At 53.2% G+C, this 57,671-nt stretch carries 54 protein-coding genes (2 of these 54 running past the window's edge); 30 read left to right on the top strand and 24 right to left on the bottom strand.

The annotated features are described in order from the left end of the window. From GL2_RS05775 to GL2_RS05760, 4 genes are all read right to left on the bottom strand, one after another. Window positions 1-307, bottom strand: partial view of a MarR family winged helix-turn-helix transcriptional regulator gene (locus GL2_RS05775; RefSeq protein WP_143729706.1) — the 5' portion only. 134 nt of this gene lie to the left of the window's left edge; 307 of the gene's 441 nt are visible here — the first part of the coding sequence; its start codon is at window positions 305-307; its stop codon lies off the left edge, out of view. A 7-nt stretch (window positions 308-314) separates the two neighbouring features. Then, on the bottom strand, window positions 315-602 hold the full coding sequence (locus tag GL2_RS05770) for a putative quinol monooxygenase (RefSeq protein ID WP_143729705.1): 288 nt from the start codon (window positions 600-602) through the stop codon (window positions 315-317). 129 nt (window positions 603-731) lie between these two features. After that, window positions 732-2,228, bottom strand: a complete 1,497-nt coding sequence (locus GL2_RS05765) for a YifB family Mg chelatase-like AAA ATPase (protein ID WP_143729704.1) — start codon at window positions 2,226-2,228, stop codon at window positions 732-734. A 31-nt stretch (window positions 2,229-2,259) separates the two neighbouring features. Further along, window positions 2,260-2,502, bottom strand: a complete 243-nt coding sequence (locus GL2_RS05760) for an accessory factor UbiK family protein (RefSeq protein WP_143729703.1) — start codon at window positions 2,500-2,502, stop codon at window positions 2,260-2,262. A gap of 428 nt (window positions 2,503-2,930) precedes the next feature. On the opposite strand from GL2_RS05760, the gene GL2_RS05755 reads away from it, so the two are divergent. From GL2_RS05755 to GL2_RS05735, 5 genes are all read left to right on the top strand, one after another. Further along, the gene (locus GL2_RS05755; protein WP_143729702.1) at window positions 2,931-3,656 is read left to right on the top strand and encodes a TorF family putative porin; all 726 of its coding nucleotides are present in this window, start codon (window positions 2,931-2,933) and stop codon (window positions 3,654-3,656) included. A 43-nt stretch (window positions 3,657-3,699) separates the two neighbouring features. Further along, complete coding sequence (locus GL2_RS05750; RefSeq protein ID WP_143729701.1) at window positions 3,700-4,038, top strand: P-II family nitrogen regulator; 339 nt, start codon at window positions 3,700-3,702, stop codon at window positions 4,036-4,038. Window positions 4,039-4,096: 58 nt separating this feature from the next. After that, window positions 4,097-5,356: an ammonium transporter gene (locus GL2_RS05745; RefSeq protein ID WP_143729700.1), complete on the top strand. Its 1,260-nt coding sequence runs from the start codon at window positions 4,097-4,099 to the stop codon at window positions 5,354-5,356. An 86-nt stretch (window positions 5,357-5,442) separates the two neighbouring features. Next, window positions 5,443-5,781, top strand: a complete 339-nt coding sequence (gene glnK / locus GL2_RS05740) for a P-II family nitrogen regulator (protein ID WP_020413692.1) — start codon at window positions 5,443-5,445, stop codon at window positions 5,779-5,781. Window positions 5,782-6,163: 382 nt separating this feature from the next. Continuing rightward, window positions 6,164-6,388 carry a hypothetical protein gene (locus GL2_RS05735; protein WP_143729699.1) on the top strand — a complete coding sequence of 75 codons (225 nt, stop codon included), beginning with the start codon at window positions 6,164-6,166 and terminating at the stop codon, window positions 6,386-6,388. A 100-nt stretch (window positions 6,389-6,488) separates the two neighbouring features. Here the strand turns inward: GL2_RS05735 and GL2_RS05730 are convergent, their stop codons facing one another. The 4 genes from GL2_RS05730 to GL2_RS05715 all read right to left on the bottom strand — a co-directional run bounded on the left by GL2_RS05730 (window position 6,489) and on the right by GL2_RS05715 (window position 9,827). Beyond that, window positions 6,489-7,226 (bottom strand): DUF484 family protein, encoded by a 738-nt coding sequence (locus GL2_RS05730; RefSeq protein WP_143729698.1) that lies wholly within the window; start codon window positions 7,224-7,226, stop codon window positions 6,489-6,491. A 125-nt stretch (window positions 7,227-7,351) separates the two neighbouring features. After that, the gene (dapF, locus tag GL2_RS05725) at window positions 7,352-8,182 is read right to left on the bottom strand and encodes a diaminopimelate epimerase (protein WP_143729697.1); all 831 of its coding nucleotides are present in this window, start codon (window positions 8,180-8,182) and stop codon (window positions 7,352-7,354) included. Between the two features lie 119 nt (window positions 8,183-8,301). Further along, complete coding sequence (gene lysA, locus GL2_RS05720; RefSeq protein WP_143729696.1) at window positions 8,302-9,555, bottom strand: diaminopimelate decarboxylase; 1,254 nt, start codon at window positions 9,553-9,555, stop codon at window positions 8,302-8,304. After that, complete coding sequence (locus GL2_RS05715) at window positions 9,552-9,827, bottom strand: lipoprotein (protein WP_143729695.1); 276 nt, start codon at window positions 9,825-9,827, stop codon at window positions 9,552-9,554. Before GL2_RS05715 ends, lysA begins: the two co-directional genes overlap by 4 nt. Window positions 9,828-9,933: 106 nt before the next feature. Between GL2_RS05715 and cyaY the strand changes: the two genes are divergently transcribed. Then, a complete protein-coding gene (gene cyaY / locus GL2_RS05710) occupies window positions 9,934-10,260 on the top strand; it encodes an iron donor protein CyaY (protein ID WP_143729694.1) in 327 nt (108 codons plus the stop codon). A gap of 332 nt (window positions 10,261-10,592) precedes the next feature. Here cyaY and argH read toward each other — a convergent pair whose 3' ends face one another. After that, entirely contained in the window at window positions 10,593-12,014 is a 1,422-nt protein-coding gene (gene argH, locus GL2_RS05705) for an argininosuccinate lyase (protein WP_143729693.1), read from the bottom strand. A gap of 89 nt (window positions 12,015-12,103) precedes the next feature. Between argH and GL2_RS05700 the strand changes: the two genes are divergently transcribed. Both GL2_RS05700 and GL2_RS05695 read left to right on the top strand, forming a co-directional pair. Next, window positions 12,104-13,261, top strand: a complete 1,158-nt coding sequence (locus tag GL2_RS05700) for a sensor histidine kinase (RefSeq protein WP_143729692.1) — start codon at window positions 12,104-12,106, stop codon at window positions 13,259-13,261. Further along, window positions 13,258-14,004 (top strand): LytTR family DNA-binding domain-containing protein, encoded by a 747-nt coding sequence (locus GL2_RS05695; protein WP_143729691.1) that lies wholly within the window; start codon window positions 13,258-13,260, stop codon window positions 14,002-14,004. The genes GL2_RS05700 and GL2_RS05695 overlap by 4 nt, the downstream gene beginning before the upstream one ends. A 12-nt stretch (window positions 14,005-14,016) precedes the next feature. On the opposite strand, the gene GL2_RS05690 is transcribed toward GL2_RS05695, so the two are convergent. The 4 genes from GL2_RS05690 to GL2_RS05675 form a co-directional block, all read right to left on the bottom strand. After that, window positions 14,017-14,616 (bottom strand): LysE family translocator, encoded by a 600-nt coding sequence (locus tag GL2_RS05690; protein WP_143729690.1) that lies wholly within the window; start codon window positions 14,614-14,616, stop codon window positions 14,017-14,019. Window positions 14,617-14,627: 11 nt separating this feature from the next. After that, a complete protein-coding gene (locus GL2_RS05685; RefSeq protein ID WP_143729689.1) occupies window positions 14,628-15,383 on the bottom strand; it encodes an SDR family oxidoreductase in 756 nt (251 codons plus the stop codon). 150 nt (window positions 15,384-15,533) lie between these two features. Further along, window positions 15,534-16,685 (bottom strand): PilT/PilU family type 4a pilus ATPase, encoded by a 1,152-nt coding sequence (locus GL2_RS05680; protein WP_143729688.1) that lies wholly within the window; start codon window positions 16,683-16,685, stop codon window positions 15,534-15,536. A 65-nt stretch (window positions 16,686-16,750) separates the two neighbouring features. Continuing rightward, the gene (locus GL2_RS05675; RefSeq protein ID WP_143729687.1) at window positions 16,751-17,785 is read right to left on the bottom strand and encodes a type IV pilus twitching motility protein PilT; all 1,035 of its coding nucleotides are present in this window, start codon (window positions 17,783-17,785) and stop codon (window positions 16,751-16,753) included. 69 nt (window positions 17,786-17,854) lie between these two features. On the opposite strand from GL2_RS05675, the gene GL2_RS05670 reads away from it, so the two are divergent. Beyond that, window positions 17,855-18,559: a YggS family pyridoxal phosphate-dependent enzyme gene (locus GL2_RS05670; protein WP_143729686.1), complete on the top strand. Its 705-nt coding sequence runs from the start codon at window positions 17,855-17,857 to the stop codon at window positions 18,557-18,559. A 39-nt stretch (window positions 18,560-18,598) separates the two neighbouring features. After that, window positions 18,599-18,874: a hypothetical protein gene (locus GL2_RS05665; RefSeq protein ID WP_143729685.1), complete on the top strand. Its 276-nt coding sequence runs from the start codon at window positions 18,599-18,601 to the stop codon at window positions 18,872-18,874. A 77-nt stretch (window positions 18,875-18,951) separates the two neighbouring features. Here the strand turns inward: GL2_RS05665 and GL2_RS05660 are convergent, their stop codons facing one another. After that, the gene (locus tag GL2_RS05660) at window positions 18,952-20,955 is read right to left on the bottom strand and encodes a prolyl oligopeptidase family serine peptidase (protein WP_143729684.1); all 2,004 of its coding nucleotides are present in this window, start codon (window positions 20,953-20,955) and stop codon (window positions 18,952-18,954) included. Window positions 20,956-21,097: 142 nt separating this feature from the next. Between GL2_RS05660 and proC the strand changes: the two genes are divergently transcribed. The 14 genes from proC (at window position 21,098) to GL2_RS05590 (ending at window position 36,123) form a co-directional block, all read left to right on the top strand. Continuing rightward, entirely contained in the window at window positions 21,098-21,931 is an 834-nt protein-coding gene (gene proC / locus GL2_RS05655; RefSeq protein ID WP_143729683.1) for a pyrroline-5-carboxylate reductase, read from the top strand. Window positions 21,932-21,993: 62 nt separating this feature from the next. After that, on the top strand, window positions 21,994-22,602 hold the full coding sequence (locus GL2_RS05650) for a YggT family protein (protein WP_143729682.1): 609 nt from the start codon (window positions 21,994-21,996) through the stop codon (window positions 22,600-22,602). A gap of 150 nt (window positions 22,603-22,752) precedes the next feature. After that, window positions 22,753-24,720, top strand: coding sequence for a dynamin family protein (locus GL2_RS05645; protein ID WP_143729681.1), 1,968 nt, complete (start codon window positions 22,753-22,755; stop codon window positions 24,718-24,720). Between the two features lie 168 nt (window positions 24,721-24,888). After that, the gene (locus GL2_RS05640) at window positions 24,889-26,034 is read left to right on the top strand and encodes a homoserine O-acetyltransferase (protein ID WP_172621237.1); all 1,146 of its coding nucleotides are present in this window, start codon (window positions 24,889-24,891) and stop codon (window positions 26,032-26,034) included. After that, the gene (metW, locus tag GL2_RS05635) at window positions 26,034-26,624 is read left to right on the top strand and encodes a methionine biosynthesis protein MetW (protein ID WP_143729679.1); all 591 of its coding nucleotides are present in this window, start codon (window positions 26,034-26,036) and stop codon (window positions 26,622-26,624) included. The genes GL2_RS05640 and metW overlap by 1 nt, the downstream gene beginning before the upstream one ends. A 141-nt stretch (window positions 26,625-26,765) precedes the next feature. Continuing rightward, window positions 26,766-27,218 carry a DUF4426 domain-containing protein gene (locus GL2_RS05630; RefSeq protein WP_143729678.1) on the top strand — a complete coding sequence of 151 codons (453 nt, stop codon included), beginning with the start codon at window positions 26,766-26,768 and terminating at the stop codon, window positions 27,216-27,218. A gap of 98 nt (window positions 27,219-27,316) precedes the next feature. Further along, window positions 27,317-27,934, top strand: coding sequence for an RdgB/HAM1 family non-canonical purine NTP pyrophosphatase (rdgB, locus tag GL2_RS05625; RefSeq protein WP_143729677.1), 618 nt, complete (start codon window positions 27,317-27,319; stop codon window positions 27,932-27,934). Further along, a complete protein-coding gene (gene hemW / locus GL2_RS05620) occupies window positions 27,903-29,138 on the top strand; it encodes a radical SAM family heme chaperone HemW (RefSeq protein WP_143729676.1) in 1,236 nt (411 codons plus the stop codon). The genes rdgB and hemW overlap by 32 nt, the downstream gene beginning before the upstream one ends. Before the next feature lie 140 nt (window positions 29,139-29,278). Next, the gene (trxA, locus tag GL2_RS05615) at window positions 29,279-29,608 is read left to right on the top strand and encodes a thioredoxin TrxA (protein WP_143729675.1); all 330 of its coding nucleotides are present in this window, start codon (window positions 29,279-29,281) and stop codon (window positions 29,606-29,608) included. A gap of 369 nt (window positions 29,609-29,977) precedes the next feature. Next, on the top strand, window positions 29,978-31,237 hold the full coding sequence (gene rho, locus GL2_RS05610; protein ID WP_143729674.1) for a transcription termination factor Rho: 1,260 nt from the start codon (window positions 29,978-29,980) through the stop codon (window positions 31,235-31,237). Window positions 31,238-31,507: 270 nt separating this feature from the next. Beyond that, window positions 31,508-31,777 (top strand): RNA-binding protein, encoded by a 270-nt coding sequence (locus GL2_RS05605; protein ID WP_108731407.1) that lies wholly within the window; start codon window positions 31,508-31,510, stop codon window positions 31,775-31,777. 156 nt (window positions 31,778-31,933) lie between these two features. Next, window positions 31,934-33,400 (top strand): 4-hydroxy-3-polyprenylbenzoate decarboxylase, encoded by a 1,467-nt coding sequence (ubiD, locus tag GL2_RS05600; protein ID WP_143729673.1) that lies wholly within the window; start codon window positions 31,934-31,936, stop codon window positions 33,398-33,400. A gap of 171 nt (window positions 33,401-33,571) precedes the next feature. Next, window positions 33,572-34,834, top strand: coding sequence for a serine hydrolase (locus GL2_RS05595; RefSeq protein WP_172621069.1), 1,263 nt, complete (start codon window positions 33,572-33,574; stop codon window positions 34,832-34,834). A gap of 959 nt (window positions 34,835-35,793) precedes the next feature. Beyond that, window positions 35,794-36,123 (top strand): hypothetical protein, encoded by a 330-nt coding sequence (locus GL2_RS05590; protein ID WP_143729671.1) that lies wholly within the window; start codon window positions 35,794-35,796, stop codon window positions 36,121-36,123. 280 nt (window positions 36,124-36,403) lie between these two features. Here the strand turns inward: GL2_RS05590 and GL2_RS05585 are convergent, their stop codons facing one another. The 9 genes from GL2_RS05585 to gshB all read right to left on the bottom strand — a co-directional run bounded on the left by GL2_RS05585 (window position 36,404) and on the right by gshB (window position 45,053). Continuing rightward, window positions 36,404-37,432, bottom strand: a complete 1,029-nt coding sequence (locus tag GL2_RS05585; protein WP_143729670.1) for an alpha/beta fold hydrolase — start codon at window positions 37,430-37,432, stop codon at window positions 36,404-36,406. 97 nt (window positions 37,433-37,529) lie between these two features. Further along, entirely contained in the window at window positions 37,530-38,780 is a 1,251-nt protein-coding gene (locus GL2_RS05580; protein ID WP_143729669.1) for a heme biosynthesis HemY N-terminal domain-containing protein, read from the bottom strand. Further along, window positions 38,777-40,156: a uroporphyrinogen-III C-methyltransferase gene (locus GL2_RS05575; RefSeq protein ID WP_143729668.1), complete on the bottom strand. Its 1,380-nt coding sequence runs from the start codon at window positions 40,154-40,156 to the stop codon at window positions 38,777-38,779. The genes GL2_RS05580 and GL2_RS05575 overlap by 4 nt, the downstream gene beginning before the upstream one ends. Before the next feature lie 24 nt (window positions 40,157-40,180). Next, on the bottom strand, window positions 40,181-40,951 hold the full coding sequence (locus tag GL2_RS05570; protein ID WP_143729667.1) for a uroporphyrinogen-III synthase: 771 nt from the start codon (window positions 40,949-40,951) through the stop codon (window positions 40,181-40,183). A 13-nt stretch (window positions 40,952-40,964) separates the two neighbouring features. Continuing rightward, window positions 40,965-41,882: a hydroxymethylbilane synthase gene (gene hemC / locus GL2_RS05565; RefSeq protein ID WP_143729666.1), complete on the bottom strand. Its 918-nt coding sequence runs from the start codon at window positions 41,880-41,882 to the stop codon at window positions 40,965-40,967. A gap of 93 nt (window positions 41,883-41,975) precedes the next feature. Continuing rightward, window positions 41,976-42,398, bottom strand: coding sequence for a Holliday junction resolvase RuvX (gene ruvX, locus GL2_RS05560; protein WP_143729665.1), 423 nt, complete (start codon window positions 42,396-42,398; stop codon window positions 41,976-41,978). A 62-nt stretch (window positions 42,399-42,460) separates the two neighbouring features. Beyond that, window positions 42,461-43,045 (bottom strand): YqgE/AlgH family protein, encoded by a 585-nt coding sequence (locus GL2_RS05555; protein ID WP_143729664.1) that lies wholly within the window; start codon window positions 43,043-43,045, stop codon window positions 42,461-42,463. Between the two features lie 34 nt (window positions 43,046-43,079). Beyond that, window positions 43,080-43,988, bottom strand: a complete 909-nt coding sequence (locus tag GL2_RS05550; protein WP_143729663.1) for an energy transducer TonB — start codon at window positions 43,986-43,988, stop codon at window positions 43,080-43,082. A gap of 108 nt (window positions 43,989-44,096) precedes the next feature. Beyond that, window positions 44,097-45,053 (bottom strand): glutathione synthase, encoded by a 957-nt coding sequence (gene gshB / locus GL2_RS05545; protein WP_143729662.1) that lies wholly within the window; start codon window positions 45,051-45,053, stop codon window positions 44,097-44,099. A gap of 350 nt (window positions 45,054-45,403) precedes the next feature. Here gshB and pilG point away from each other — a divergent pair, with 350 nt between their 5' ends. The 6 genes from pilG to GL2_RS05515 all read left to right on the top strand — a co-directional run bounded on the left by pilG (window position 45,404) and on the right by GL2_RS05515 (window position 56,237). Further along, window positions 45,404-45,799, top strand: a complete 396-nt coding sequence (gene pilG, locus GL2_RS05540; RefSeq protein ID WP_020413651.1) for a twitching motility response regulator PilG — start codon at window positions 45,404-45,406, stop codon at window positions 45,797-45,799. A 240-nt stretch (window positions 45,800-46,039) separates the two neighbouring features. Next, window positions 46,040-46,402 carry a twitching motility response regulator PilH gene (gene pilH / locus GL2_RS05535; protein WP_143729661.1) on the top strand — a complete coding sequence of 121 codons (363 nt, stop codon included), beginning with the start codon at window positions 46,040-46,042 and terminating at the stop codon, window positions 46,400-46,402. 16 nt (window positions 46,403-46,418) lie between these two features. After that, complete coding sequence (locus tag GL2_RS05530; RefSeq protein ID WP_143729660.1) at window positions 46,419-46,958, top strand: chemotaxis protein CheW; 540 nt, start codon at window positions 46,419-46,421, stop codon at window positions 46,956-46,958. A gap of 164 nt (window positions 46,959-47,122) precedes the next feature. Then, a complete protein-coding gene (locus GL2_RS05525; protein ID WP_143729659.1) occupies window positions 47,123-49,264 on the top strand; it encodes a methyl-accepting chemotaxis protein in 2,142 nt (713 codons plus the stop codon). Between the two features lie 136 nt (window positions 49,265-49,400). Further along, entirely contained in the window at window positions 49,401-55,709 is a 6,309-nt protein-coding gene (locus GL2_RS05520) for an Hpt domain-containing protein (protein ID WP_370452119.1), read from the top strand. Window positions 55,710-55,754: 45 nt separating this feature from the next. Next, complete coding sequence (locus GL2_RS05515; protein WP_143729658.1) at window positions 55,755-56,237, top strand: chemotaxis protein CheW; 483 nt, start codon at window positions 55,755-55,757, stop codon at window positions 56,235-56,237. 123 nt (window positions 56,238-56,360) lie between these two features. Here GL2_RS05515 and GL2_RS05510 read toward each other — a convergent pair whose 3' ends face one another. After that, window positions 56,361-57,671: the end of a penicillin-binding protein 1A gene (locus GL2_RS05510; RefSeq protein WP_143729657.1), read on the bottom strand. 1,350 nt of this gene lie beyond the right edge of the window; the window shows 1,311 of its 2,661 coding nt (coding positions 1,351-2,661); its start codon lies off the right edge, out of view — the gene reads right to left on this strand; its stop codon occupies window positions 56,361-56,363.

Raw genomic sequence — 57,671 nt, 5'->3', positions numbered from 1 at the left:
TAAGCTTATTCTCCAGCATACTTTTCAGAGTGCGTGTCATTACCGGTCTGGAAACATCGATACGCTCTGCAATTTCTGAAGCTAATAAACTCTGTTTTTGTGGCTCTCGGTCAATAACGATCAACACTAAGAAACGTAGCTGCGAAGTGCTGTGCTCGGAAAAATAGCTTTCCAGTTCCCGCAAAAGCAGGCTTGCATCCCGCATCATGGTAAGTGCGTCCTGAATGGCAGCGGGATCTTTTACAGAAAATTGTTTGGTATATCCCTCAACCATCTGCTGCGAGGGCAATTCTTTGAGAAAAAACATAGGGGTATTAAGCCAACCTCTTCAGCTTATTGATCTCTACCGGCCCTTTTAGCCACTCTTGGTAGGCTTCGAATATCGGCGCGATATAAGGCATTGCGTAATGCCTTTCGAGATCATCCTGATTGCGCCACTCTTCGTATAAAAACAAAGACTCTCCGTCTTCGTGCACAGTAAACTGGAGACAGCCTTCTTCCTCAAGGGTATTTGCCACTATGGAGAGGATGGCCTGCTTGGCCTGCTCGAAGAATTCAGTCTTGGGAGAAATTCTGGCGATAATGAAGAGGTTGTGATTCATGATTTCTGCTCATCAAGAAGAATATAGTTATCATGATAACTATATTCTTGCGGTGGTCAATAGATCAAGGGTTGCTATACCAAATTAGGATATTGTTATTTATTAATGGGACGGTTGACGAAATACTTTCTAGCGTGAAGAAATTACTGTTTGGCGCCTATCCAAATTGCGGTAGGCCAAGGCCTCAGCAATTTGTGCTGAGCTGATCCTCTGCAAACTAGCGAGGTCTGCCAGGGTGCGGGCCACTTTAAGTACCCGGTGATAACTGCGCGCGGAGAGTCCCAGCTTTTCTACCGATTGGCGTAACAGGTGTTTCTCTTTTTCTCCCAGCACGCAGTGGGTTTCCAGCTCCGCCCCTTTTAACAAGTTGTTGGTGGTGCCCTGTCGCTGAGTTTGCAGCTGTCGCGCAGCACAGACCCTTTCCCTGACACTGTCCGATGGTTCTCCGGCGGCTGCATCCTGTAATTGCAGAGCATTCATGGCGCCCACTTCTACCTGCATATCGATACGATCCAGCAGAGGGCCAGAGAGTTTGTTGCGATATCGGTCTATCTGGTCCGGCGTACAACGGCAACGGGGCTCACCCAAATAGCCACAGGGGCAGGGATTCATAGCCCCAACCAGTTGAAAGTGAGCGGGGTAGGTGACTTGGGCCCGTGCCCGGGAGATACGCACTTCACCGTTCTCCAGAGGTTCCCTCAGTATCTCCAGAGCGTGGCGGGGGAACTCGGGCATTTCGTCGAGAAACAAGACGCCCCGGTGGGCGAGGGAGATTTCACCGGGTCTTGGGGTGCTGCCGCCACCGACCAAAGCGGTTGGTGAAGCACTGTGATGCGGAGCCCTGAAAGGGCGCAGGCTCTGATGGGGCAAGCCTGCGCTGGAGTAAACGGCGGCCACTTCGATTGATTCAGTAGTGGTGAGAGGGGGCAATATTCCTGGCAGGCGGCTGGCCAGCATGGTTTTACCTGTGCCTGGTGGGCCATAGAAAAGCAGGTTGTGCCCACCGGCGGCTGCTACCTCCAGGGCGCGCCGGGCCTTTAATTGACCTCGAACGTCGGCAAGATCCGGGCAGTCAATAACTGATTGATCGACCTTTTGTTCAGCTCGGGGTAGTTTTTCCCGCCCATGGAGCTCTGCGCAGACTTGTAATAATGAAGTAGCAGCGCCAACTTCTGCCCCCGCAAGGGCTGCCTCCGCACTATTTTCCAGGGGTATTACCAGTTTCCGTTTGGCTGCGGCGCTTGTGATGGCTGCGGGCAGTGCACCACTAATTTCGCGCAGAGCACCGGTAAGTGCCAGCTCGCCAATAAATTCATAGTTTTCCAGTGATTCACCGGGAACTTGCCCGGAGGCCGCGAGTATGCCGATGGCAATGGCGAGGTCGTAGCGTCCGCCCTCCTTGGGTAGGTCTGCGGGAGCCAGGTTGACAGTGATACGGCGCTGGGGAAATTCAAAATGGCTGTTGATCAGGGCGCTGCGTACCCGATCGCGGCTCTCTCTGACCGCTGCTTCGGGCAGGCCGACAATATGGAAGGCAGGTAACCCATTGGCCAGGTGCGTCTCAACGATGACCAGCGGGGCGGATACGCCCAATTGAGCGCGGGTATAGATTACTGAGAGGCTCACAATACCATCCTTGAACTGGCTCCCTGAATGATTAATTTTCGGGCTTGCAGTCCCTTTGGGCCAGGGCCTGCTCGAGTATTTCCACTTTGTCTTCCAGGCGGGCCAGTTTCTCCCGAGTTCGCCGCAGGATTTCCACCTGGGTATCGAATTCGCGCTGGGGTACCAGCGGTAATTTGTCCAGGGAGACCTCCAGGGCATTGCGCAGGTCATTTGTGACCACCGTGCCCTGTAGTTGCAGCTCTTTCAGCAGCTGTTGCAGTTTATCCGCGGCCACAGGCAATTCCTCGCTCAGTAAATCTTATCTATTGGCACCAGATTGTAACCCACAGCATTTTTACGCAAAAGCAGGCTCATAGTGCCTTATTCTGATTCTTGGCTCTACATGGATTCCCCACTTCTGTGCATATGAGGGCAAATAGGGCCATCTTGGTGCACAGGGCTTCCTCGTCCTTTTGTTCGTATTAATTCCAATTTTATTTTTCTCTCTAACTCATTGATTTTATTGGGTGCTGCAGCTTTGGCATTAACCATGCAATCAACCGGAGTAGGTGTGCCATTTACGATCACTGGGAGTCCGGGAAAGTAGCGGTTCACAAGACGCAGGAGACCCTCTGTCATACCCGACAGTGCAGGACCGATTGCAGGCGGCGCCATTACAGGTATCAAAAAAATCAGATTTATAGAAATCTTGGAGGATCAAAGGTGAAAATTAAAATGCATAAGATCGCCACTGTCTTCACAGGCGCTGCCTTGGTTTTGGCTGTTGGTGGTACAGCTTTTGCTGAGGGAAACGGTGCGAGTTTTAGTGTGAATGCAGGGCTGGTCTCGGATTACAAGTTTCGCGGAATTAGCCAGTCTGATGGACGTCCTGCTATTCAGGCGGGAATGGATTTAGAGTTTGGTAATGGTTTTTATGTAGGCACCTGGGCTTCGCAAGTGGATTTCGATTACGGCAATGATGAAACTGATTATGAACAGGATTTTTATGCAGGATTTAGTGCGGATTTAAATGACTCTGTCAGCTATGACGTTGGTTATGTTTATTATGCCTACCACGGGAGTGGCAGGGATGAAGATTACCAGGAAATTTATGGAAGTCTTAGTTTTTCAGATTTAACTTTAGGTCTTGCTTATTCCGATGATTACTGGGCTGAGTCCGGGGCCTTTTATTACCCCTATGCCGATTATAGTTTTTCCCTGCCTGCTGATTTTAGTCTGGACCTGCATGTAGGTCTAAACCTATTTGATGAAGAAATATTTCTCTTTGAGTCCGATTCTTATATCGATTATTCAGTTTCCCTGAGTAAAGAATATGGCGATTTAAATCTTAGTGCCGCATTAGTTGGCTCTGATGTGAGTGACTCAGAATGTTTTGACACAGATTGGTGTGAACCCACTTTACTAGCCGGTGCTACATATACCTGGTAACAAAACTGCACGCAATTGATGCGGGTACTATTTTGGGGGCGACATGAAGCTAATCACTGCAATAGTAAAACCTTTCAAGTTGGATGCGGTAAGGGATTCTCTGAAGGAGAGTGGTATTAATGGCGTTACCGTTAGTGAAGTAAAGGGATTTGGACGGCAGAAAGGTCATACGGAACTATATCGCGGCGCTGAATATGTGGTGGATTTCCTGCCAAAAACGATGCTGCAAATTGCAGTGACAGATGAACAGCTGGATACGGTTTTGGATGCGATAGGATCCAGTGCCCACAGTGGCAAAATCGGCGATGGGAAAATATTTGTTTCCAATTTAGAACAGGTTGTGCGGATACGCACAGGTGAGAGCGGCAGCGATGCGATTTAAGTCAAACATAAAAGCTGATCATAATTTTAAAAATATTAAGATTTGAACGGAGAGAGAAATGGAGAATCAAGTTTTTCAGTTGCAATATGCAATTGATACCTTTTATTTTTTGGTATGCGGCGCGCTGGTGATGTGGATGGCCGCTGGTTTTGCCATGCTGGAAGCTGGCTTGGTGCGTTCAAAAAATACTACCGAAATTCTCACTAAAAATGTTGCGCTTTTTGCAATTGCCAGCATTATGTACCTGATGACAGGCTATGCCATTATGTATGATGGCAACTGGATGCTTTCAGGCATTGAGGCCTTCAGTCTCGACGGTGTACTGGCGGATTCAGCGGAAAATGGCTTTGACGGCGATTCCGTATATTCAGGAGCCTCGGACTTTTTCTTCCAGGTAGTGTTTGTTGCTACGGCCATGTCTATTGTATCCGGAGCTGTGGCAGAGCGTATGAAACTGTGGAGTTTCCTGGCGTTTGCCGTTGTCCTCACTGGTTTTATTTATCCACTTGAGGGCTCCTGGACCTGGGGTGGCAAAGAGGTTTTCGGGCTGTATAGCTTGGGTGATCTCGGCTTCTCCGACTTTGCCGGTTCAGGCATTGTTCATATGGCTGGTGCAGCGGCAGCACTGGCTGGCGTTCTGCTACTGGGCGCGCGCAAGGGTAAGTACGGTCCCAATGGGCAGGTCTATGCCATTCCCGGTGCAAACCTGCCATTGGCTACCCTGGGGACTTTTATTTTATGGATGGGATGGTTTGGCTTTAACGGTGGCTCCGTGCTTAAGCTGGGAGATGCGGCCAGCGCGCATTCCGTGGCTATGGTGTTTCTCAATACCAATGCTGCTGCGGCTGGTGGCGCAATTGCAGCATTAATTACAGGGCGCCTGCTGTTTGGCAAGGCTGACCTGACCATGCTGCTGAACGGTGCCTTGGCCGGATTGGTGGCGATTACTGCTGAGGCTTCCACGCCGACTGCATTGCAAGCAACCCTGTTCGGTATGTTTGGCGGCGTTTTGGTGGTCTTCTCTATCATCACTTTGGACAAACTGAAGATCGATGATCCAGTCGGTGCCATTTCTGTACACGGCGTTGTTGGCTTGCTTGGCTTGTTGCTGGTCCCACTGACCAATGATGATTCCACCCTCAGTGGTCAGTTGATCGGAGCGCTGACAATATTCCTCTGGGTCTTCATTGCCTCCCTGGCGGTTTGGTACCTGCTCAAATTAGTGACTGGCATCCGTGTCAGTGAAGACGAGGAGCAAGAGGGTGTTGACTTGGCTGAATGTGGTATGGAAGCTTATCCGGAATTTATGAGCAAATAGATGCTCTGCGATGGTGCTGCCTCGTGCCGGGGCAGTTTCCTGGCTGAGGTTCCCGCAAAGAAGACTAATCAGGGGAAATACAAGAAATGAAATTGATTACGGCCGTAGTAAAGCCCTTCAAGTTGGACGATGTGCGTACGGCATTGTCCGAAGTCGGGGTACAGGGGATGACAGTGACCGAAGTAAAGGGCTTTGGTCGCCAAAAGGGGCATACAGAACTCTACCGCGGCGCAGAGTATGTAGTGGACTTCCTGCCTAAGGTAAAACTGGAGCTGGCGGTTGATGACGATATGGTGGACTCTGCCGTTGAAGCGATCACTAAAGCTGCGCAGACTGGTAAGATTGGTGATGGTAAAATCTTTATTACTGCGCTGGAAGAAGTTATCCGGATCCGCACCGGTGAAACCGGTAGCGAGGCAGTTTGACCGACTGGTAAATTAATTGCTTTTTAGGCTATTCGTCACGGCCACCCCAAAAGCCCCTTCAGGGGCTTTGTTGTTTTAACTGTCTCACCTTCTTCCCCTGCTCTCCTGTGATCATTCTTTAGCTGTAACACATTTCTACACTGTCGCTTAAATCACCATAACAAACCGCAATATTCCTTGGTTTTTGTCCCAACAAAAAACTCTACTGCCTCGATTGCTTGTAGCTGGCGGCCTTGATGGGAAGTGCCTATATATTAATCGCCGCTTTTAATGCGGTAGGGGATCGCCACAGGCTGTGGCTTTCGGTTTCATCATGTCGCGGGAAGGGGCGGCACAGAGGTACTCCCTCTGTAACAGGAGTAAGAGTTACAGGGTTTTAGCTATGAAAGATGGTTATGAAGATCAGGGTAAGAACTCTCGCAGCAAGGACTCCGAGGAATTTGCCGAAGAGCGCTCTATCACCTCTCGTGAACGTGCCAGGAGTCAACTGAGCACGGATGTTGAGGAATTTCTCGCCGGTGGTGGGGCAATCAATGAGGTTGACCCAGAAGTTACCGCCGATCCCCCGCGTAAACCACAGCCTAAATACGGCAGCCGCCCTATTTAGTACAGCAGGGCTTTGCCGCCACCCTTACCTGGTTGGCGGCATATTATTTTTTGGGGGCCTGAGTTTGATGTCCCGTAGGATGGATTTAGTAGAGTCCGGTTTAGCGACTAACAAACCTGGGAAGCAGGCGCTCCAATACCTCGCCGATATAGGAGAGAAACAGGGTACCGAGGCTCGAGCGGTAGTATTGAGGATCGGATGAGCCTACGGCGAGCACCCCCATTTGGTTGCATAGGGGGACCACGGCTGCAGAAGCCACATCCTGCCAGCCTTCGCCAAACAGATACTCCCTCTCGGCGGGGCGCAGGGCTCCGCATACTGGGCGGCCATTGCGAAGAATTCCGCCAATAGCTGTCTCTGCGCCTGCGTGGGAGCTGGAACGGACCTGGCCCAGGCTGCGGGCGCTGGGCAGGGGTTCGAATAGAGTCAGGCTGGTGAACTCAACGTTAAAATCGGTTGCGAAGCTGGAGTAGAGGGCTTCTGTGGCTTCGCCTATGTCTCGCGCCTCCAGCAGGGCCAGGATCAGGCGGCGGCTGTTAAAGAAAAGCTGGTCGTTATCACGGGCATTATGCAGCAGTTGATCGAGGCGCTGGCGCATTTCAATATTGCGTTCGCGCAATAAGTTGGTTTGATGCGTCATCAGTGACACGGTCTTGCCATTATCCCGCGGCAACTTGATTGTTTCGAGCAGGTCCATCCTGTCGAGAAAGAACTCGGGATTCTGCATCAGGTAGCGGGCTACCTGCCGCGCAAGCAATTTGTCATCCCGCTGCATTTCCTTGTGGCTGCCGGCGACAATCTCTTCAGAGCTTTGATTGGCGTCTGTCTGTTCCATCATGGTCCATTCACATTGGCGCGGGATCGAGGTGAATTGACAGCTCCAGTGGGTAAGGACCCACTATCGACAGGCGCCACAGAACTCCCTGGGAGGTCGAATAGTCGCCACCTTGCCCGCAAGGTTATTCAAATAATGATTTGCCCGTGGAAAACCGTGATCGCGGGCCCGGTCATAGTAACCGGCTGACCCGGTCCGCTCCAGTGAATTGTCAGGTTGCCACCGGGCAGGCGGACCTCCACCTGATCATCCACCAGCCCGCGTTGGTGCGCATAGACCATAGCGGCACAGGCACCAGTGCCACAGGCACGGGTCTCGCCCACCCCCCGCTCAAACACGCGCAGCTGTGCTTCGTTGCGGGAGTTAATTTGCAGGAAGCCTACATTGACCTTTTGTGGAAAGCGCGGATGAGTTTCGATCAGCGGACCCAGCTGGTTCACGGGAGCCTCTTGGACATCCTCTACCAGCAGTACCGCATGGGGGTTGCCCATGGATAAGGCGCCGATAGTAAATGTCTCATCGCGAACATCAATGGGATAGCTTTCGGCGCAGCGATCGGCGTTAAAGGGAATCAGTTCCGGTTCCAGCACTGGGGCGCCCATATCCACGCTGACCTGGTCGCTATCCATGACTTTGAGTTGCAGCATGCCCCCAGCAGTCTCCACTTTCAGGCGTTTCTTGCCGGTAAGGCGGCGTTCGCGCACAAAGCGTGCAAAGCACCGGGCGCCATTGCCGCAGTTTTCCACTTCGCTGCCATCGGCGTTGAAAATCCGATAGCGGAAATCTGCGTCAGGGTCGCGAGGTGACTCCACAAGCAGAACCTGGTCACAACCAATGCCCAGGCAGCGATCGGCAATTCGGCGAATCTTATCGGGGGACAGTTTGACCCTCTGGCTGATGCCGTCGAGCATCACAAAGTCGTTGCCAAGCCCATGCATCTTGCTGAATTTAATGCGCATTCCATTTCTCTAGTGATTCTCTGTATCTGACCGATATTGGCGTCTCTCTGGCCCACACGGGCTGCCTGCGAGTAGCGGCACCAAAGTTGTTATTTTGACATCTATTTCGCCACAAAGAGTCAGACTTTTTCCGGTACTGGCGTTTCTCCCTTTACCAGGTCACTGAAGGTTTCTCGCGTTCGTACCAGATAGGTGTTGTCACCGTCGACCAGAACTTCTGCTGCGCGAGGGCGGCTATTGTAATTGGAGCTCATGGTGAATCCGTAAGCGCCGGCAGAAAGCATGGCCAGCAGCTGTCCCTGCCGTAGAGCGAGGGCGCGGTTCTTACCGAGGAAATCGCCGGTTTCGCATACTGGCCCGACGATGTCCCACATGGCATCTTCACCGTGATCGGGGGTCACTGGCACTATATCCTGCCAGGCCTGATAAAGGGCTGGACGCAGGTTATCATTCATGGCCGCATCGACAATGGCGAAATTGTGCTCCTCGGTGCGCTTGAGGTAATCAATACGGGTCAGCAGTAAGCCACCGTTGGCCGCAATGGAGCGCCCCGGCTCCAATATCAGGCCGAGATTGCGCTCGCCGATACGCCCGATCACCGCCTGCAGGTAATCCGCTACAGGTGGTGGTTCCTCTCCCCGGTAGCGCACACCCAAGCCACCTCCCAGGTCCAGGTGCTCCAACTGTATGCCCTTACTGGAGAGGTCGTCCACCAGCATCAGTAGGCGCTCCAGGGCATCGAGAAAGGGGGCTACTTCGGTAAGCTGTGAGCCGATATGGCAATCCACTCCGATCACTTTCAAGTGCGGGGAGTTGGCCGCATGCATATAGACATCTAATGCACGGTCGATTGCGACGCCGAACTTGTTTTCCTTGAGGCCGGTGGAAATATAGGGGTGGGTTTGAGCGTCGACATCCGGATTTACCCGCAGGGAGACAGGTGCGATGGTTTCGCACTCGGCGGCAACCTGTTCCAGACGCTGCATTTCCGCCTCGGATTCGACATTGAAGCAATGCACCCCGACTTCCAGCGCACGGCGCATTTCATTGGCAGTTTTGCCGACGCCGGAAAATACTACCCGAGAGGGATCGCCACCGGCCAATAAAACCCGTTCCAGCTCGCCGCCCGAGACAATATCAAAGCCGGCTCCCAGCTGAGCCAGCAGAGACAGTATGCCAAGGTTGCTGTTGGCCTTTACCGCATAACAGATCAGGCCAGGATGGTTGCCGAGGGCATCCGCATAGGCCCGGTATTGACGCTCGAAGTGAGAGCGGCTGTATACATAGGTGGGAGTACCAAAACGTTCGGCGATCTGTTCCAGGGAGACTTCTTCAGCCCACAGGCTGCCTTCACGATAACTGAATTCACTCATTTTTCAGTTTCTTGCTCTTCTGGGAATTCCTCGTACAGGGGCTCTTCTACTGAAGGTTCAACCACTGCTTCATCTGCTGGCTCAATGGCAGGCCCGCTGGGTTCTACCGCAGTACTGCTAGTGGGCACTGTGGTGGGTGGGCCGCTGGTGATACTCGGCGCAGGTTCAGCCGGTGCTTGGGGCAGGTATAGCGGGCCCTTCTGGCCACAGCCAGTTGTTAGGGCAGAGGCGCCTAACAGGGCGAGGAAGGGGAAAAGCAATTTTTTCGGCATGGGTGACATCCTGCACTCGGGCTTTCGAAGCGGTGTTCCGCAAAAGCCTGATAGTATAGCGGCCGAATAAATTCATCACAGTAGACGGTAACAGAAGTAACAAAAGATGAGCCAAACGGAATACGAAGCGGCCATTGAGCAGAGCCTGATGGCGATTGAGGATGCCCTGGACGAGTGTGACTGGGATATTGATTATGAGCGCAGCGGGTCGGTTTTGACCCTTACTTTGGAGGACAACGGGAGCCAGGTGATCCTCTCGCGCCAGTCGGCCAATCGAGAGTTGTGGGTGGCGGCTAAATCTGGCGGTTACCACCTGGCCTTCCAAAGCCCCGGCTGGAAGTGTGGGACTACCGGGGAGGACCTGCCCACTCTGCTTGATCGCGTGCTGAGTGAGCAGCAGGGTGAAGCAGTCAGTTTAGAGATTGACCAGTAATAATTGTGGTTGGGCCTCTTGGCTGTTTGAAATTTTGCCTCGGGAAAATATCACGATGAACTTTTCGTACATCAAAAAATAACAGCGATATAGCTCTGGAATGCCCGTTGGAACCCCGATACTGCGGAATTGAAGTGATTATCCGATTTCCAGCTATTATTTTTTTCGAATAGTAGTTACACAGCAAACTTGAGCTTCGTAATGATATCGAATAGCCGTGAGTAACCGCGGGCTGGGATTTTAGCGGGGTGGCAAAGCAGGTTAGAGCTTTAAAAAGAAAGCCCGGGGGAGGGGTTTCCCGCGAGCTTTACTTTTTCTGTATTTCTAAACAACTAGCGCTGAGCAATGGCTTCGCGTGCGGATGTACAGGCTGCGCGTACTTGCCTTGGTGCGGTGCCACCGATATGGTCTCGCGCCGCTACTGAGCCTTCCAGGGTAAGGACCTCAAACACATCTTCAGTGATTTCTGCAGAAAACTGCTGCAGCTGGCCCAGGCTCAGTTCCGCCAGATCCTTATCCTGCTCGATGGCAAAGGATACTGACTGGCCGACAATTTCGTGGGCATCGCGAAAGGCAACGCCCTTGCGCACCAGGTAATCGGCCAGATCTGTGGCAGTGGAGAAGCCCTTGGCCGCTGCCTCCAGCATATTGTCTTTTTTCGCCTTGAGTGCCGGCACCATATCTGCAAAAGCGCGCAGACAGTCCAGAGCGGTATCAGCGGCGTCGAACAGGGGCTCTTTATCCTCCTGATTATCCTTGTTATAGGCCAGCGGTTGGCTCTTCATCAGGGTCAACAGGGCGATCAGGTGCCCGTTCACTCTGCCGGTCTTGCCGCGTACAAGCTCAGGCACATCCGGGTTTTTTTTCTGCGGCATGATCGAGGAGCCGGTACAGAAGCGATCCGGCAGATCGATAAAATCAAACTGGCTTGAAGCCCAGAGCACCAGTTCCTCACTGGCGCGGGACAGGTGGGTGAGCAACAGGGCTGCGAAGGCACAAAACTCGATGGCGAAATCACGGTCGCTGACAGAATCCAGCGAATTCTCGGTGGGAGCATCGAAACCCAGTAATTCGGCCGTACGTGCACGATCAATCGGATAGCTGGTGCCAGCCAGCGCGGCTGCACCCAGGGGCGAACGATTGACCCGCTTACGACAGTCCATCAGTCGTTCATAGTCCCTTGTCAGCATCGCATTCCAGGCCAGCAGGTGGTGGCCAAAAGTTACCGGCTGTGCGCTTTGCAGGTGGGTAAAGCCCGGCATGATGGTCTCAGCTTCACGCTCGGCCAGCTGCACCAGACCTGTTTGCAGGCGGGTTAGTTCGGCGCAAATCAAGTCGATACGGCCGCGTAGCCACAATCGAATGTCGGTTGCCACCTGGTCGTTGCGGGAGCGGCCAGTGTGTAGTTTTTTACCGGTAGCTCCGATTCGTTGGGTTAGACGTGCTTCGATATTCATGTGCACATCCTCCAACTGTACTGACCAGGGAAACTGCCCCGCTTTGATTTCTTCGGCGATATCCTTCAATCCATCAGCAATCTTGTGATATTCATCTGCGCTCAATACCCCCACTTCCGACAACATCTGTGCATGGGCGAGGGAGCCCTGAATATCTTCCAGTGCCATGCGTTGGTCGAAAGAGACCGAGGCGGTAAATCGCTCTACGAATGCATCGGTGGCTTCGCTGAAGCGGCCACCCCAGAGTTTGGCGGCCGGGTTGCTGGTGGAGTCAGTTGGGGCTTTGTCTTTGCTCATGGTTTTCCTGGCTGCAGTGAGGTGAAAGGCCGGGGAGCTTGGTGGTATCTTGCGCTTCGAACTTAGGGACAATCAAGAATAACAACTGCATGTCATTTCCCAGGCCGGCAGGCATTATATCGCAGAAAATTCGAAAAACTGACAGTTCTGGCAAGGATTCTGCGTCTCGTGGCGCTTTGCCTTTTCTGCCCGACCTTTGTAGCGTCACCTCCCTGGCCGCACTAGTGCTCATGGGGGAACTGCTGGCTCTGGTATTGGTTCTGGCCCTGGATGGGTTGCGCGAATTCAGCTGGCAACGACTGGGGTTAGTATCCCTGGTGATTCAATGGGTGATATTGCCTTCCGCTGCCGTACTTTGTCACCTGCGTCCCCATTTGGCCAAGCTGTCGCACAAGTGTGCCGGCGCCATCAGTTTTTCAGCAGTGCTCGCGGTATTGGGTATTGTGATGGGAATGCAACGCTACTTGCGAGCGCTACTGTTACAGGCCGGTTTCGACTGGTGGGGCCTGGCTAGCGACTGCCTGCTTGGGGCTATTTGTGCCGGTGTCGTGTTGCGTTACGCCTACTTGCAACAGCAGCTGTACAACCAGCAACAGGCTGAGCTGGGCGCTCGCATTGAAGCACTGCAGTCCCGTATTCGCCCACATTTCCTGTTTAACAGTATGAACAGCTTGGCCAGTCTGATTGCCGTGGACCCGGATCGCGCCGAGCGTCTGGTGGAGGACCTGTGCGCAATGTTCCGAGCCAGCCTTGCCGACCCAAAGCTGGTGCCACTGCAACAGGAGATCAATCTGGCACAGCGCTATCTGGAAATTGAAGCTCTACGACTGGGAGAGCGCCTGAAACAGCAATGGCAGTTGGAACAAGGTTTGGAGGAAATCCAGCTACCCAGTATGTTGTTGCAACCCCTACTTGAAAATGCCGTGCTGCACGGCGTGGCCCAGCTGCGTGAGGGAGGGACAATCACAGTGAACCTTGCAGCCAAGGATGGCGCCCTCAAGATCTCAATCGATAATCCCCTGCCGCGGGAAACTGTGCGCCCGTCCAGCGAAGGTAATGGCATGGCTATGGAGAATATCCGTCAGCGCCTTGCCGCCTATTACGGTGATCGCTTCAAATTTACCGCCTATCGGGAAGGCGGGCACTATCGGGTGGCTGTGCAGCTACCCTTGTTTCCCCGGGAGGCGGCTCGGCGGGATATAAAAGCTGCTGCAAATTCCACCAGACAGGCCGAGGTGATGGAGTGACCCAATTGCGAGTCCTGATTGTCGATGATGAACCCCTGGCCCGTGCGCGCCTGAACCGGCAACTGACTGCGATCGATAACTGCACCCCTGTGGGCGAGGCGGCGGATACTGAAGCCGCAATAATGCAGGTACAGATTCTCGATCCGGATCTGGTTTTACTCGATATTGAGATGCCCGGTGGCAGCGGTTTGGAATTGGCACAACAGCTGTCCACTCGAGATTGCCCGCCGGCGGTCATTTTCTGCACTGCCCACGATGAGTTTGCCTTGCCGGCATTTTCTACCACAGCCGTGGGTTATTTGTTAAAGCCGGTTAATGTAGAGCAGTTACGCCAGGCTGTTGAGAAGGCGCAGCGCCTGTGCAAGCCACAGCAAAAACTGTTAGATAAAAAGGACGGAGAGGAGCCCCATGGCCGAAGCCGTATTAAGGCTGTGAGCCGCCGCGGGGTAGAGTTGTTGGAGGTGGATACCATACGATGCCTGGTAGCCGACAGTAAATATGTCGTGGCTCATCACCTTGCTGGTGAGACGATTCTAGACGAATCCTTAAAAGAACTGGAAAGTGAATTCGGTGAGCGTTTTGTACGTGTACACCGTAGTGCTCTGGTGGCCGCGGAGCATATTATCGGGCTACGCAGGGACGGTAGTCATTTCCGGATAGAGTTGGAGGGTGTGGCAGAAGCACCGCTGGTAAGCCGGCGCATGCTGCCTTCGGTAAAAGCACTAATTACGGAGATATGCTGAGTATTCAGTTTTTTAACACAGAAAAACAAACAATACTGCAGCTACCATCAATAGGGCAAAGCACACCCTGATCACTCTCGCCTGTTTTGGTTTGTGGAATAGTGGCCGTAGGCTGCCACCCAGGCATAGCCAGGTAAAATCCACCACGGCAGCGACTACTAAGCAGACCAACCCTGTGGCGACATAGCTGAAACCGCTCTCCTCAATAGGTAACAGAAACTGGGAAAAGATCGCTAAAAAAGCGGCGTAGGCTTTTGGGTTGAGCAGATTAAAAATAAATCCATCCAGAAGGGATGGCGGTTGGGCAGCTGTCGACTGGTCTCGATCCAATACCGGGGCTGTGGCAATTTTGATTGCGATGTAACCAATATAAAGCGCGCCACATATCTGCACTGCCAAACGGGCCCCAGGCCAGGCAGAATACAGCGCCGCTACCCCGGCAGTGGCACCGACAATCGCTACGCACAGCCCGAGCAGAATACCGACAAGAAAGCCGGTGCTCTTTTTCACTCCAAATGTCGCTCCCGAAGCTGCCAGTGCAAGTGGCGCAGGGCCGGGAGAGCCGAGTAACAGACCCGTGGCTGCAATCAGGGAAAACAGTGCTTCAAACATAAATCTCTATCCTATTTCCCACCTGCGACATCAATAAATGAGCCGGTAGTGAATGCCGATTCATGACTCAGTAACCAGGCTACTGCTGCAGCGACCTCTTCTGGTTGACCGCCCCGGCCGAGGGGAATTGCAGATTTTAATCGCTCCACCCTGTCTGGCTCCCCGCCATCCTTATGCATTTCTGTATAGATAAAACCTGGTCGTATCCCATTTACGCGGATTCCCTCGCTGGCAAGCTCCTGGCTTAGGCCAATAGTCAGGGTGTCTATTGCCCCTTTACTCGCTGCGTAGTCAATATATTCGTTGGGTGACCCCCAGCGGCTGGCGGCGGATGAGATATTGACAATGGCTCCGCCACCGCCGCCATGTTTGGTCGACATTCTTTTTATGGCTTCGCGGCAGCAGAGAATCGTACCGGTGACATTTGTGCGAAGAACCTGGTCGATTCGCTCCGCATCCATTGCCTCAACGCGCATTTGTGGCTTAAGGATTGCGGCATTGTTCACAAGATATTGCAGGGGGCCAAGTTGCCGATCGACTTCATTAAATAAATGTGTGATATCGGTTTCTAAGGAAATATCAGCACGTACAGCGATTGCTTCAGTACCTAAGGCTTTGAGTTCATTCAGCAGACTTTCGGCCGAGTCTTTTCTCTCCCGATAACTGATTGCGATGTGGTATCCCTGCTGAGCAAGTAATCGCGCCGTTGCGGCACCGATTCCACGGCTTCCGCCGGTGACTAGAGCAATATTATTTTTAATGGGCACTTTTTAACTCCTGAAGAGGAAAACTATCGGGAACAGGGGGTATATGTGATTTTGTTATTGTTGTTGAAGAGTGGGGGGCGAAAAATGCGGAAGGGCACTGGCAGCGCTAGCGCTGCCAGTGCCCTTGGCTTGGACCGGGTTTACTGAGCTTTAATACAGTTGCGGCCCACCATCACCATATTCGGAGTCGTTTTGCAGGCTCAATTCCCCTGCTGCACTGTTTAAATATTCGGCATCTGATTCAGATTTGAGTTTGATCATCAGGCGCAGGTCATTGGAGGAGTCGGCGTGGGCGAGGGCATCTTCATAGGTGATCTCGCCGCGGTCGTAGAGTTCATACAGGGCCTGATCGAAGGTCTGCATACCCTGCTCGCCGGAGCGCTTCATTAATTCTTTCATTTTGTGTACCTCGCCCTTGCGGATCAGGTCCGACATCAGCGGGGTATTGATCATGATTTCCAGACAGGCGCGGCGGCCGTCGCCGTCCGGAGTGGGTACCAACTGCTGAGCTACCATCGCCTTAAGGTTCAACGACAGGTCCATAAACAGCTGCTGATGGCGGTCCGCCGGGAAGAAGTGGATGATACGATCTAACGCCTGGTTAGCGTTGTTGGCGTGCAGCGTGCACAGGCACAAGTGACCGGTTTCGGCAAAGGCGATGGCGTGGTCCATGGTTTCGCGGGAGCGCACCTCACCAATCAGGATAACGTCTGGCGCCTGTCGCAGGGTGTTCTTCAGGGCCACCTCGAAGGATTCGGTATCCAGGCCAACCTCACGCTGGGTCACAATACAGCCGCGGTGTTGGTGGATAAATTCGATAGGGTCCTCAATAGTGATGATATGGCCTTTGGAGTTCTCATTGCGATGGCCGACCATGGATGCGAGGGATGTGGATTTACCGGTACCGGTGGCGCCGACGAAAATAATCAGGCCGCGCTTGGTCATCGCCAAGTCTTTGAGCACATCGGGCAGGCTGAGACCATCAATGGTAGGGATCTTGGTCTCGATACGACGTAGTACCATACCCACCAGATTGCGTTGGAAAAAAGCTGAGACCCGGAAGCGTCCCACGTTGCGCACGGCGATGGCGTAGTTTAGTTCCTTCTGTTCAGCGAATTCACGTCGCTGTTTTTCGTTCATGGTACCTACCACCAGTTCGCGCGCCTTCTCTGGTGTGAGTGAAGTACTTGTGCAGGGCACAACTCGGCCGTGCAGCTTTAAGGAGGGGGGTATGCCGGCGGTGATAAACAGATCCGAAGCGCCTTTCTCTACAACCAGTTGTAGAAGTCTTTCAATTTCCATGGTGTTTACCGCGTTTTATTTTTGACAAAGTAGGGCCCTGCCAGCGGGCCCAAATGTGTTGCCGCTTAGAAGTTATCCGGCATCTTGGCTTTTTCACGCGCGACTTCGCGGCTGATGATACGGCGAGCCACCAGGTCTTCCAGGCATTGGTCCATGGTCTGCATGCCTACGCTGGCACCAGTCTGGATAGCCGAGTACATTTGCGCGATTTTGTCTTCGCGGATCAGGTTACGGATCGCTGGGGTGCCACGCATAATTTCGTGGGCGGCGACACGGCCACCGCCGTTCTTCTTCATCAGGGTCTGGGAGACTACGGCTTGCAGGGATTCCGACAGCATGGAACGCACCATCGCTTTTTCCTGTGCCGGGAATACGTCCACAACCCGGTCGATGGTCTTGGCAGCGGAGGTGGTGTGCAGGGTACCAAACACCAGGTGGCCGGTTTCCGCAGCGGTCAGTGCCAACCTGATGGTCTCCAAATCACGCATTTCACCCACCAGGATAATATCCGGGTCTTCACGCAGTGCTGAGCGCAGTGCCTCGGCAAAGCCGTGGGTATCACGATGTACCTCACGCTGGTTCACCAGACATTTCTTCGACTCATGCACGAATTCAATCGGGTCTTCAATGGTGAGAATATGCTCGTATTTGTTGTCATTGATGTAGTCCATCATCGCAGCCAGCGTAGTGGACTTACCGGAACCTGTGGGCCCGGTCACTAATACCAGACCGCGAGGGGTATCCGATATTTGTTTGAAGACCTGGCCCATACCCAGATCTTCCATGGTCAGTACCTTGGAGGGAATAGTCCGGAATACAGCACCGGCACCGCGGTTGTGGTTAAACGCATTGACACGGAAACGGGCTACACCGGGCACTTCGAATGAGAAATCCGTTTCCAGCAGCTCTTCGAAATCTTTGCGCTGCTTGTCGTTCATGATCTCGTAGATCAGGCTGTGCACCTGCTTATGCTCCATGGACGGCAGGTTGATGCGGCGTACGTCGCCGTCCACCCGAATCATCGGCGGTAGGCCGGCCGAGAGATGCAAATCCGAGGCGTTTTGCTTGGCGCTAAAGGCGAGGAGTTCAGTGATATCCATACTGCTACCTTATGGTTCTTGTTTGGGCTCAGGTAAAATCGCCACTCATTTCGGTAAGGGCCCCAGTATATGCGCAAAGAGACAATCGTCGAAAACCTGAATGCAGTAGGTGAGCGGATTGTGACATGCTGCAACAACTGCGATCGCAACCCCGCAGAAATTACCCTGCTGGCAGTTTCCAAAACACGGCCGGCACAAGATCTGCGCTTTGCCTATGAGGCGGGACAGCGCCACTTTGGCGAGAATTATTTACAGGAGGCCCTGGAAAAACAGGACGCCCTGTCCGATCTGGATATTCACTGGCATTTTATCGGGCCGCTGCAGTCGAACAAAAGTCGGGCTGTGGCCGAGAGATTCCAGTGGATACACACCGTTGACCGATTGAAAATTGCCCAGCGTCTTTCGTCACAGCGGCCTAAAGATCTGGCACCGCTCAATATATGCCTGCAGGTGAATATCGATGGCGAGCAAAGCAAGTCTGGCATAGCTGTGCAAAATTTGGTGGCTATGGCGCGTGAAGTGGTGAAATTGCCGAGGCTGCGTTTACGCGGGTTAATGGCAATTCCCGCCGTGCGACAGAATGTCCAGGCTCAGAAGGAGCCTTTTGCCGAGCTGGCCAGCTTGTTGCAAAGCCTGCGACAAGAGTTTCCCGAGCAGACTATGGACACTCTTTCGATGGGGATGTCCGGAGATATGGAGGCGGCTATTGCCTGTGGTGCGACCATTGTGCGTATTGGTACAGATATTTTTGGCACACGCAATTATTCTGCGTGAGGTGCCTGCACTTAACCCATTGTTTGTTAGGGAAATTGAATGACAAAATCAGGGGTTCTCGAGGTGGTATTATTGGGATTAACCCTATGTGCGGCAATGACCCTGTCTATGACGCAGAGCCCGCTGGTTACCTGGATAGCCTTGGAGTGGCTGGCATTTATTTGTTTACTCTCGTTTTTATCTCCCAGGATATCAATGATTACCAGGTTTCTTAGTAATACAGTCTCCCGCTTATTGTGGCCGGAGAGCCGGCATTGGCTGTGGATGGTGGCAATTGCTTTAAATCTGATTGCACTAGTGGAAACCTATTCCTAAATGGGTTGGTAGTTATTGCTGGCCAATATAGATAGAAAAAACGGCCCTGAAGGCCGCTTTTTTTGTGTCGAGTATTATTACTCGTTTAATGCCAATTTCTTTTTCCATTCCTTGCCAAGTAAATGTTCGGCGAAGAACAGTGCAGTGGCCTGAGTAAAGGCGTCGCTGTTTTCCTTCTTACGATAACCGTGCCCTTCATTTAGTGCATTCATGTACCACACCTGATTGCCGCTTTCGCGAAGGGCATTAACGATCTGCTCGGCTTCAGTGACCGGTACGCGTGGATCATTTTGGCCCTGCACCACGAACATGGGCACCTGAATTTTTTCCACATTGTTGTTGGGGCTGATTCTCTCCAGGAAGGCGCGCATTTCCGGATTGCGCTCATCACCATACTCCACTCTACGCAAATCGCGGCGGTAGCTCTTGGTATTGGTGAGGAAGGTAACAAAGTTGGAAATGCCGACAATATCCACTGCTGCCTTGAGGCGATGGGAATAGTGGACACCACTGGCCAGTACCATGTAACCGCCATAGCTGCCGCCAAACACGGCGACACGTTTGGCATCCAGATCCGGCTGGGTGGCGATCCAATCCAACAGGGCGCCAATATCTTTCACCGAATCTTCACGCTTAAAGCCGTTATCCATAGCCAGGTAGCTTTTGCCATAACCTGCGGAACCGCGCACGTTGGGTGCGATTACCGCAGCTCCAAGTTCTTTCAACCACATTTGATAAGTGCTGGAGAAAAATGGGCGATATTGGCCTTCTGGGCCGCCGTGAATGGAAATGATAACCGGCACCGGGCCTTTCATATTGCGCGGCTTATATACGAAAGCTGGAATTTCCCGGGGTTTGCCGTCAACCTTGTCGAAGGTCGGATAGTGCACCAGCTCGGGTTCGACAAACTGTTCGGTATCGAGGCCGCCTACCTCGCTGAAGGTCCAGCGATTAAGGTCGCCACTAGATAACGCACGTCGGCCCAGTTCCAGAACAAAGGTATCAGAGGGCGTTTTAGGCGTATTTAGGGACATTGCCAGCTTGTCGCCTTCCGGCGAAAACTCGATACCACCGATAACGCCGATGGGTAGGGAATCTACTTTGCGGTAGCGGTTATTGCGCGGGTTATACAGGTACAGTGATGACATACCATTTTCATTGGCGACAAAAGCGCCGCGACGGCCATCTTCACTGAGTACAAAGCTACTGATATCCCATGGGATATCAGTGGTGATTACTTTTTCATCACCGCTGCGCAGGTCCATGCGGATCAACTGAGTGAACTCACCCCCCTTGTCACTTACCAGGAATACGGAACGGTCATCGTAGCTGAAGCCGGCAGGGAAGTTGCGCGAGTCGCCTTCATCACTACCGGCGAGCAGATTCAGTTCTCCGCTGTCGAGGTTCAAAAGGTGGACCTTGGAGCGGGTGGAGGATACATACTGCAGCACCAGAAGTTGGCTACCAGACTGAGAGAAGCCGCTTGGCCCCCACCAGCTGCCATCTTCAGCTTTCAGGATCAGTTGGTCTTTCTTTTTTTCATTGTCAAAGGTGGTCAGCCAGATATCGTTGGCTTTACCGTCGCGGCGAGTGCTCTGGTAGGCTATGGCTGAGCCCTGCTTGTTCCAGAGGATGGCGCCATTGCGGGACTCACCATCGGTGATCATCTCACTTTTGCCGCTTTGGGCATCGAACAGGAAGATCTGCGTATATTCGTTGCCGCCGGCATCCATGGTGAAGGCCAGTTGTTGGCGTTCTGGGCGGGTCGAGACACTGCCGATAGGTTCTTGGAAGAAAGTCAACTGACGGCGGGCGCCGCCGGCGCGATCTACTTTATGGAGTTGATTTACCTCACCAAAGCGGGTGCTGACATACATTCCGCTACCATCCATATCCCAGCCGCGGAAGCTGGCTGAGCGCACATTTTGATAACGGTTCAGTTGATCGGCAATGCTCTGGGGAATTGGTGGGATATCCTGCAATACTAGTTGGCCATTGTTTTCGGTACGTGTTTCCACCGCACTGGCAAAGCCAGATGCACCGAGCAGTATGGCCGTGACTAAGAAGCGCCATTTACGCATTTTTTTCTCCTTGGCTAACGCGCAGGAGCGCGTTTCTCTTGTTATTGGAATTGAGCGACCACATATTAGCGAAATCCCCAATGGGGAGAATAGCGACTGAAATTCACAGCAGCTGAGCCGAGAGCTCGTCGAGGTAATCCGAGTGACTGCAACAAACCCCAAAATCGTTTTTATCGGCGGCGCCGGCAATATGGCCGGCGCAGTGATTGGTGGCCTGCTCGCAGCGGGATACCCAAGTGACAGAGTTGTCGCCACTGGGCGCGATCCTCTTAAACTGGAAGCCTTTGCCAAACGTCATGGAGTGGAGGTACACGACGATAATATCGTTGCGATTGATGAGGCCGATGTGATTGTGCTGTCGGTCAAACCTCAGGTTATGCGCGATCTCTGTATGGATCTGCGTCCGCACCTGGCAGGGCGGAAGCCATTGGTAATTACGCTTGCAGCGGGTATCCCCCTGGCGGCTTACCAACGCTGGCTAGGTGAACATTTGCCGGTTGTACGCGCAATGCCCAATACCCCGGCGCTGGTCCAAGCGGGCGTAACTGGTTTGTATGCCGATGCTGCAGTGACTGCGGAGCACCGCGCTATTACCGAGCGTATTGTTAATGCGGTGGGAATTTCCCTTTGGGTGGAGCAGGAGGAGGGCATTGACCAGGTCATTGCTGTTGCTGGTTCTGCTCCAGCGTACTTTTTCCAGTTTATGGAGGCGATGATCGACGCATCCACTGCAAGTGGTTTCGCTCGTGCTGATGCCGAGCGTCTCGTGTTGCAAACTGCCTTGGGCGCCGCCAAACTGGCCATGGTCAGTGATGTGGATGTGGCGCAGTTAAAACGCAATGTGATGTCACCGGGCGGAACCACTGAGCGTGCGGTGCAGCGCTTTGAACAGGGTGGCCTTCCCCAGCTGGTAGAGGACGCGATGCGCGACTGTGCCGAGCGTGCCGCAGAAATGGCCAGGGAACTGGACCGCTAGAAAATACGATTTAAAAGCGGCGCAACCGTTGCCGTAATTCATTTACTCTTTGGGGTTTTTCGATGGCAAATACCTTCAGTAATATCGGCGTCTTCCTGGTGGCGACCCTCGGTATCCTGTTCTTGTTTGTGGTTTTGATGCGCTTTTTACTACAGCTGGCTCGCGCGGATTTCTACAACCCCATTTCCCAGGGTATTGTTAAAATTACCAACCCGCTGTTATTACCGTTGCGCAAGGTGATACCGGGACTTTTCGGCTTGGACATGGCCTCGCTGGTTCTGGCATTGTTGGTGGGGCTGGTGATGATTCTGGCTTGCGGCTTGTTGGCGGGCTATGGATTGTTTAACCCGCTTAGTGCACTGCTCTGGTCCCTGATAGGCTGCGTGGCCACAGTGATTGCGGTGGTCTTTGTAGGGATGCTGATCTCCATTGTGTTCAGCTGGATTGCACCTCATAGCGGTCACCCGGCGTTAATGTTGTTGCGCCAGTTACTGGAGCCATTCTGCGCACCGATTCGCCGCTTGATCCCGCCACTGGGGGTGATCGATATCAGCCCGATCTTCGTGTTTATCCTGCTTACAGTGGCAGACAAATTGCTGTTCGGTTTCGCACAGATGGCGAATATGCCCCCTTTCGTTTACAGCCTTTTCTGGCATATTCCCGGCTTTTAAGTATTGGCGCTGCCAGTTTTCTTGCAGCGCGCGTACTGGATCGCATCTGGCGCGGTGTTAGACTCGTATACTAATGGCTGACGGCCCCAGCTTTCGCAATGGATGACTGGGTCCATGTCTGCAAGGTATGAATAAAAAGAACACCGTGAAATGGAAGACGCACTTTTACGCCAGCATATCTCCGATTACGACCGTTGGAAGAAGAACCTGGATCGCCAGTTCGCCCAGTTCAACCAATGGTTGCAGCAACACTTCCCCAACTCCGCCGGAGCTTGCCAGGTTGTGCAGCAGGCCCGTGCATTACTCACCGACGACCAGTTTACCCTGGTGCTGGTCGGCGAGTTCTCCCGTGGCAAGACGGAACTGATTAACGCGCTGTTGTCGCAGACTTACGCCCAGCGGTTGTTACCTTCCAAGCCGGGGCGCACCACCATGTGTCCCACGGAAATCTTCAGTGATGGTGGCGAGCGCGCCAGTCTGCGCCTGTTGCCAATCGAAACCCTGGCTACCAATACCAGCCTGGAGAGTTTCCGCCGGATCCCACAGAAGTGGGTAACCCATGAATTCGACGCCAATGACCCTGAGGCTACCCGCTCAGCGCTGTTGAAGGTGGCCGCGACCAAATCGGTGATGCCTGAGGAGGCGGCCCGCTATGGCTTCGATCGTCGCCACCTGGATGATAAAGGCAATCTGGTAGAAATTCCCGCCTGGCGCTACGCGCTGATCTGCCTGCCACATCCACTACTGGACCAGGGCCTGCGGATTATCGATACGCCTGGGCTCAACGCCCTTGGCAATGAGCCGGAATTGACCCTGAGTACCTTGCCCGGTGCCCAGGCGGTGGCCTTCCTCCTGGCTGCGGATGCAGGTGTCAGTGGCACCGATATGAATATGTGGGAGACTCACTTGGCGCCATTGCGCGAGCACCGTGGCACAGCGGTGATGGCGTTACTGAATAAAGTCGATGTCCTTTGGGATGATCCCGATGAGGATGCAGACTTATTGTTGCGGCGTATGAGTGCGGAGGTCGCCAAGCTATTATCTGTGCCACAGGAGAGTGTTGCTGGGGTCTCGGCAAAAATGGCGCTGCTTGCCCGCCAGCAGCGGGATATGGACCTGCTGCGCAACAGTCGCTTTGCAGACTTCGAAAAACTGCTGGTGCAGCGCCTGTTGGAGCACCGCCAAAAAGTGGCGGAGCACCGCTCATTACATCAGGCCCTGACACTGATGGCGGACACTCGCGATCTCCTCAAGCGCCGCCTCAATAGCGGCCGCGCCGCATTGGTTCACCTGCAGCGCAACAGCGCCAGCACCGAGGAACAGTTAGCGGAGCTGGGCCAGCTGCAGCAGACTGTACGTGAGCAGCATAAGCTCTGCCACCAGGAATTACTCACACTCAAATCCAGTCAGCGCATGTTGATGCGTCAGAGTACTTCCCTGCTGGCCCCTATCTCCACCCAGCAACTGCAACTGTTAATCGATGACACCAGCAAGGAATTGCATAAACGCTGGACGCCGATGGGGCTGGCCAAGGCTATTGACACCTTTATGGAAGGGGTTGATCACCAGCTCGCCAATCTGGAGCGGGAGGTGGACCAGGCAAACCGGCTATTGGATGCGGTTTTCGAGCGTTCCAGTTTGAAGAAAGTGGATAGTGTTGAGCAATATTTCAGCGCCCGGAAATTCCGTGCCACTCTGCGTGGCCTGCACCGCCAGGCTGCTCAGTTGCGCCGTTCACCACAACTGCTCCTGGCGCGACGCAACCGCCTGAGCGAGCGCTTTATCACCACCCTCGCAAGTGAAGTGGGGCGGCTCTACAGCCAGATCATTGATGCGGCGGAAAACTGGTTGGAGCAGGCGCTCGAGCCATTGAAGCAGCACGCTCAGTACCAGAAACACCTGCTCAACCGCCACCTGATCAAGCTCACTGAACTAAAACAGAAGACTCGGAGCCGGCGCACTGACTTGCGTACTCTCGAAGACGAAGTACTGCGCAATGACCGGGCTCTTTCAGCGCTGGAAGAGTTGCTGCGCCACAGCAGCTCCGCGCCTCAACCGCTGGCTCCTGCGCCTCGCGCCCACAATGTCACACGACTGAAAGCCTCTCTCACCACCTGAGAGGGGCTTGGCGGTTCTTAACTGGCGGTTGTGATAACTGTCATAAGTTGCAGGGCTCCCGTAAACTCTCTGTTCCGGCATTTGCCAGCCGCCAAATAACCTGACAGATAAAATACCTTGTCAACGGAAAGCCCCACTGCCTCCCGGGAGGTCCAGAGTACCGCCGACGTGAATTCTGTCGGTATAGTTGTGCCAAAGAGCTACAGGTTTAGCGAGCCATTGCCGCTGGCCTGCGGGCGCGTATTGCAGGACTACACCCTGGTCTACGAAACCTATGGCGAATTAAACGCCGATAACAGCAATGCAATTTTGATTTGCCACGCTCTGTCGGGGCATCACCATGCTGCGGGAAGACACAGCCCCGATGACAAGCGGCCGGGCTGGTGGGATCACTATATCGGTCCTGGAAAGCCAATCGACACGAATAAATTTTTTGTGGTCTCTCTCAATAACCTGGGCGGTTGTCACGGTTCAACCGGGCCAGTTTTCATCAACCCCGCTACAGGAAAGCCCTGGGGGCCGGATTTCCCACCTCTGCGGGTTCGCGATTGGGTCCACAGCCAGGCGCGCCTGGCCGATGTGTTGGGAATTGCGCAGTGGGCTGCGGTTATCGGTGGCAGTTTGGGCGGTATGCAGGCCATGCGTTGGTCATTGGAGTACCCTGAGCGATTGCGCCACTGCGTGGTGATCGCATCGGCGATGAAGCTTTCGGCGCAAAATATCGCTTTTAATGAAACTGCACGCCAGGCTATCACTTCCGATCCGGATTTTTGCGGTGGGCGTTATCTGGAGCTGGATAAGTTGCCGCGCAGGGGATTGGCGGTGGCGCGTATGATCGGCCATATCACATATCTCTCCGATGATGGACTGGCGAATAAGTTTGGTCGTGAGCTGCGTTCCGGCAGTTTCCAACCGGGTGCCGACGAGGAGGTCGAATTTCAAATCCAGAGTTACCTGCGCTACCAGGGCGACGCCTTCTCCAGCAGTTTCGACCCCAATACCTATATTCTGATGACCCGTGCATTGGATTACTTTGACCTGGCACGGGAATACGGTGATGACCCGGTGGCGGCGTTTGCCAATGCTCGTTGCCGTTTCCTGTTGCTTGCCTTTACTTCCGACTGGCGTTTTGCGCCGGAGCGTTCGCGCGAGATTGTCGATGCCCTGATACACGCCAATGCCCCAGTGAGCTTTGCCGAAATTGAATCTGCCATGGGCCACGATGCATTTCTGCTCCCTGATAAGCGCTATGAGGAAATCTTCCGCGCCTATATGCAGAGGGTGGCAACAGAGCCCACAGGGGAGACATGTTGATGCGTATAGATCTCGATGTAATCCAGGAGTGGATAGCGCCTGGCAGTCGGGTGCTGGACCTGGGCTGTGGTGATGGCGCACTGCTGGAACAGTTGGACAAGAACAAGGATGTGACTGGTTATGGCCTGGAAATCGACCCGGAGCAAATAGCCCGTTGTGTGCAGCGGGGAGTCAATGTTGTCGAGCAAAACCTGGATACTGGGCTCGGTAACTTTTCCGACGGCAGCTTTGACGCCGTGGTTATGACTCAGGCACTGCAGACACTGCGGCACCCGCATGAAGTGGTGCGTGAGATGCTGCGGGTAGGGCGTGACTGCATTATCACTTTCCCCAATTTTGGGCAGTGGAGGGCGCGCTGGCACCTGGCATTTTCGGGGCGCATGCCCGTTTCTGACCTATTACCTTTTGAATGGTATGACACACCTAATATTCACTTTTGTACTTTCAGGGACTTTGAAGTGCTGTGCAAACAGAACGATTGGACTATTTTGCACCGCCAGGTAGTATCCGAGACGAAAATAGGCGTAACCTTTAAAGACTTTTTACCAAATTTATTCGGCGAGACAGCGATATATCATCTAACTCGCTAAACTAATATCTGCGCCAAGTTTTTGCCCCCTGGTTGGAGGCAAATTGCAGTTTTTGGCGGCCGCCGCCGAGAAGGTGGCCCGCCAATGGAATTCAGTGTCAACTCACCGGAGGTTGGCGCTCATAACAATTGGAGGTAAAGCGTGAATCGCATCCTTGCCGCAGCCGCCACCCTGGCCCTGCTTTTCGTGACCGCTGGCGCTGTTGCGCAACAGGCCCGCATTATCAAGAGCCATGAGGATTTCGGTGACTACCGGGTAATCTACTCGGTATTCAACAGTGATTTTATCCAGCCGGATATTGCACAGAAGTATCAATTGGCACGCGCCAGGGACCGCGCTTACGTCAATGTGTCTGTAGTCAAGAAGGATGGTGGCACTCATGGTCTTAGTGCTGAGATATCTGGGAACGCAACCAATCTGATCCAGCAATCACGACCTTTGAAGTTTGCTGAGATTCGCGAGGGCGATGCAGTTTACTATCTGGCGCCGTTGCGCTTCGAGAACGAAGAAACTCTCACCTTCAATGTTGATGTCACCTTGCCCAATGGTAAAAAGGAAAGGGTTACTTTCCGTCGCAAACTGGAACGGCCCTAGAGGGGCGAGCACCATCGCTAAGCCATGTTGGTGTGGCGGACTTCCACCCAATTAAGAATCCATAGCGGGCCGTGGGCCCGTTTTTTATTTGATACAGCATGATAAATAAAATTGTCCTGGCCAGCGGTAACGCCGGCAAATTGCGTGAGTTTTCCCAACTTTTCAGTACTTGGAAAATCGAGGTTCTACCTCAGTCCGAGTTCGATGTAGTCGATGCCGAGGAAACGGGCCTGAGTTTTATCGAGAATGCCCTGATCAAGGCCCGCCACGCCAGCCGTATTAGCGACTTGCCAGCACTGGCTGATGACTCCGGGCTAGCGGTAGATGCCTTGGGCGGTGCCCCAGGTATCTACTCGGCACGTTATTCAGGTGAGGGGGCCACCGATGCGAGCAATAACAGTAAGTTACTCAGTGCACTTGATGGGGTCGAAACTCTTGCTCGCGATGCCAGTTTTCACTGCGCCTTAGCTTTTGTGCGCAGATATGATGACCCGGTGCCTTTGGTGTGCAGTGCCCAGTGGCGCGGACGTATCCTGGAGAAACCCATGGGTGAGCAGGGTTTCGGTTATGACCCGCTTTTCTTGGTGCCCTCAGAGGGTATGAGCTCGGCACAGCTGCCGCGGGAGGTAAAAAATCGTCTGAGTCATCGTGCCCAGGCCATGGCGTTGTTTGAGGTCATGTGGCATGAGCAGATGGCGGGTATCGATCTTGACTGACAACGACACATTGGAGCTGCCGCCACTTAGCCTGTATGTGCATATCCCTTGGTGTGTGCGCAAATGTCCCTATTGTGATTTCAACTCACACCAGGCTGCCAGGGATCACACGGATACCGAATACGCGCTACCGCAAGCAGAGTATGTGGCACAGTTGCGTCGAGACCTGCTGAGCCAACTGCCTTGGGTACAGGGACGCAAGCTGCAGTCCATTTTTTTTGGTGGCGGCACTCCGAGCCTGTTTTCTCCGGAAGCTATCGGGCAAATCCTGGTCATGGCTGATGAGCTGGTAGGCTTTGTCGAGGGTGTCGAGATCACTCTGGAGGCGAATCCCGGTACCTTTGAACAGGCAAAATTTACCGGTTATCGTTCAGCCGGAGTCAATAGGCTGTCGATTGGGGTGCAGAGCTTTGATGCCGCCCAGTTGCACAACCTGGGGCGAATCCACAGCGGAGACGAGGCAGCTAGTGCGCTGGCGATGGCACGCAGGGCCGGCTTCGACAATATTAATCTGGATCTGATGCACGGCCTGCCAGGGCAGGCGGAAGTGGAGGCGCTGGAGGACCTGCGCCGCGCCGTATCCCTGGGGCCAGAGCATATTTCCTGGTATCAACTCACTATCGAGCCCAACACGGCCTTTTACAGCGCACCGCCTTCTACACCGGGTTCACAATTGATTGCCAGCATACAGGGCAGCGGACGAGAGTTTCTCGCTGAGGAGGGATATCTCCGCTACGAGGTGTCCGCATATAGCGGGAGGGGGCTTGAGTCCCGTCACAACCTCAACTATTGGTCGTTTGGTGATTACCTGGGTTTAGGAGCTGGTGCCCACGGTAAGGTGACATTGCCTCACGAGGGGCAGATCCTGCGCAGTCGGCGTACGCGTACACCGCGGGACTATATGAGCATCACACCAGCAGGTGGTGAATTGCTTCATCGGCAACTGGTTGAGCCTCATACCGATTTGGTGGAGGCTGCAGACCTACCGCTAGAGTTCCTGATGAATACGCTGCGCCTGGCTGACGGCGTACCCACTGATACCTTCACCCGTTACACAGGCCTACCCTTGGGGGTGTTACAGCGGCAGTGGTCGACTTTGATGGCAATGGATCTGGTACTGCCACTGGAGCGGCGCATCGCCACCAGTACATTCGGCTTCGACTATCTTGATGAGATTCTGCAGCGCTTCCTGGAGCAGCCGTGACTTCAGGGACTTGAAAAGCAGATCAGCGCCCCAATCTACGCGCTTAATGGCGCATTTCGGCTGTACTCCCACAGCCTGCATCGTGAGATGATGCGCGCGCGGTGGTCCCGCATTGAGTAACTAAAGAACAGGAAAGCAATATGAGCGAGCACGCAATCATCAATGTAACTGACGCCGAGTTCGAAGCTGAGGTTCTCAAGACTGAAGGCCCGGTGCTGGTAGATTTCTGGGCTCAGTGGTGCGGCCCGTGCAAAATGATCGCTCCGGTCCTGGATGACCTGGCGGGCCACTATGGCGACAAGCTGAAGATCGTCAAAGTAGACGTGGATGCAAATAAGGAAACCCCAGCGAAATATAATGTACGCGGCATTCCCACCCTGCTGCTGTTCAAAGGTGGCAATGTGGAAGGTACCAAGGTCGGCGCCCTGTCTCGCGCCCAGTTGACCGAGTTTATCGATAGCCAGCTGTAATCCTGACCAGTCCATCCTGCAAAGAAGGTAAATTTCTTTGCAGGATGGAAAACACCCGTTATACTGGCTGTAATTCTGTAATAGTTCAGTCAGTTGTGAATCCAGTGATGACCAGCTGAAGAAAACGCCCCTCCACAGGGTCCCTGACCATCCCCGGCGTGTATATTCCTCGAATGAGCTTATTGATAGTGCTCTGCCTTTTGATTATGGAGAGCTAAAGCTTGATAGGTATTACGCTTCCGATAGACATGGCCACCCAAGTGTACCGGGCAAATAAATGAGCAAATCTCTAATTTTCAAACCCCTCCCCAAAATAATTTCCGGCGTGTCCGCGCCAAATGACAACAGAAACCTTAATAAGCAATTGGTATGAATCTCTCCGAATTAAAAACCAAACCCATTGAAGAGTTGATTGAAATAGCCAAAGGTATGGGCCTGGAAAACCTGGCCCGGTCGCGCAAACAGGATATTATTTTCAATATTCTCAAGCGCCATGCCAAAAGCGGTGAAGATATTTACGGCGACGGTGTACTGGAAATCCTTCAGGACGGTTTTGGATTTTTGCGTTCCGCTGATTCCTCTTATCTTGCGGGACCGGACGATATATACGTTTCTCCCAGCCAGATTCGCCGTTTTAATTTGCGTACGGGTGACTCGATTTCCGGAAAGATTCGACCACCAAAAGAAGGTGAGAGATATTTCGCACTTTTGAAAGTTAACGAAATTAATTTCGATAAGCCGGAAAATGCCCGTAACAAAATTCTTTTCGAAAACCTCACACCTCTTTTCCCCAATGAACGCCTCGGTCTGGAATGTGGCAATGGCTCTTCCGAAGACTTGATCGGTCGAATTATTGACCTGGTGGCTCCGATTGGTAAGGGGCAGCGTGGCCTGATCGTAGCTCCGCCCAAGGCGGGTAAAACTATTATGCTGCAGAATATGGCCCAGGCCATAACGCGCAATAATCCTGAATGTCATCTGATCGTTTTGCTGATTGACGAGCGCCCGGAAGAAGTGACTGAGATGCAGCGCTCAGTACGCGGTGAAGTGGTTGCCTCCACTTTTGATGAGCCGCCCGCACGCCACGTCCAAGTTGCTGAAATGGTGATTGAGAAAGCCAAGCGTCTGGTGGAACACAAAAAAGATGTAGTGATCCTGTTGGATTCCATTACCCGTTTGGCGCGTGCTTATAACACTACGGTGCCGAGTTCTGGCAAGGTACTAACTGGTGGTGTGGATGCCCACGCCTTGGAGCGCCCCAAGCGCTTCTTTGGTGCCGCGCGCAATATTGAAGAAGGCGGAAGTCTGTCTATTATTGCTACTGCACTGATTGATACTGGCTCGAAGATGGATGAAGTAATTTTCGAGGAGTTTAAAGGTACAGGTAACATGGAATTACAGCTGGATCGTAAGATCGCTGAAAAACGTGTTTACCCGGCAATTAATGTACGTCGCTCGGGTACCCGCCGTGAAGAGTTGTTAATGCCTGAGGGTGAGCTGCAGCGGGTATGGATTTTACGTAAACTTTTGCACGATATGGAAGATGTGGCGTCAACTGAATTCCTAGTGGATAAGTTGAAGGATTTCAAGACTAATGACGAATTCTTCCTGTCCATGAAACGGAAATAATTTTTATATATAAAAGGCGCCAGCATAGGCGCCTTTTATATTCTGGATTGAATAAGGCGAATATTTACGCTGATTAATGTTGAAAAGGCGAGCTATTAGGCATATAAAGTTCCACATCGTGGCGCTGGATATGAATTTTATTGAGCGGCGCCCGACCGAATTGGCTCAGGAGATACTCCGTTAAAGGGCCAATCTCAAATGAATAATCTGGTGGAGCTGGTTATTCATTTGTGACTGCACGACAGCCCACACATCTAGTGAGAACCTTTTGTGAATATCTATATTGGAAATCTGGCCTACGCGGTAACCTCTGACGACCTGCACGAAGCTTTCGGCGCATTCGGAGAGATCTCTCGGGCTACTGTAATTACCGACCGTGAGACTGGTCGCTCTAAAGGCTTCGGTTTCGTAGAAATGCCTAACGACGACGAAGCTCGCAAAGCAATCGAAGAGATGAACGACCAGCCTATGTCTGGCCGTAACATCCGCGTTAACGAAGCTAAGCCCCGCGAAGATCGTCCGCGTCGCCCCCGCTTCTAAGCTTGCGATAAGCTTAAGATTTTTTCGGCCCGCTGCCTAAGGTTTGCGGGTCGTTTCTCCCTCCTGCCCCTTTGCACCCTGATCAGGGCGCCATTCCCCATTTTGTCTTTTCTGTTTTACACTGCATGCTGGTTTATTTTCTTCGCCCGGTAACTCATGAAATACAAAGACCTGCGCGACTTTATCAAGTTGTTGGAAAAGCGCGGCCTGTTGAAACGAATTCAGCACCCTGTTGACCCCAATCTAGAGATGACAGAAATTGCTGACCGTGTGCTGCGTAGCGGTGGTCCGGCCCTGCTGTTTGAAAACCCAGTGGGCTTCGACACACCGGTATTGGCCAACTTATTTGGCACTACCGAGCGGGTGGCGCTGGGAATGGGGCGGGAAAGCATCGAAGAGTTGCGTGAGGTAGGTGAGCTTCTCGCTTTCCTTAAGGAGCCGCAGCCACCAGAGAATCTGCGCGATGCCTGGGAGAAACTACCAGTTTTCAAGCAGGTCCTGAATATGGGACCAAGAGTTGTCAAGGGAGCCGCCTGCCAACAGATTGAGCTGGATAAAGAGCAAGTGGATCTTACTGCGCTGCCAATCCAGACATGCTGGCCAGGTGATGCAGCACCCCTGGTAACTTGGCCACTGGTAATTACCCGTGGGCCGGAGAAGAAGCGCCAGAACCTGGGTATTTATCGTATGCAGCTGATTGGTAAAAATCGCTTGATTATGCGTTGGCTCAGTCACCGTGGCGGTGCACTGGATTACCGCGATTGGTGTAATAAATATCCCGGCCAACCTTACCCAGTGGCTGTCGCACTGGGCGCAGATCCTGCCACGATCCTGGGAGCCGTCACTCCGGTTCCTGATACCCTATCAGAGTATGCATTTGCAGGTTTATTACGCGGTGATAAAACTGAAGTGACCACAGCCCTGCTGAGTGATTTACAAGTTCCCGCCAGCGCGGAATATGTGTTGGAAGGCTTTATCTACCCTGATGATATGGCGGATGAAGGTCCCTACGGAGACCATACCGGTTACTACAATGAGGTTGATCGCTTTCCGGTATTTACCGTGGAGAAAATTACACATCGCAAAAAACCTATTTATCACAGCACATATACTGGACGGCCACCTGATGAGCCGGCTATTTTGGGGGAGGCACTTAACGAAGTATTCGTACCGATTTTGCAAAAGCAATTCCCTGAGATAGTTGATTTCTATTTACCGCCTGAGGGGTGTTCTTACCGTCTCGCTGTGGTGACGATGAAAAAACAGTATCCCGGCCATGCCAAACGGGTAATGATGGGAGTCTGGTCCTTCCTGCGCCAGTTTATGTACACCAAGTTTGTTATCGTCACCGATGACGACGTAAATGCACGGGACTGGAATGATGTTATCTGGGCTATGACAACCCGTATGGACCCGGCAAGGGACACGGTAATGGTGGAAAGTACTCCGATTGACTATCTGGATTTTGCTTCTCCAGTATCGGGGCTGGGGTCCAAGATCGGTTTCGATGCCACTAATAAATGGCAAGGTGAAACTGACAGGGAGTGGGGAATCCCCATTGAGAAAGATCCAGAAGTAGTTAAAAGAGTCGATGAAATCTGGTCCAAGTTGGGACTCAAATAATCTAATTATTCGACATTTAATTTATTCCTTTTCAGTAGAGTGCCCGATCGGGCGCTCTATTTTTCTTATAAGTTGAATCAACTCTATTAGAGCTGAATTCAGAAGCCTACTCTCACTACTAAAGTAATTAATCAACTGCATCTATTGACAGAGTCAATGGCGTCGAATCTTTTGGATGACGTTGTTACTGTCAAAAAAACGATATGGTTGAGCAATTTCTATGAAAATAATTTTTTCCATTGGTGTACTTGTTATAGGTATTTGTTTTTTTGGTTGGTCTTGCCAAGTGAGCAAAAAAAGAGTAGTGGAATAGATGATATACAGGTTTTTATACCGGAAATTATGCGCGAAGCGGCAATTCCAGGTATGGCAGTGGCTAAGGTAAAGGGGGGAGAGCTTGCTTTTCAGCAAGTGTATGGAATGGCTAACCTGGAAACTGATAAAGCTGTTACTCTGGATACCTCGTTTAATATTGCTTCAATTAGCAAACCAATAATGGGTGTTACACTATTACAATTGGTCGATCAGGGGAAACTGGAACTCGATATCAATACATATCTACCATTTAAAGTAGATAACCCTTATACAGTGAATGAAAAAATCACTCTGAAAAACCTTGCAAGTCATTCTGCAGGTATTGAAGATTACTACGATTATACCAGTTACTCTAAAAACAGCGATCCAGAAATTAGTCTTGAGCGCCACTTGCGTACCTTGCTTACGAAAAATGGCAGCCTCTATGGTGACGGGAATTACTACCTGAATACCATGCCAGGAGAGAGTAGGAAATATAGTAATTTGTCAGCTGGTTTGGCCGGACTGCTGGTAGAGTCAGTTACTGGTCAGTCGCTGGCTAGTTACAGCAGGGATACTCTATTTCATAGCTTGGAAATGGATAGTGCACATTGGAGGCTCAATGGGATGGATCTGAACTCCATTGCGGTACCTTATAAGGTACAACAATGCGTACCGTTTATCGGCCTGTGTACCGACAGTGAATCAGAAAAGTTAAATAGCCTTGTAGGAAAATACATTAATCCTCCCTTCGAGTACAAAACATTCTACCCGTATCCGCATAATGGAAACCCCCAGTATCCAGATGGGGGAATTCGAGTCAGTATTGCAGATCTCAGTGACTTTTTAATAGCTATTTTGCACAATCGTGATAAGTCTGGAAGGATGATTTTATCGGAAGATATGCACCAGGAAATGTTTCGTCTGCAGTTGCCGGAATCCATTTCGAATTCTCAGCGTTTCTTTTGGCGAGATCGCCATGGGCTAATTGGACATATGGGGACAGATCTGGGTGTATTTGCTGCAATGTACTTTGATCCAGAGAGTAAAGATGGATTTATTATTTTGATGAATCGTGATGCAGATGCGAAATCTGCAAATGCAATGAAAGAAATTGCTAAACGCCTTATGAAAATATAGATCTGCTTTAAGGAAAAATATATTAAGGTGTATTTGTTTGATATTGATGTCGTTAAGGTGGAAGTTTTTTCAATAAGCTCCGATTTGATTTTTGTTGCTCTGTTGGATCTCTTTTGCCAATTGTTCTCTTAGAAAAAAGGAAGGCCAATTTGTTGTGACTAGAAAAATGCAATTGAGTAAACTATTTATTTGCGCTCTCCTTTTCCCAATGAATGTAATAGCCGGTGAGATTAACTCACCGGAGAAGGTATCACTTGAAAAGATGAGGTCCCTTTGGGGGATTGGAGGAAGAAGGGGAGTAGTGGTGAGACGCTTTACATTAGTTTCTCCAAAACGGCTGGCGGCACGGTGCTACTAGAGAATTGGTTAAGTAGAGGAAAATCACACTCTATCATTTTGATAACGAGAACTTGCCGGCTACGCACTATTGCCTACAGGGAAATCGGCCCTGGTTACAGCTTGACGCTTATGGAGGGGGCGAGCAAATTGTATTTTCTTTTAAAGACGCCACGAACCTTACGGATTTAGCCGCAGATCACCAACATAGCCTTGCCTTTGAGTGGTTAGAGCATGACAAAAAACTACGTAAGGAAAGCTATATTGAGAATGGGAGTATCGCGCCATCTTCAATGAAGCTTGTGCGTAAATAAGCTGTCATAGCTTTATAAACTACACCTTTGTTAGTTTGTTTAGAGATAGAGCGGCGACAATGTTTTTTGTTGCCAGCTTTTTTATACGCCTGCTTCATCGCCAATCATATAAAGTAGTATGATACGGGAGATCTTAAAATTTAGTGCTATAGCTTGGCGCTGGGGGGGATTTGTGGGTTTTCCCGCCGTGTAGATTGGGCATTTCTAAAGTTAGCGGTCAGCGAATTGGCATATGGCGACAGGCGTTGTTCAAATTTATTGAGTATGGGGATTGATTTAAATAAATACAAAATCAAGGAGTGGTGAAAAATGGAATTGATTATTTTCGTAATTATAATGGTGGCAGTACTGGTTTTGCCACTAAAGTTGGCGGCAGCCATGTTGGGAGCGAAGAATACGGGGGTTTTTTATTGCCTCTTTGCCCTTCTTTTGGCTTTGATCATTCAGCGAATTGTGGGAGGTATGTTACCAGGGGTTAGTGATAGTGCTGGTATCTTACTGACAATTCCGCTGGCGGCCATTGCCTATATGCTGGTCTTGGGTACAGGTTTTTTAAAAGGGATCCTTATTGCGCTGTTACAAGGTGTAATCACCTTCTTTGCAATGCTGTTATTTGCAGGGATGTTTGCAAATATTTAGTTTCCTCGCTTAATTCCAATTGCACTCGTAGGGATTTTTTTGTGTCAGCAGGGAGCTTACTCCTAAGTCCCTGCTTGAGTCTTCGCACAGATTAAGAGCTGAAATAAATCTTATCTGGGCTCTTACAATAATTAGCTGCTATCAATTTTGTACCTAGCTTTGAGAGTCTCTAGATGGGGAGGTGTAACTGTTAGCTTGTGATTCCAGGTTGCCAATCGGACTTAACATGACGTTATCACAATACCTGCTCATATATAACGCAGCCGCTATTTGCCTGGAGTTACCGAGGTTTCTCAATCAGGAAGTGACTCAGTGCATTGAGGTATACCGGAAAATCTTCATATTGAGGTAGGTGTCCAACACCGGCAAGCTCCACGAGTTTGGCATTGGGGATTGCTTCAGCTGCTTGTCGACCCAGCTGATCATAGCGCCCCAGGGAGCCCCTGAGTGTCGCTGGCGCTCGGTTGCGGCCAATGGCCGTACGGTCTCTGGTACCGATGATCAACAGGGTCGGCATTTTTAGATTGGCAAATTCATAGAGTACTGGCTGGGTAAAAACCATTTCGGATGTGAGTGCGTCAATCACGGCCATGTGCTTGGCATCTGGCCCGAGGGCCCAGCCGGCCTGGATATCAAGTAAGGGATCGTATCGGGCCTGCCACTCACCGGCAAAATAGGCGTTGGACATATAGCGCTGGATACTTTCGGGCGTCTGTTTTTGTTCCCGGGCGATAGCTTTTTGCAAAGGCTCATAGGGCACGATGCGCTTCCAGTCCTCCAGGCCGATAGGGTTTATAAGAGCAAGCTTCTGTACTGTTTGTGGGTACATCAATGCAAAGCGTGTCGCCAACATACCACCCATGGAGTGGCCAACCACCGCAACCCTGTTTACCCCAAGATGCTCCAGTAACGCTTTGGTGTCTGTCGCCATAGAGTGAAAAGTATATTGTTTTAGGGGTTTACTGGATTTTCCAAAGCCAACCTGGTCCGGCGCAATCACCCGGTAGCCCCGCCCGCTGAGTGCAGCAATAGTGTCCTTCCAGTAAGCGCCGGAGAAATTCTTACCATGTAACAACAGGACCGTACCCTGCAGAGTTGTCATCTCTCCCGCAGGTACATCCATATAGGCCATGGATAAAGATTGGTTCAGCCAATCACGCGGAAATACTTTGACCGGGTAGGGGTATTCGTAGCTGCCCAGGAGTGCATCCTGAGGTTTGACCGCGCTATCCGCATAAGACTGTGTGTTGGTCAGTAGCAGGGCACAGAATAACAGCTGGATAAAAGCGTTAAGGTGTAAGAGATTCATGAGCTTTTCTCAAAACCTGACTGGAGGCAGCAAAGTTACTTTATAAGTATTAGCCCCGATGGGAAAGGGCCCGGGCACGGGCCCACAAGGGCGAGAGTCAGGCGTGGACGCCAAGCAGGGGCTTGTCCTGACTAGGCATTGGTAGTTGCGGTAAATCTTTGACTGACTGCATCAGCCCCTCTTGGAAAAGCCGTGCAGCTTTCTCTTTTTCCCCCAGTGCCTGGAACAGGCGGGCGAGTTCGGCAGAAGTGACCGGGTCCTGGCGCAACAGAAGACTCTTCTCGAAATATTGCTGGGCTTTGCCCCAGAGTTCATTGCGCATGCTCAGGCGGCCGAGGCAGGTGAGCAGGTCTGCACTTTCACCATACTCCTTGAGCCAGCCTTCGGCATTGGAGACCTGTGCGCTGGCATCGGCCCCGGTCAGACAGCCATACAGCTCAGCCAGTTTGGGGTCCCATTCCCGATTAAGCAGCCAGCGCAGATGCTTTTCCGCCTCGGTATCGTCACCGATCTGGTGCAACAGCCGCGCATATTGGCTGCGCAACCCAATATTTCGCTGCCAGCGTCCGTTCAGGCCGTGCCAGACTTTCTGCAGTTTTTCACTGTCATTGCGGCTGGCGGCCTCAACTAGTTGGTGCTGGTAGACTTCCAGCTCCAGTTGCTGCAGTTCTTCGTCACGTATATTGGCACTCTTTTCCAGCTCTGGCAGTAGTTCTCGAAGGCTGCTCCAATCACCCAGGGAATAGTAGGCTTGCCTGAGCAGCTGCAGCAAGGCCGGATGCCTGGGCTCCAGCTGTTTGGCCCGCTTAAGGCTGGCGATACACTGTTCATAATGCTTGTCTTGCAACTGCATTCGAGCCTGGCTTAGAGCCACTGCGAGGCGGGTATCCTCACCACAGGCTTCGGCTTTCGCCAATAGCTCATTGGCCTCCTCGCGAAACCCCAGCTCAAAGGCACTGCGCGCAGCAGCCAGGTAATTGATCAGTGGTGCCTCGGAGCGCGGTGCGCTCTTCAGTAGCTGCCGCCGGGCGCGAGACCAGTTGCCCTCCATAAACTCCACTAAGCCGCTGGTGAGGCGCCGACGCGCGATACGCTGGCGACCGAAGCGCAGGCGGTCGACACTGCCACGCACTGCACGAAACAGACTGCGGGCCAGCCAGACCAGTAAAAACAGTGCGAGTAAAATAGCCACCAACGCGACTATGGCGAACCAGAGGTTCATCTCATAGCCTTTGTTTACTGCACCGCCAAAGCCGATTACCAGGTACCCAGGGTAATTATGATTGATTTGCGGCAGCAGAGCGCCAAGTAACAGTAGGGCTATAGCAATAAAAAGAATTTTTCTCACTGGGCTGTCTCCCCCGGTGAAGTATCGCTCCGACCGGAGGTTTTGTGCAGGCGCTCAATATAATTGTACAGTGCCAGCTGTGAGGCGTTCAGGTCGGGCATTTTTGCCTGGATGGGCTGCTTGCTTAATTCAGCCAGCTGCTCGGCCAGTGCGTTGCGCTGAGCATTGGCTGTGCCGTAAGTCAGCAGCAGTTCGCGAGCGCTGTCGAGAGCATCTTTGTAGACAGTTGAGTCACCGCGCAACAGGGCCAGCTGCGCTTGCTCCATGTTTAAACGCAAAGTCTGGCGAAAGCGTGTTTCACTCTGTGGAGAGAGCATAACCGGGTTTATGTCGCCATCAATGGGGCGAACCGAGTCACGCAGGAAGGCGGTAAACCGCTGCCAGCTGTGCTCCCAGGGTGTTTGCTCTTCCTGTACCGGCTCTGCTTGTGATTCCTCCGTTTGGGACTGAACCATGTCAAATTCCGGTTGTATGCTGGCTTGAATCAGTTGATCTTCCAATGCGCGCAGGCGAAGGTAAAGCCCCTCGCGGTCAACATTCTCCACCAATTTTAGAGCGGTAATATCCTCAGCCAGCTGCTGACGTACGCCATATAAATCCGGCAGATTTACCTGACGCAGAATCGTATCGACCTTCTCCACCAAACCCAGAGCGGCGCGGCTGTTGTCTTCCAGCATCAGACGCTGGTTGGCCATACGCAGCAGGTAATCGGCTTCAGCCAGTTGCCAGTCCTGGCGGCTGACATTGCCCAGTTCACTTAAGCGGTTGCCCTGTGCGGTGATACTGCGCTGCATACCAGCCAGCTGTTGTTTCAGCTCCGCAATAATGCTTGCCTGTGACTGAATCTGATTGCGAAGGTTCGCATCGGTCTGTTGTAACTGATTGAGCTGTTGACTCGGGGGGGGAGTTGTAGGTTGGTGGGGTGCCTGTACTGTCGACTTTGCGATGGTATGCCCTGGCTTCTGTTCAGGTTCCTGTTCTGGCACTTGGGTATTTGTCGCTGATTGGGGCGACTCATCACCTGTTGAGGTGAGGAAGCCCAGCTGAGTATTGATGCTATTGCGCATCTGTGGCCAGCTGAACCAGGCAAAAGCAATCAGGGCGATGAGCAGCAGGATAAACACCAACCACCACCAGTAGCCGCCACTCGATTTACTGACTAAAGGCCTGTTTTCAGCGGCCGCGGCAAAGTTGCTTTTGCCCTTCGCCTTGTCCGCGTCTCCAGTGGTAGGCGCGACGTTTTTGGTAGAGGCGTTGTCCTTGGATTTATCGTTAGTCATGGGCATGGCGGCGTAGCTGGAAATTGTCGTCGAATTATAGCGAGTGGCGCTGAGCTTAATAGCTGAGGTGGCGCCGTTTTGAGATTTTTTACCCAATAGGGCTGGAAATCTGACTGTAATTCAGCACAGTGCCCTATGCATTGCTTCCAGCATAGCGCTGTCGCTGGCATTCAGAGCGGGGTAGACAAGAGGGAAGCCCAAGTCCTTTGCTTGCTTCGCAACCCGTTGGCTGGGACAGATAATCGCTGCCTGACGCAATCGCATCAGAGAGGATTGTTCAATACACAAGGACAGGTTTGTCAGGGTCTCACCACTGTGAACACTGATAGCGTCCACTGTGGCGTGGTATTTTTTCAGGTGGTCTGCGGCATCGGGAGGTAGGGTGCGTTGGTACAACTCACAGTAATCTACATGGGCACCGCGTTCGCGTAGAGTGTTGCCGATCAAGGTACGCCCACCTGAGCCGCGGAATATCAGGATGCGTCGGTCATCCACCTGTTGTAAAGAAGGCAGGTTGAGCAAATCCTCCGAGTTCATATGCGCGTCGCTATGCTCACATTGGACACCGCGAGCGCTTAGTGCATTGGCGGTGGCAGCGCCAATAGCGTAATAGCGCGGCCCCAGGGGAAGCTGCGGCCAATAGCCTTCCAGCCAGTCCATACCGTAACGAACGGCATTTTGCGAGACGAAAATTGCCTCTTCTACCTGATCGAAATCGAGAATCCGGTTTTTGATAGCCTGCTGTGCTTCGGGCGCCTCGAGGGGCGCAATGGCCAGCATGGGGATATTGTCGACCTGGGCGCCCTTTGCGCGCAGGAGTACGCACCAGCTTGTCGATTGGTGTACCGGGCGCGTGGTTAATATGCGTTTGCCGCGCAGCGATTCGGACATCTTGGAGTGGGTCTCAGAGAGCGTCGAGAATCTTGTCGGCGCCGTCGGCCAGCAGCTGCTCTGCCAGCTGGGTGCCGAGGGTTTTACCATCAGCGGCGGCACCGCGACACTCTGCACGAATCATGGTTACTCCGTCCGGGCTACCGACCAGGCCGCGCAGCCACAGGTTCTCACCTTGCAGTTCTGCATAGCAGCCAATCGGTACCTGGCAGCCGCCGTTCAGGCGCTTGACCAGGGCGCGTTCAGCGCTGAGGCGGGCGGCAGTTTCGGTGCAATGCAAGGGACGCAGCAGGGTATCCAACTCGCTGTCGCTGCGGGCCTCAATTCCTACGGCGCCCTGGCCGCCGGCAGGCAGCAATACATCAGTGGGCAGGAAACTGCGGATGCGCTCACGCATTTTCAGGCGCAATAGGCCGGCAGCTGCAAGGATAATTGCATCGTATTCACCTGCATCCAGTTTGGCCAGGCGGGTATTGACGTTTCCGCGCAGGAACTTGACCTGCAAATCCGGGCGTTGATCAAGCAACTGGCATTGGCGACGCAGACTAGACGTGCCCACTACGGCGCCCTGGGGCAGCTCTTCAAAACTGGCGTATTGGTTGCTGACAAAGGCATCGCGGGGATCTTCACGTTCACAGATGATTGGCAGATGCAGCCCCTCGGGAAACTCCATTGGTACATCTTTCATTGAGTGCACGGCAATGTCCGCACGCCCTTCCAGCATGGCCACTTCCAGTTCTTTCACGAAGAGCCCCTTTCCGCCAACTTTGGTGAGGGGAATATCCAGTACCTGGTCGCCGCGGCTAGTCATGGGCAGCAGCTCAATCTGAAGTTTTGGGTGTGCCTGCTGCAGGCGGTCCTTGACGTAGTTGGCTTGCCAGAGGGCCAAGGCGCTCTCGCGCGTGGCGATGCGGATGCGGGTAATGGGCATACTGCTCGATCACTTGGTTGAGTGGGAAAGCAATTCTACCAGACCGGGACCCACAGTGGTTTTTGCAAGCCGCGGCCAAAACGGTGGCAATTGTTAATCCCGTGCCCGCAACCAATCCTCGAGGATAATGCGCGCGGCGATGGAGTCCACCGGGTTGTCGGCGTAACTGCCGCGATGGCCGCGTTCGGCGGCCTCTTCTTTAGCGGCGCGAGTGCTGAGGCGCTCATCAATCATCTCCACCGGCAGGCCGGTGCGCCCATGAAGGCGTTGGCCAAACTTACGCGCGCGCGCGCCAAATTCACTTTCACTGCCATCCATATTCAGTGGGAGGCCCACCAGCAAAAAGTGGGGTTGCCACTCCTCAATCAGGCGCTGGACTTTGTCCCAGTCCGGTTTACCGTCCTTCGCTGGCAGGGGAGGGAGCTCTGTGGCACTGGCGGTAAGGCTCTGGCCAAAAGCGAGACCAATAGAGCGGGTGCCAAAATCGAAGGCGAGTGCAGTAACAGGTTTACTCATAAATCGGGCAATTTGAATTGTGGGTGTTCAACGCGAAAGAGGCGTTTACCTTGTGGAAGTGATTATGCGTGTCCGGCCTGTGAACCCAGTCCAGAGAGGTCAATACCATGGCGAGCGGCAGCGCTTTGCCAGCGTTTTTCCACTGGCGTTGCAAACAGGATCTCCGGTTCAGCTGGGAGGGTCAACCAGGCATTTTCAGATAGCTCTTGTTCCAACTGTCCGGGCCCCCAGCCGGCATAGCCCAAGGCCAGCAACACATCATCGGGGCCTCGCCCCGCAGCGAGGGACTCGAGAATATCCTTGGAGGCAGTGAGGCTGATTTCGGTATTGATTTCGCTGGTCGAGTCAAACTGTACACCAGCGCCGTGCAGAACAAAGCCCTGCTCTGTAGACATGGGGCCACCTAGCAATACTGTTTCATCGCCGCGCAGGCTGGAGTCTTCCAGGGATAGCTGCTCGAACACTTCTTTCCAATGAACCTTACTGGGGGCGTTGATTACTATGCCCATGGCGCCCTCCTCACTGTGTTCGACAATCAGGGCCACGGTCTGCTTGAAACGCGGGTCCTCCATGCCAGGCATGGCCAGGAGGAATTGGCCACGCAGGCTGCCGTGGGTCAGGTCACTGTCGATGTTCGAGTTGGGCATAGCTTGATTCTAGTTGCCTGAGTGAAACGCAAGTTTAGCCGCGCTTGGGTAGCTCACCTGCGGAAGTAGAAAACCCGGTCATCTCGAAACGCCAGGTGCGAATGATTTCCAGGCGGTCAACTTCTTTACGGATTTCCGCGGGGAAGGGGGCGAAGGGGGCTGCCAAACGAACGATCTGCTGTGCGGCATCGTCGAGGATGCGCTCGCCAGAGGATTCGAGAATCACCACCTCTTCCACAGCGCCAGTGGGTAGCAGGCGCACCATCATGCGCAGGCTACCGGTAATCTGCCGCTGAAGGGCTTCCTCGGGGAAGTTATCACTGCCGATGGCCTCCACTTTCTGGCGCCAATCGTGTAGGTAGGCTGCGTCGGCAGAAGCTTTAGTCGCCACCGAGGTGAGTCGGCGCACCCGTGGTCGCTGGGCGATAGTCTGGCGGAGTTTATCCAGGCGGGCCTGCAGGCTGGCGATCTCTGGGTTGGTCTGGGCCAAATCGCTGGGAGCATCGCCGCGCTTTTCCTCGGAGAATTTGTCCTCGGCGGGGAGTTCAGGTGCCTGCAGTGGACTTTTGCCAATAGTGGTGACTAATTGCCGGCGCTGGTCTGCCGGACGTGCAGCCTGTTGTTGTGGCAACGGATTCACATTATGAATTTGCGTATCGGCAAATTCCGCGCGGCGGTTACTCGAGAGCTCCCTGGGGGTGTCGGCGGTGCCGCTGGCCTGTTGATTATGTTGTGCCAGGTAGTCGGCGTCTTCCGGCGCCTGTGCTGAGTGATGCTGGGCCAGGGTAACTTCCAGGGTGGGGGCCGCCTGGCGCCCCTCAGGCGCGGCGAAAGCCACGCCAAAAATTACCAGCGCGTGGATGGCGCCGGCGAGAAATAGCGTGAACACAAAACGCTCGCGCTGAGCTGCGTTAAATGGCGTCGTGTTGGCGGTGGAGTTCATTGTCTGTTATCGGTTACTGCTATTTATTGCCGAGCGCTTCGCTCGGCTTTCCGCCCGGCCCGTTCATCGGCAAACAGCCTGGGTATAAATTAAAACTAGACGCCCAGTTTAACTCTTTTGTGCCAGGCGATGTGTGATGGCGCTCATCAGTCGCGCACCAATATCGGTGTTATAGGCCGCATCAATTTCACGGACACAAGTGGGGCTGGTGACATTGATCTCTGTGAGGTATTCCCCAATAACATCGAGACCAACAAACAACAATCCTTTTTCTTTGAGAGTGGGAGCGACCTGCTCCACGATCCAGCGATCGTGATCAGTCAACGGGCGTGCTTCGCCGCGGCCGCCAGCGGCCAGGTTGCCGCGGGTTTCCCCTGCTTCAGGAATCCGTGCCAGGCAATAGGGCACAGCCTCGCCATCGACAACCAGGATACGTTTGTCGCCATCTTTGATTTCGGGAATATAGCGCTGCGCCATAATCTGCTGGCGTCCATGTCCAGTAAGCATTTCCAGTATTGCGCCGAGATTGGCGCCGTCTGGTTTGCAATGAAAAATACCGGCGCCACCCATGCCATCCAATGGTTTGAAGATTACGTCTTGATGAGTTTTGTGAAATTCTCGCAGCCTGCGCATATCTCTACTGACCAGCACTGGCGGGCAGCATTGTGGGAAAGTGGTTGCGAAAATTTTCTCGTTACAATCGCGCAGGGATTGCGGATTGTTTACCACCAGTGAGCCTTCGCGTTCTGCGGCCTCGAGAATGTAAGTGGAATAAATGTACTCGTTATCGAAAGGTGGGTCGACACGCATCAAAATCGTGTCAAGCTCGCCCAAAAGCATTTCCCTGGGGTCATCCAGAGAAAACCAATGCTCAGCATCATCAAATACCTTGAGTGGCTGGGCCCTGCCAACGGCTCGCCCATTGTCCAGGTACAAATCTGTCTGTTCAAAATAAAACAGTTGGAATCCGCTGTCTTGTGCGGCCTGTAACAGTGCAAGTGTCGTATCTTTTTTAAAATTGATCTGGGCGATGGGGTCCATCACCACACCGAGGGAGTAATTCATATGGGCTTCCATATTTGATGGGATATTTTATCCCGCGCCGCGGTTGTTGTGGCTTTTATATAAACGCCACTCCCAACTTGTAGGATGGATAAGGTAAAAGCAGCCTCGCCAAGGTGCAACCTTTTAACACGATCCAATGGGTGGGAGTGCAAAGTGGTGATAATTTGAACTGCGTCGCTAGGGGTATGTCGACTCTGGTAGATTCACTTTGGGTTCTGTGATAAAAGTTCCACCCAGTGTGCGATCTTGGCTAAGCGAGACACCCAGACCCCATAAGCGGTTCAAATAAGGGTGCAGGAAAAATTTTTCGCGTGCCCGAAAATAAGTAAACAGGGGATTCAAAAAAGACTATGGAGCTTAACTGGGAAAGTCTGACTGTAATGGTGATTGATGACAGTAAGACAATTCGCCGCACTGCCGAGACGCTGCTGCAAAAGGCGGGTTGCACCGTTGTCACTGCAACCGACGGTTTCGATGCATTGGCAAAAATTGCGGACTCCCGTCCGGATGTCATTTTTGTCGATATTATGATGCCTCGCCTGGATGGCTACCAAACCTGCGCACTGATTAAAAATAACAGTGAATTTCGTTCCACCCCTGTTGTAATGCTGTCGAGTAAGGATGGTTTGTTCGATAAGGCAAAAGGACGCGTGGTTGGCTGCGATCAATATTTGACCAAGCCTTTTAGTAAAAGCGAACTTTTGGGCGCAATATCCGCCCACGCTAAACCGCATCATGCGGCTTGAAGCGGATCTATAAAAAAGAATAAGGCTCCCCCGGGAGCCACTGACCTGCCACAGGCGGGAATTTTAAATTGGGGACGCACAGATCTCATCGTCTAACCGGATGTGAGAAATGTTGTAGTCGGGCAGTGAATTGGTAGTAAGTGCAAACTTGGCACATGCTAGCAAAGATAATGACAACAAAACCGCCAAGTGCTGTCGTTGTTGCTCAATTGCCGATTAGAAGATGTCATGGGGGAAATGATGGCAAGAGTATTAATAGTTGATGACTCTCCTACCGAAACACACAAGCTGACCACGATTCTGGAAAAGAATGGTCACGCAGTAATTACTGCACCGAATGGTGAGAATGGTGTGGATGTGGCGCGCACACAGCGCCCGGATTTAATCCTGATGGATATTGTGATGCCGGGCCTGAACGGCTTCCAGGCCACTCGCCAGTTGAGTAAAGACGGCGGTACCGCAGGAATTCCAATCATTATCGTTACCACAAAAGATCAGGATACAGACCGCGTCTGGGGTATGCGTCAGGGTGCTAAAGCCTATCTGACCAAGCCTGTGGATGAGGGCAAACTGTTGAGTGCTATTGAGGAGGTGTTGGCCTGACGGTCAGCTGCTCAAAGTGCAGTCACAAACACCTTATCTAGCTCTTGTTGATATCGCGCGGCGCGCTAAAGCGCAGGCTACTGGTCTGCCTGGCCGCCAGGAAATTAAGCCGTACTGGACCGGTATCGGCTTCTCTCTTTTAGGCCATAACTTTGTCGCCTCAATGGACGATGTTGTGGAACTGCTCGAAGTGCCGCAGTACACCTTTATTCCAGGGGTAGAGCCCTGGGTAAAAGGGGTTTCCAATGTACGTGGCCGCCTGTTGCCCCTGATTGATCTCGCCGCTTTTTACGGTGGCCACCTCACTGGACCGCGTCAGCAACGCCGGGTTTTGGTGCTGGAACGGGATAAAACCTATGTGGGGTTGATTGTCGATGGGTTGCATGGAATGCAGCACCTGGCATTTGAATATGCCCGTGAGGCACCAACAGATTTGATTGAGCCGTTTGCACCGATGGTGCACGGTCAATTTATTTTACAGAAGGACCGGTGGTTGGTGTTCGATATGCGGGCTCTGATTAATGATTCCCGCTTTATGGACGCAGCTGTCCATTAAAAACCCAATCTGATTATTTCCGGTACTTCGATGTTTGGAGTATCGGGAGTGACCCGCAAGCGGTGCAGGGATGTCCGTACTGACTGAGGGCCATTGTCGTTAAAGCGTTAAAAGTAAAAGTAGTATTAAACCGGCCTCATACTAGGGCCCGCTAGGAGTAAACTATGAAAACAGGCTCCCAGAGTTCCTTTTCCGCGCTGCGCAGTAATCCTGCCGCGTTGGGTTTGGGTCTGCTGGTACTCGCCGTACTGGCGGGACTGATTGTCAGTATTTATTTGGTGCAGACCCGCAGTGACCGCGATAAGGAATACCTGCAACAAGTTGCAGAATTGCGTGCACTTTCCTATCAGGTGGTTTCTTACGCACCTGCGGCCACTTCCGGCGACGATGAGGCATTTGCCGAGCTTGAGAAAGTCTCCGCACAAATGGCTACTGCCTGGAACCAGCTGCAGGGTATGGATAAGGGTAGCCGCAAGGCGCTTGATGCTGAACTTGCTACCTACGGCACTGTTTGGCGCAAACTGCGCGAACAGGTGGACACCATTATCGGTAACAAGGAAACCATTATCTTCCTGAATGATGTTGCCACGACCCTGAGTGCTTCGCTTCCCGAACTGCAGGCCGAGCACAACAACATCGTAGAGATCCTGCTTGCGAATAACGCCCCGGCCAATCAGGTGGAACAGGCGCAGTTACAGGTATGGCGTGCGGAACGTATCGGGCGAAATATCGACAAGATGCTGCAGGGTGGTGAAGATGCTGAGTCGGCTGCTGACCAGTTCAATACAGATGCCAGCCTGTTCGGTAAAGTCGTAGATGGTATGAAAAGCGGCGATGTGGTGATGGGCATCTCCCGCGTTACCGATGAAGAAGCTCGCCGCTCCCTTGATGAGATTACTGAGCTGTTCGAGTTTGTAAGCTCTTCTGTACGTGAGATCTTTGAAGCGACCCCGGCCCTGTTTGCTACACGACAGGCCTCAGATGGCATTATCGCCTCGTCGCCGCAGTTGCTCGAAGCCCTGAGTACCCTGAACGACCGTATCGTAAACCTTGCGGATGAACGTCAGCCTAACAACATGACCATTACCATCCTCGCAGCGGCATTCGTGCTTCTGATCTTCGCGATGATGGGAATGGCCTTCTCTGGTACCCGCCGCAGCCTGTTGCAGGAATCGGATACCAACGAGCGTAACCAGCAGGCTATTATGCAGCTGCTGGATGAGCTGGCAGACCTCGCAGATGGTGACTTGACCACCTCGGCTACGGTAACCGAGGCTTTCACCGGTGCGATTGCCGACTCGATCAACTTCACCATTGACCAGTTACGCGTACTGGTTTCCCGAATTAACGGCGCCGCGCAGGAAGTATCCGGCCTGTCCCAGGAAACCCAGCAGACTGCACTTCACCTCGCCGAGGCCTCGGAGCACCAGGCGCAAGAAATTGCCGGAGCTTCCGCGGCTGTGAATGAGATGGCGGTGACGATTGACCAGGTATCTGCCAATGCCTCTGAATCAGCCCAGGTAGCAGAGCGCTCGGTACATATTGCGAGCAACGGCGCCAAGGTGGTACAGAACACCATTAAAGGCATGGATAATATCCGCGAGCAGATCCAAGATACCTCCAAGCGAATCAAGCGACTGGGTGAGTCCTCCCAGGAGATCGGTGATATCGTAAGCTTGATTAATGATATTGCCGACCAGACCAATATTCTGGCCTTGAACGCTGCCATCCAGGCGAGCATGGCCGGTGATGCCGGCCGTGGCTTCGCGGTGGTTGCGGATGAGGTACAGCGACTTGCGGAACGTTCCGCCGCTGCGACCAAACAGATTGAAGGCCTGGTAAAGGCGATTCAGTCCGATACCAATGAGGCGGTAATCTCTATGGAGCAAACCACCACTGAGGTGGTACGTGGTGCCCGTCTGGCACAGGACGCCGGTGTTGCCCTGGAGGAGATCGAGAGCGTATCCAGCAATTTGGCCTCTTTGATTCAGAACATCTCCAACGCTGCCCGCCAGCAGGCCTCCTCTGCGGGTCACATTTCCAACACGATGAACGTTATTCAGGAAATTACCTCGCAGACTTCCGCTGGTACTCAGGCTACCGCCCAATCCATTGGTAACCTGGCACAAACCGCTAGTGCACTGCGTGAATCCGTTGCCGGCTTCAAGCTGCCGCAAGAGGAGAGCGTCGAGACAAATAGCGAACTGTACGATGTGGAACTGCCGGAGATGGATGCGGAGACTTTCACTATCGATAGCGAAGAATCCAATTCCTTGGAGTCCCGCGAAGACCGGGCTCTGGCCTAACCCACAAAATAGAGCCCGGTAACCAAGTGGTCACTGGGCGCAAAGGGGCGCACGGAGTACTTTCCAAAAATCCGCGAACCCAGGTTCGCATTGGGGTATAGCGCCTGCGTAGAGAATGAATTATTGGGGACTTGGCGTGAGTCACGACAATCCGAACTTCATGGCCCTGGATTGGCTGATAGGTGAAATTAACGAGACTCTGGCGCAGGCGCGTCAGTTTCTCGAGACTTTTGCTACGGATCCGGAAGCGGGTGCAACACTGTTGCAAAACAGTTTGTCCCTGGTTCACCAGGTGCATGGCAGCTTGCATATGGCTCAACTCAGCGGCGCAGCAATGCTTGCCGAAGAGATGGAGCAACTGGTGCAGGCTCTCGCCAGCGGTGGTGTTGAAAATACCGACGAGACGCGTGAATTCCTTATGCGTGCCCTGTTGGAGTTGCCACTCTACCTGGAGAAAGTCTCCTTCCAGCGCCGCGACAACGCGGTCTTGCTGTTGCCCCTGCTCAATGATTTGCGCGCGGTACGCCGCGAGCGCCTTATTACTGAAGGCGCACTTTTCTCTCCGGACCTGTCCTCCCTTGATCGCACTGTTGGCAAGCGCCAGCCGCTGACCAGCGACGCTACGCGTTTACAGGACCTGGTGACCAAGCTGCGCAAGATGTACCACGTCGCTGCCGCCGGCCTCATCCGGGATGTAAACAGCGGTGAGAGCCTTGCTTATCTGAATAAAATCGTCGAGAAAATGCAGCTGCTGTATAGCGGCAGCCGGCGCCAGTCCCAGTGGGAAGTGCTGCTGGCTATATTTGAGGCGCTCGGCGAACATCGTATCAATGTACAACCGGCCCTGCGCCACCTGCTACGCAGGGTTGATGTGGAATTCCGCCTGTTACAGGGCCGCGGTGCCAAGGTATTGGATGCACGCCTCGACGGGGGCTTCCTGCGCAACCTGCTGTTCTATGTTTACCTGGCGGGTCCCAGTGGCCCGCGCTGCCAGGAGCTGTACCAGAGATTTGCTCTGGACAAGGCAGTGCCAGGCACTCCGCGGCCCGATACCGAGGATGTACTGGCCATGGGCCCAGAAGCCCTCGGCACTGCGATTACAGCATTAAGAGAGGAGCTACAGCTGGTTCGCGAGGCACTGGAGCCGAGTGGTGCTGCGAGCGAACAGCCGCCGTTGAGTGAGACTGCCGCAGTGGCCAAGCGAGTCGCGGATACCCTTGGCGTTCTGGGGCTGGAGCCACAGCGCGGCCGCGCCCGCGGTATCTATGAATACCTGCGTGATGCCTCGCGCGGCGCGGATGTTGAAGAGTACTTGCTACGCGCTGCCGGTGAGCTGGTTCAGCTCGACTCGGCCCTGGCTGCCACTGTCGATCGCAATAAGCAGGTCGATGATGATCAGCCGATTATGGGAGATGCCACCGATTCAGTACTGCGCGAGGCGCGCCTAGGTCTGGAGGCAGTTAAAGAGGCGGTAATGGAATATGTCGCCAGCCATTGGGATATCAGTTACCTGAGTCGGGTCCCCCAGCGCCTGCAGGAAGTTTGCGGCGGTCTGGAAATGGTTGGCTATCAGCGCGCGGGCGAAATCATTGCCTGCTGCAACCGCTATATCAATCAGGCTTTGATTGAGCAGGCCGAGCAGCCCGAATGGCGCATGCTCGATACTCTGGCCGATGCGATAACCAGTGTTGAGTATTACCTGGAGCGCCGCTCTGAAGGGCTGGAAGATACTGAAATGCTGCTGGCACTGGCCGAAGACAGTGTTGCCAATCTGGGTTTTGCACCTGAGGTTACAGAAGTCGAGGCTCTGAAAGAGGTTACTCCTCAAACTGAGGCGCCCCAGACCGAGGTGTTGAGTGAGGGGGATGGCTTTGATCTGTTTGATCCCGAATTCGCGGTTAACGCGGAAGCGGGCAGTGAACTGACGGATCATCTAGCTGTTGCCGTTGAATCGACGGGGACTGAGAAAGAGGTCTCTGTAGAAATGGGTGGTGGCGCTGAGGCTGCCCAGACCGCTGTCGAGGAAGAAATTACTGGCGCCGCTGCCCAAGAGGACGGTGGGTTCTCAGATGTCGGGGAAAATGCCGAAGCTGAAACTGTTGTTGCAATAGGGGTGGAACACCCTGTCGTAGAACCTCAGGCAGTGGCTGAGCTATCTGACTCGAAAGAAGAGCAGATCGAGGAGCCGGTACAGGCCCAGGTTCTGGTCGATGATAGTGAAAGCCTGATCGATGATGAGATTATTGAAATCTTCCTCGAAGAGGCCAGTGAAGTCATTGCGCATATTGGCAACTATTTCCCTGAGTGGGCAGCTAACTTCGCCAATATGGATGCCCTGGTGGAATTCCGGCGCGGTTTCCATACCCTCAAGGGCTCCGGCCGGATGGTGGAGGCGCTGGATATCGGTGAATTGGCCTGGTCAGTAGAGAATATGCTGAATAGGGTCATCGATGACAGCGTCAAACCACAGCAGGCCCATGTACTCCTGATTGAACAGGTGTTCGATAAGCTGCCCTCTATGGTTGAGGCTTTCCGTCTCGGCAGTGGGGACCCAGACCAGTCATTGACTCTGCAATTACAGGCCTGGGCTGAACAGCTCAGTCAGGGGCAAGTTCCGGAAGAGCTGTTGGCGCAAGAGGCTGTCGCGACTTCGACGAGCGATATTGTTGAAGAAGATAGTAGTGATGACCGTGCGCAGCTGTGGGAGATCTTCGCTCAGGAAGCTGAGACACACCTGGTTGTTGTGGATAATTTCCTCGCTGAAATGCGCGCAGCGGCTCCCGTTTATGGGGTACCCAGTGACCCATTGCACCGAGCTCTGCACACGCTGAAGGGTTCTGCCCATATGGCGGAAGTGAAGGTGGTCGCCGAGATGATGGCGCCGCTGGAACGCTTTGCGAAAGAGCTGCGTATTTATCAGGTGCCGATCGATGCGGATATCTTCGAGCTAATCGGTGACGGCGCCAGCTATGTGCGCCAGGTGTTGGCACTGATTCGTGCGACGGAGCCCTTGCAGATAGAAAAGTCAGAGCAATTTGTCGCCCGTGTAGCGGAGTTGCAGGAGCGCTCTGTCGGTCATCTGATTCGTGAGCGTGAAGCTAATGAGCCCAGGGCGGTAGATCCGCAACTGCTTGCGGTGTTGATGGCCGATGGCATGCGTGTCCTGTTGGATGCGGACCAGATGCTTAACCAGTGGCGAGCAAATCCCACTGATAAGTCCCAGGTCAACGAAGTTGCAGAAGAGCTGAATGTGTTGCAAGAGGCGGCCAGTCGCGCGCAGCTTCCGACATTAGCCGAGCTGGCGCAGTTGTTATTGGAAGTTTACCGCAAGGTGTTGGCTGGCAAACTTGAGGAAGAGCCGGCACTTTGGGCATCCCTGGAACAGGGGCACAACGAGCTGCTCGACCTGGTAGATGCTGTTGCGGCTGCCCAGGACCTGCCGGAAGTCAGTGAGGCGGTAGAAGAGGCGCTGCGTTACCTGGCCGAGGGCGAGGCAAATACCCAGGCCGGTGAGGAAGATTACGACCTGAGCGAGCTGGGTATTGAAGCCCAGGAGCTGGACTCTGTTGTGGCCTTGGGTGGAGAGCCTGAGCCAGTGGCTGTTGCACTGGAGGTTACCGAGCCCGTACTCGAAGTAGAGTTTGGGCCTGAGCAGCCTGCAGAGGTCATCGAATCCGACAGTTTGATCGAAGTGACTGAGTCGGTAGAGGTGAAGGCGGCGGAAATGGCCGAACCTACACTGGACGACCTATACCTGGCACTCTCTGAAACACCAGCCGATAGCATCGTTGAAAAAGTTATCGAAGGGCAGCCTGAATTTGTTTCTCAGGATGCTTCCCAGGTGAAGATAAGAGAGGAGGAGCCGGTATTATCAACACCTCCGTCAGTCGAGCCCAGTATTGTTCACAGCGAGGAGCAGATTGCTGAACAGCAGCGTCTGCTGGCCGACATCGATCCAGATGTGGTCGATGTCTTTATGGAAGAGGCCGGCGAGCTGAGCGACGAGCTGGAAGAGCTGATCCAGAGCTGGGAGGATGCGCCGGAAAGCCGTCAACAGGCGGAAGCATTGAAGCGGGTGCTGCACACCTTTAAAGGCGGAGCACGTATGGCCGGCTTGATGGGGCTAGGTGAGGTTGCCCACCGATTCGAAACTGTAATTGAGGGGATGCGTGACAATTCCCGGCCCTCGGCTGCATTTTTTGCCGATGCCCACGGTATCCACGACCGAATTGCCGATGGTGTTGAAACTGTACGCGCCTGGATGGCGGGTGAGCAGCTGGAAGCCTTCGTTCAACTGATCAGTACCGACTGGGCGGATCAGAAACTGGCATCGACTGTTGCTATGGAGGTTTCCGCCAGCGAATTAACCTCTCATGAGGCGTCCTTAGAAGCCGTTTCGCTTGAGGGCCAGACAGAGATTGCAACAGAAGAGCTGGCGCCCGTGGCGGAAACAGGTGAGTACCTCTCTAATCTGTCAGTTGAAACGCCTGCGCAGCTACCGGAGCCGATAGAAAGCCAGGAAACTGGCAATGTACTGCCGTTTATACGCAAGCCCGGCAATGCGGATACTGAAGTGGTGGCACCTACACGCAATCAGCCGCAGGAGATGGTACGTGTCGCCGCCGAACTGTTGGAAGAGCTGGTAAACCTTGCCGGTGAGACCGCTATTTCACGCGGTCGTCTCGAAGAACAGATGAGTGAGTTCGGCCTGGCACTCGATGAGATGGATGTGACTCTGCTGCGTCTCAATGAACAGCTGCGTCGTCTGGACCGTGAGACCGAGGCACAAATTCTGTTCCGCCAGGAGCAGCTGGCAGAGCAGGATGGCGACTTTGATCCTTTGGAGATGGACCGCTATTCATCCATCCAGCAGTTGTCCCGCTCATTGCTGGAATCCACCTCTGACTTGATGGAGCTGCGCTCAACCCTCAATAACAAAGCGCGGGATACTGAGACTTTGCTGCTGCAACAGTCGAGGGTAAATACCGAATTGCAGGAAGGCCTGATGCGCAGCCGCATGGTGCCCTTCTCCCGACTGGTGCCGCGCCTGCGCCGTATTGTGCGTCAGGTGAGTGCGGAGCTCGGCAAGCAAGTGGAACTGGTGTTCTCCAATGTGGAAGGTGAACTGGACCGATCCATGCTTGAACGCATGGTGGCACCACTGGAGCATATGCTGCGTAATGCGGTGGACCACGGTATAGAGATGCCGGAGGAGCGACTCGCAGCAGGTAAGAGCGAGCGTGGCCGTATTGATGTGGCCCTTGCCCGGGAAGGCAGTGAGGTGATCCTGACAATCCGCGATGATGGTGCTGGCGTCAACCTGATCAGAGTGCGGGAAAAGGCCGTGGAAAGTGGCCTTATGCGCCCGGATGCGGAGCTTTCCAACAATGAGATACTTCAGTTTATCCTGCAGGCGGGCTTTACCACTGCGGAAAAAGTAACGCAAATTTCCGGTCGCGGTGTAGGTATGGACGTCGTTTCCGCCGAACTCAAGCTGATCGGTGGCAATGTACATATCAATTCCGAGGCGGGAAGCGGCACAGAATTTGTTGTGAGGTTGCCATTTACCGTATCAGTTAACCGTGCACTGATGGTTAAAATTGGCGAGGATCTTTTCGCTCTGCCACTCAATACCATCGAGGGTATTGTGCGACTCAGCCCCTTCGAGCTGGAGCATTACTACCGTTCAGGGGACGCCCGCTTCGAGTATGCCGGTGAACTTTATGCAGTGAATTACTTTGGCACCCTGCTGAAGTCCGGCGCCCAACCCAAGCTCAGTGTCGATGATATGCAGTTGCCAGTATTACTGGTGCGCTCCGAGGGGCATGCCATGGCCCTGCAGGTAGATGCTATCCGCGGCAGCCGGGAGATCGTGGTAAAGAGCTTGGGCCCTCAATTTGCCGGGGTGCAGGGAGTTTCCGGGGCCACTGTAACCGGTGATGGCACTGTGGTGGTGATTCTCGATGCCCACGCTCTGCTGCGTCGTCAGGCGACTCAGCTGGCGCGCCCAGAGTTGCCACAACTGCAACTTCAGACCGAGCCGCAACCGGGGCCGGAAGATCGCCAGCAAACTGTAATGGTGGTGGACGATTCGGTAACGGTGCGCAAGGTAACCACACGCTTCCTTGAGCGCGAGGGTTATCTGGTCAGTACTGCTAAAGACGGCCAGGATGCAGTAATCCAACTACAGGATAAGATCCCCGATTTGATCCTGCTGGATATCGAAATGCCGCGCATGGACGGCTTTGAGGTTGCACGTCATATCCGTTCCAGCAGCCGTTTGCGAGATATCCCCATCGTCATGATTACCTCGCGTACCGGCAGCAAGCACCGCGATCACGCCATGTCACTTGGGGTTAACCACTATCTGGGCAAGCCTTACCAGGAAGACGTATTGTTAGAGGCTATTCGCGAATATGCCGGTGCTACCGCTGTGGGTAGCTGAAGCAAATTGGAACTGGATTGAAAGACTACAGATAAGAGATAGGCAATGAGTGAAGTTGAAGCGCTGTCGGTAGATGTTCCTCAAGAGGTGAGCAGTCTGCTGCTGCCTCTGCAGCAGGGGCAGATGCTGGTGCCGGTGGACAGCCTCTCTGAGGTCATCGCAATGCAGACACCAGTGGCTGTTTACGATGCCCCTGAGTGGTACCTCGGAGACCTGATTTGGCGTGAACTGAGGTTGCCACTGTTGTCTTTTGATGTGATGCGCGGTGAGGCTCTTGGGGGAACTTCTGAGAATGGACGTATCGCAGTACTCAGTTCTGGTAACCCCGATGGCGATCTGCCGTATTTTGCCCTTATCCTCCAAGGTACACCGCGCCTGGTACGGGTGACCCCAGAGGAGCTGGCACTGCGTGAGCAGACGCTGAATCCTGGTGAGTTGATGCACGTTGCACTGTCTGGTGAGGAAGCTGTTATTCCCGATCTGCAGGGATTAGAGCGGGCTTGCCTCAAGTACCGAGAGTTCGATTGAGGCTCGCTCAAGAGTAAAGGCCGCGATTTTTAGCATGGAGCTAAGACAAAAAGGAAAAGGGGCCAAGTGGCCCCTTTTTTTGAAGTATTAAATTACTCCTGGACGTTGCTGGAGTGGTCGTTACTAAAACAGTTCCTCCGGTAGGGATTCGCTTGGCTGTTCCTGCCCTGGCATATCCATATCATCGTCGGTATATCTGTTGCGGTAGGGGTTATAGACCTCACGGCTGGGTACTCGGTTAGTACGGAAAATCTCAAACATTCCGCCATAAGAGGTGCGCAGTCCATTCTTGGGGTTGATACGCACGGTTACTATGTCGTCTGGCTGGGGCAGGTGGCGTTCCGGTAATCCCTCTAGGGCCGCAGTCATAAACTCAATCCAGATTGGCAATGCCGCAGAACCGCCGTATTCATTCTTGCCCAGTTCGCCGTAGGAATCGAAACCGACCCAGGCACTGGTGGCCAAATGGGGGCTATAGCCAGAGAACCAGGCATCGCGTGGACCATTGGTGGTACCGGTTTTACCAGCGATATCGCCGCGTTTCATGGCGCGGGCGCGACGTCCGGTGCCTTTCTTGATTACATCCTTAAGGATGGAGTCCATGATGTAAGCTGTCTCAGATGACATGGCGCGGGGCGCAAGGGGGCGAGCCTGGGTTTTTGACGGGTCAATAGGACCAACAGGCAGTACGTGCAGTTCGGCGGGCTCCTCCCCTTGATCCGGCCCTTCTTCGTCCTGCTGCAGTGCAGCAAGGTCTACGGGCTCCCGGTTAAAATTCTGAGGCTCGCTACCGGGTTCAGGACAATCGTTACACACAGTAAGCGGCAGGGCTTGGTAGAGCACCTCGCCGTTAACATCGAGTACCCGATCGACCAAGTAGGGTTCAACCCGGTAACCGCCATTAGCGAAGGCGGCGTAGCCGCGTACCATCTCCAACGGGGTCAGGGCCGAGCTGCCCAAGGCTATAGTCAAATTGCGTGCCAGCTTACTGCGATCAAAGCCGAAGCCTTCGACGAAGCCGAGGGCATAGTCCAACCCCAGCGCCTGTAGCAAACGAATAGAAACCATGTTGCGTGATTTGTACAGGGCCATACGCAAACGGGTGGGGCCGAGGAAGGTGCCGCCATCGTTTTCGGGACGCCAAACATCCTGAAGGTTGGTTTCTTCAAAAATGATTGGCGCGTCATTGATCATGCTGGCCGCGGTGTAGCCGCGTTCAATAGCCGATGCGTAGATGAAGGGCTTGAAGCTCGAGCCTGGCTGGCGAGCCGCTTGTGTCACGCGGTTAAAGTGACTCTGGCGGAAGTCATAGCCGCCGACCAGAGCACGTATGGCGCCGTCTTCAGGTGCAATGGAAACCAGTGCTCCTTGAGCCGCTGGCACCTGGGCCAGCTCCCACTCTTCAGTAACTTGAGGCTCCTGGGGATTCAGGTT

The sequence above is a fragment of the Microbulbifer sp. GL-2 genome (assembly GCF_007183175.1).
Lineage (GTDB): Bacteria > Pseudomonadota > Gammaproteobacteria > Pseudomonadales > Cellvibrionaceae > Microbulbifer.
This window is presented reverse-complemented; position numbering and strand designations above follow the sequence as displayed.

Excerpts from the sequence above, each read along its gene's own strand:
- GL2_RS05770 (WP_143729705.1), bottom strand. The coding sequence starts at position 602 with ATGAATCACAACCTCTTCATTATCGCCAGAATTTCTCCCAAGACTGAA.
- GL2_RS05750 (WP_143729701.1), top strand. The coding sequence starts at position 3,700 with ATGAAGCTAATCACTGCAATAGTAAAACCTTTCAAGTTGGATGCGGTA.
- GL2_RS05745 (WP_143729700.1), top strand. The coding sequence starts at position 4,097 with ATGGAGAATCAAGTTTTTCAGTTGCAATATGCAATTGATACCTTTTAT.
- glnK (WP_020413692.1), top strand. The coding sequence starts at position 5,443 with ATGAAATTGATTACGGCCGTAGTAAAGCCCTTCAAGTTGGACGATGTG.
- GL2_RS05735 (WP_143729699.1), top strand. The coding sequence starts at position 6,164 with ATGAAAGATGGTTATGAAGATCAGGGTAAGAACTCTCGCAGCAAGGAC.
- GL2_RS05730 (WP_143729698.1), bottom strand. The coding sequence starts at position 7,226 with ATGATGGAACAGACAGACGCCAATCAAAGCTCTGAAGAGATTGTCGCC.
- dapF (WP_143729697.1), bottom strand. The coding sequence starts at position 8,182 with ATGCGCATTAAATTCAGCAAGATGCATGGGCTTGGCAACGACTTTGTG.
- lysA (WP_143729696.1), bottom strand. The coding sequence starts at position 9,555 with ATGAGTGAATTCAGTTATCGTGAAGGCAGCCTGTGGGCTGAAGAAGTC.
- GL2_RS05715 (WP_143729695.1), bottom strand. The coding sequence starts at position 9,827 with ATGCCGAAAAAATTGCTTTTCCCCTTCCTCGCCCTGTTAGGCGCCTCT.
- cyaY (WP_143729694.1), top strand. The coding sequence starts at position 9,934 with ATGAGCCAAACGGAATACGAAGCGGCCATTGAGCAGAGCCTGATGGCG.
- argH (WP_143729693.1), bottom strand. The coding sequence starts at position 12,014 with ATGAGCAAAGACAAAGCCCCAACTGACTCCACCAGCAACCCGGCCGCC.
- GL2_RS05700 (WP_143729692.1), top strand. The coding sequence starts at position 12,104 with ATGTCATTTCCCAGGCCGGCAGGCATTATATCGCAGAAAATTCGAAAA.
- GL2_RS05690 (WP_143729690.1), bottom strand. The coding sequence starts at position 14,616 with ATGTTTGAAGCACTGTTTTCCCTGATTGCAGCCACGGGTCTGTTACTC.
- GL2_RS05680 (WP_143729688.1), bottom strand. The coding sequence starts at position 16,685 with ATGGAAATTGAAAGACTTCTACAACTGGTTGTAGAGAAAGGCGCTTCG.
- GL2_RS05675 (WP_143729687.1), bottom strand. The coding sequence starts at position 17,785 with ATGGATATCACTGAACTCCTCGCCTTTAGCGCCAAGCAAAACGCCTCG.
- GL2_RS05670 (WP_143729686.1), top strand. The coding sequence starts at position 17,855 with ATGCGCAAAGAGACAATCGTCGAAAACCTGAATGCAGTAGGTGAGCGG.
- GL2_RS05665 (WP_143729685.1), top strand. The coding sequence starts at position 18,599 with ATGACAAAATCAGGGGTTCTCGAGGTGGTATTATTGGGATTAACCCTA.
- GL2_RS05660 (WP_143729684.1), bottom strand. The coding sequence starts at position 20,955 with ATGCGTAAATGGCGCTTCTTAGTCACGGCCATACTGCTCGGTGCATCT.
- GL2_RS05650 (WP_143729682.1), top strand. The coding sequence starts at position 21,994 with ATGGCAAATACCTTCAGTAATATCGGCGTCTTCCTGGTGGCGACCCTC.
- GL2_RS05645 (WP_143729681.1), top strand. The coding sequence starts at position 22,753 with ATGGAAGACGCACTTTTACGCCAGCATATCTCCGATTACGACCGTTGG.
- metW (WP_143729679.1), top strand. The coding sequence starts at position 26,034 with ATGCGTATAGATCTCGATGTAATCCAGGAGTGGATAGCGCCTGGCAGT.
- rdgB (WP_143729677.1), top strand. The coding sequence starts at position 27,317 with ATGATAAATAAAATTGTCCTGGCCAGCGGTAACGCCGGCAAATTGCGT.
- hemW (WP_143729676.1), top strand. The coding sequence starts at position 27,903 with ATGAGCAGATGGCGGGTATCGATCTTGACTGACAACGACACATTGGAG.
- trxA (WP_143729675.1), top strand. The coding sequence starts at position 29,279 with ATGAGCGAGCACGCAATCATCAATGTAACTGACGCCGAGTTCGAAGCT.
- rho (WP_143729674.1), top strand. The coding sequence starts at position 29,978 with ATGAATCTCTCCGAATTAAAAACCAAACCCATTGAAGAGTTGATTGAA.
- ubiD (WP_143729673.1), top strand. The coding sequence starts at position 31,934 with ATGAAATACAAAGACCTGCGCGACTTTATCAAGTTGTTGGAAAAGCGC.
- GL2_RS05590 (WP_143729671.1), top strand. The coding sequence starts at position 35,794 with ATGGAATTGATTATTTTCGTAATTATAATGGTGGCAGTACTGGTTTTG.
- GL2_RS05585 (WP_143729670.1), bottom strand. The coding sequence starts at position 37,432 with ATGAATCTCTTACACCTTAACGCTTTTATCCAGCTGTTATTCTGTGCC.
- GL2_RS05570 (WP_143729667.1), bottom strand. The coding sequence starts at position 40,951 with ATGTCCGAATCGCTGCGCGGCAAACGCATATTAACCACGCGCCCGGTA.
- hemC (WP_143729666.1), bottom strand. The coding sequence starts at position 41,882 with ATGCCCATTACCCGCATCCGCATCGCCACGCGCGAGAGCGCCTTGGCC.
- ruvX (WP_143729665.1), bottom strand. The coding sequence starts at position 42,398 with ATGAGTAAACCTGTTACTGCACTCGCCTTCGATTTTGGCACCCGCTCT.
- GL2_RS05555 (WP_143729664.1), bottom strand. The coding sequence starts at position 43,045 with ATGCCCAACTCGAACATCGACAGTGACCTGACCCACGGCAGCCTGCGT.
- GL2_RS05550 (WP_143729663.1), bottom strand. The coding sequence starts at position 43,988 with ATGAACTCCACCGCCAACACGACGCCATTTAACGCAGCTCAGCGCGAG.
- gshB (WP_143729662.1), bottom strand. The coding sequence starts at position 45,053 with ATGAATTACTCCCTCGGTGTGGTGATGGACCCCATCGCCCAGATCAAT.
- pilG (WP_020413651.1), top strand. The coding sequence starts at position 45,404 with ATGGAGCTTAACTGGGAAAGTCTGACTGTAATGGTGATTGATGACAGT.
- pilH (WP_143729661.1), top strand. The coding sequence starts at position 46,040 with ATGGCAAGAGTATTAATAGTTGATGACTCTCCTACCGAAACACACAAG.
- GL2_RS05525 (WP_143729659.1), top strand. The coding sequence starts at position 47,123 with ATGAAAACAGGCTCCCAGAGTTCCTTTTCCGCGCTGCGCAGTAATCCT.
- GL2_RS05515 (WP_143729658.1), top strand. The coding sequence starts at position 55,755 with ATGAGTGAAGTTGAAGCGCTGTCGGTAGATGTTCCTCAAGAGGTGAGC.